Genomic DNA, 54,816 nt, shown 5'->3' with positions numbered 1-54,816 from the left:
AAGACGGGGACGACATGGGGAGACCTCGACGTGGCATGCGCGAAGGCATGCAGGAGAATAGTCACTATTGTAACAGCCTGCAGCGGCATACCCTTGCTGGTCTGATGCGCCTATCGGGACAACAGCATGAAGAATCGCCTGAAAGACCGTGTTGCCCTGGTGACCGGGGCTTCCTCGGGCATAGGTGAAGCGACGGCGCTGGCCTTGGCCGAGCAGGGGGCCAAGGTGGCGGTTGCCGCCCGGCGCAAGGACCGGCTTGACCAGCTTGCCGCCAAGCTCGCTGAGCTGGGTGCCGAACCGTTGGTACTGGTCGCCGACCTCGGCCGCGAAAGCGAAGCGCAGCGCATCGTGCAGGAAACCGAGCGGCATTACGGCCGCCTGGATATCCTCATCAACAATGCAGGTGTGATGTATCTGGAGCCCGTTGCCGAAGCCGATCTTGGCCGCTGGCGCAGCATGCTGGAATTGAACGTGCTGAGCCTGATCGCTTCGACCCAGGCTGCACTGGCTGGCATGCGTGCGCGCCGCGACGGGCATATCGTCAACCTATCGTCGGTGGCCGGCCGTGTCGCCAATCCCCTCGCAGCGGCTTACGCGGCGACCAAGTTCGGCGTGGTGGGCTTTTCCGAATCGCTGCGGCGCGAAGTGTATAAGGACAATATCCGTGTCAGCGTGATTGAGCCGGGAATGGTGGATACCGAATTACGCAATCACGTTGCGCACGAAGCAAGCCAGCGAAACGTAAATGCACGTGCGGGTGAAATGCGCCAACTGCAGGCCGAGGACATCGCCGACACGATTTTGTTTTGCGTGACGCGGCCGGATTACATGTGCATCAACGAAGTGTTGTTGCGTCCGACGGATCAGGAGCGGTGAGCGCACGTGTGATTACCCCGCCCTCGTTGCAAACACCACGCACCCATATCCGTCTGGCCGAAGAGGCGGATGCACCCAAATTGCTGCGCTATCGCCTGGAAAACCAGGCGCATCTGGCGCCGTGGGAGCCCTTGCGCGAGCCCGAGTACTACAGCTTGGCGCATTGCATCAGGACGATTACCGAAGGGCGGGCCCACGCCAGCCAGGATCGGGGATATCCGCTGATCGCGTTCGATCGGGACGAGCAGGGCATCCTTGCGACCTTCACTTTCGCCAATATCGTGCGCGGCGCATTTCAGGCCTGCCATCTTGGCTATGGCGTCGCCGCGCGGATGCAAGGGCAGGGCCTGATGCTGGAAATTCTGCGGCCGGGCATCGCCTGGGCGTTTGCCGAACTCGGTTTGCATCGCGTGATGGCGAATTACCTGCCGCGCAATGAGCGCAGTGCGAAACTGCTGGCGCAGCTGGGCTTTGAACGTGAAGGGTATGCCAAGCGCTATTTGCAGATTGCCGGGGTGTGGGAGGACCACATTCTTACGGCGCTGATTCGGCCCGATACGTAATCGACAGTAGGTTGGGTAGGTTGGGTTAGCGGAGCGTAACCCAACTGATGCTCATCGAAGCCACAAAACATCGTTGGGTTACGCTGCGCTAACCCAACCTACGCAAAGCGCGATTACGCTTTTGCAGCCGGACGACGCCCGCGCGAATGACGCTTGCGATTGCCCATGGCGTGCTCGCCGCCATTGTTGTGCTGCACGTGCGCGTGGGGACGATGCGACGATCCCCCTTGCCGTTGCGGACGTTGTTGCTGGCGCTGCCCTTGCTTCGGACGCGGTGCGTGCGCATCCAGCCGCAGCGGCGAAGACAGTTCGAAGCCCGGTACTTCAAGGATCGCGATGTCTTGGTTGAGCAGCTTGCGGATGTCGCGCAGCAAGCCGGATTCTTCATGGCTGACCAGCGATAGCGCGACGCCTTCGGCACCCGCGCGGCCGGTACGGCCAATGCGGTGCACGTAATCCTCAGCCACCATGGGCAGGTCGTAGTTGATCACGATGGGTAGCTGATCGATGTCGATACCGCGCGCAGCGATATCGGTGGCTACCAGTACCGTAATACGGCCGTTCTTGAAATCGGCCAACGCGCGCGTGCGTGCGTTCTGGCTCTTGTTGCCGTGGATGGCGGCGGCGCGCAGGCCGGACTGCTCCAGAAAACGCACCAGCTTGTCGGCACCATGCTTGGTGCGGCTGAACACCAGCGTCTGCCGGCGGCTGTCCTTGCTCAGTACATGCAGCAGCAGGTCGCGCTTGCGCGGAGCGTCGACCGGATGAACCTGATGGCTCACCGTGGTGGCTACGCTGTTGGCCGGCGTCACCGAGACTTCGCGCGGCGACTGCATGAACTGCATCGCCAGCGACTTGATCTCCGGTGCAAAGGTGGCCGAGAACAGCAGCGTCTGCCGCCGCTTGGGCAGTGCGCCGACGATGCGCTTGAGCGGGGGCAGGAAGCCCATGTCGAGCATGCGATCGGCTTCATCCAGCACCAGCACCTCGATACCGCTGAGGTCGATCGTGCGCTGCTGCATGTGATCGACCAGGCGGCCGGGCGTGGCGATAACGATATCCACGCCACGGCGCAGCGCCTGCATCTGCGGGCCCATGCTTACGCCGCCAAAGATGACCGCGCTGCTGACGCGCAGGTGCTTGCCGTAATCACGCAGGTTGTCGTGGATCTGGGCGGCAAGCTCGCGGGTGGGGGTCAGGATCAGGGCGCGCGGGCGGCGCGTGCCGGAAGGGGCGCTGCCCGACATGCGCTGCAACAGCGGCAGCGAAAACGCAGCGGTCTTGCCGGTGCCGGTTTGCGCGGCAGCCAGCAGATCGTGGCCTTCCAGTACGACCGGGATGGCGCCTGCCTGGATCGGGGTGGGTTCGCTATAGCCCTGTTCGGCAAGCGCGCGCAACAACGCAGGGGCCAAGCCCAGCGATTCGAATGACATGAAATGCTCCTGTGCAACCCGGAGCCTTCGTGCAGAACCGCGTTGCTGTAATTAGTTATGTAATGCCCGGGGCGTTGGGGAAACGCAGCGCCCGAATGGGCGTACCCGTTCGGACAGTATACATGAACAACTCATGGGCCGTCGGCCTCTGGGGCCGAAGGTGATAGCCTCCCGCAGTCGTTTACCGGGAGTACCGCATGTCCGTCCTGTCAGCCTTGCGTGAGTTGAACCACGAGCAACGGCATACCGTGCTGGCGAGTTTCCTGGGGTGGACGCTAGATGCTTTCGACTATTTCATCTTCACCTTCGTGATCGTCGGCATTGCGAACGAGTTTCATGTCGACCGTACCGAAGTCACGCTGGGCGTCTTTCTGACCCTGATGGCCCGGCCGGTGGGAGCGTTCCTGTTCGGACGGCTGGCCGACCGTTACGGGCGCCGGCCGGTGCTGATGATCGACGTGATTCTGTTTTCGATCTTTGAACTCGCGACGGCGTTTTCACCCTCGATCACGGTCTTGCTGGCGATGCGTTTTTTGTTCGGCGTGGCGATGGGTGGTGAGTGGGGCATCGGCGCGTCGCTGGTGATGGAGTCGATTCCGCCGAAATCACGCGGTCTGGTATCGGGGTTGCTGCAAAGCGGTTATCCCTGTGGCTTCTTCCTCGGCGCACTGGTGAATTGGCTGCTGGTGGACCACATCGGCTGGCGCGGCCTGTTCGTGGTGGGCGCGGTGCCGGCTTTGCTGGTGCTGTATATCCGCCGCAAGGTGCCGGAATCGCCGGCCTGGGAGGCGAGTCTGGCCGAACACGGCAAGCGCAGCCTGGGCGAGGCTATGCGCGGGCACTGGAAGCTGGCGATCTACCTGATGTGCCTGATGGCCGCCTTCAACATGTTCAGTCACGGCTCGCAGGACATGTACCACACGTTCGAGGAAGTGAATCTGCATCTGCCGACCGGCTCGAGCGCAGCATTCGTGTTGGTGGCATTGCTTAATCTGGGGGCCTTGGTCGGCGGCATTTTCTTTGGCGCATGGTCGGAGAAGATCGGCCGCCGCCGCGCCATGATCATCTCGGCCTTGTTGGCGATCCCGGTGATTCCGTTGTGGACGTACGGGGGCTCTCTTTTGCTGCTGGGCCTTGGCGCCTTTCTGATCCAGGTGATGGTGCAGGGCGCCTGGGGCGTAGTGCCGACCCATCTCAACGAACTATCGCCGGATGCGGTGCGTGGCACCTTGCCGGGTTTTGCCTATCAGATGGGCAACCTGATCGCGGCGGGCACGGCGACGGCGCAATCCTGGCTGGCCAGCCAGGATGGACTGGGGCTGCCACTGGTGATGTCGCTGTGGATCGCGGTGGTGGCGGTGTTGCTGGCGCTGCTGGTCTGGCTGGGGCCGGAGGCGCGTGGCGTGGGCTTCGGTCAGTCGCGTAGCTGATAGAATCGCCCCTTTCGCTTCTACCGAGAGACAGGCAATGAAGGCTGGTAAGGACAAGGTCATCGCGTTCCACTACACGCTTACCGTGGACGGCGAGAAGGTTGAAAGCTCGCACGAGGGCGGGCAGCCGTTGTGGATTCTGCTTGGCCACGGCCAGTTGATTCCTGGGCTGGAAAAGGCGCTGGAAGATCACGGTGCCGGTGACACGCTGCAGGTGGAGATTGCGCCGGCCGAAGGCTATGGCGAGCGCCAGGAAGGTCAGATCCAGCGCGTGCCGAAGAAGTATTTCCAGGAAGCCAGGCATCTCAAGCCGGGCATGGTGACGGTGCTGGCGCTCAAGCAGGGTGGTCAGCGTGCGGTGACGGTGCACAAGGTCGGCATGAGCACGGTCGATGTCGACCTTAACCATCCGATGGCTGGCAAGACGCTCAACTTCGATGTGGCGGTCCAGGAAGTGCGCGACGCGACCGAGGAAGAGATTCAGCACGGTCATGCCCATCCGCCGGGTGCCGAGGCGCACTGAGGCGCTTTTAAAATAGCTGCAAAACAACGGCGCCCAAGGGCGCCGTTGTTGTTTTCATCGCGGATAAAAATCAGACCAGCGAGATCTGCACATCCACATTGCCGCGCGTCGCATGCGAGTACGGGCAAATGTCGCGGTGAGCAACGTCCACCAACTCCTGTGCCACGGCGCGATCGATGCCGGGCAGGCTTACTTCCAGTTTCACCGCAATCGCGAAACCCGCCGGGTCACGCGGACCGATGCCGACATGGCCGGTCACCGAAGCTTCCTTCAAAGCAATCTTCTTTTCACGTGCCACAAAGCGCACGGCACCTTCGAAGCAGGCCGCGTAGCCGGCGGCGAACAGTTGCTCCGGATTGCTGCCGTGGCCGCCTGGGCCGCCCAGTTCCTTCGGCAACTTCAGATCGAAATCCAGCACGCCATCGCTGCTGTGGATGTGGCCTTCACGGCCACCCTTGGCGGTGGCAGTAGCGGTGTACAGAACCTTGGTTGGGTTGCTCATGGTCTTGGTCTCAGTCGTCGTCGGAGGGAGCGGCCAGCTGGGCCGCGAGGGATTTGAGTTCGTCGCGCAGGCGCACGAAGGCGTCGACGGACATACAAAGTCGTTCGGCCAGGCAGCGCGGCACTTCGGCCGCACGTTCGTGCAGCTTACGCCCGGCTTCGGTCAGCGTGATTTCCACTTCACGCTCGTCGCTCTGCCGGCGGCGGCGCTGCACCAGGCCGCTCTGTTCCAGGCGTTTGAGTAGGGGGGTGAGCGTGCCGGAGTCCAGTTGCAGGCGTACACCGAGTTCGCGCACGGTCAGCCCGTCACGCTCCCACAGCACCAACATCACCAGGTATTGCGGGTAGGTCAGCTCCAATGCTTCTAGCAATGGCCGGTAGACCGCTGTCATGCGGCGTGACGCGGCGTACAGCGCAAAGCACAGCTGTTCGTCGAGAAGCAGGGTAGGGGTGATGGGGCTGCTCATGGCAAATAACATAGCATCAAATTTAATTGTGTACAATTTAATTTTTGTGAAGACGGGCGAATGGTGCCTTCTCGGCTTACGGAGACAGGAGGAAGGCAAGGCGTGAGCGCACATGCCTGAAGCGTGGCTGGCCTGCGAGCCGCCCCTGGCGGGCGTGTTGTGCAGCCGGTCCTTGAATTAATCCAGCAACCGTTTGCCGTAGATGAAGTGATTGCGCCAATACGGGCCGTCAATGTCGTCCAGCCGCACCGTGCCGCCGCTGTTTGGCGCATGCACAAAGCGCCCTTTGCCAACATAGACGCCTACGTGGCTGATATCGCCGTCACTGCCGAAGAAGACCAGATCGCCGCTGATCAAGTCATCCATGCTGCGCACCTTCAGGCCGTTCATCTCAGCCATGTCGCGCGAGCTATGCGGCAGCATGATGTTGGCGGCGTTGCGGTAGATGTAGTCCACCAGGCCGCTGCAATCGAAGCCGCCGGCTGGGGTATTGCCGCCCCAGTGATAGGGGGTGCCGACCAGGGCCATGGCGCGGAACAGCACATCGTTGGCGGTACCTACCGAATTTTCCGGCGCGCGGGCCGGTTCGTCGGCGAGTTCCGAATGGGAGGGTTTGAAGGTGGCTTCCCGTCGTGGCGAACCGGCACAGGCTGCAAGCAACAGCAGCACACCGAGCAGTGCGGCGTGCCGCAGCACAAGCCAGGTCGATCTGTGTTTGTCGGCATCACCCCTGTTGGCCGGCGCCATAAAAACCCTCAGCGTGTTTTGCGTCGAGGTTATATCAAATCAATGATTTGGACGGAAGTCCTCAGGAACTGGGGGAGGTTGGGCAGGCGGATCGGCGCCCGCCAGGGGCAGTGTCGTCAGGCTGGAGAGCCACAGCACGCGTCTATGGGGCGGGAACCTCGATCTCCTGTTCCGACAGGGTGGCGCCACTGGTGTTCCAGGCGCGCAGGCGGTACCGCCCGGGATACAGGTAAAGCACGCTGTGGGAACGCGAGTGGGTGAAGGTGTAGCGGTCGGCCGGAACGGAACTGTCCGGCTCGTTGGCGTAGTAAGCATCGACCGCGCAAGGCAATTGTCCATTGCACAGGTCCAGTGAGATGCGAAACGGAACGCGTTTGCCGCCTAGCGTCAGCCAATCGGGGCGCTCGTCAATGTCAAAAGGCGGACGCGGCAGCACGACCTGGCGGCGCAACACGTCGCCTTTCATGATGCCGTGGACATCCAGATCGCCTTCGTCTGCCGCAGGAAGAATCACGCTGATGTCGTGACGTAGTGGATCGGAACTCCATATGTCGTTGGTACGGCGATTGCGCAAGGCAATCGGCACCTCTGGCCTGAAGCGCACGGCGACCGTGCTGTAAAAGCCAAAATCGAGACCGCCGACAGCCACGTCGCGAAATTGCACCTGGTCGACACACAAGGGGTCGTAACCGCTGAGCTGCTTCAGCAGCATGGCCATCGGCTGGATGCCGGGGCCCAGATTGCCGGGGGCTTTGTCCAGATGTGAATAGCCGGCATGCACGAACAACTTGGCCTGCGGATCTTTGGCGAACACCCGCTCGTAAAGGTTTTTCGCCTCCTCGGCATCGCGACTATCCGTCGTAGCGTTTTCCGGATCGTAGGGCACGATGATGTAGCCGAGCTTGATCGCCTGGCGGATGATTTCGCCGTATAGCGGTTCCATCAGGTATTCGGTGCCGGAGTCATCGGTGGCATAGCCGCGCTGCGTCAACTGTGTGTCCTTGTCGCTCAGCGCTTCTGCGGCGAAATAGCGATAACCCAATGCACGCAGGCGTGGCAACAAGGCCAGCGTGAGTTCCCGCGTGTGTGCATCGTGATGGGCTTCGTTGACCATCACGATGTGGCGGTTGGCGGCCATTTCCACCACGGCATCGGCGGCATTGATGCTGCGCCAGTCGTCGGTGTTGGGCAGCGGCATGGAGCGCGGAGGCGCTATGCGGTTGTCAAACGGGAAGGCCATGATTGCCTCGTCGTAGAGGCCAAGCTCGTTGTCCACGGTTGCCAGCAGTTGCTGGGCCAGCACCTTGTCGTCGCCTTGCAGTGTCGGTATGACGGCGGTGAGGTAGTCGTAGCGCGCCAGGCCGTTCGGCGAGGATCCGAATTTGGCCAGTAGTTCTTCGGTGGAGGGAGGGGCAGGCGTTTGCGCGTGCGCACTGGTGGAGGCCAGTAGCACGGTGGTGCAAAACAGGCACTTCACAATCGCTGCACGCATCGGAGTGGGGACTCGAGGTTGCGCGCCATCAGCCTGCGACGATGTTCGCTTCTGCGCAAGTACCCACCGTTCATAGGCATGCGCAAGCTGGTGGGGCCAGGTCAAGCGCCTGTCAACGATCCCCGGCTTGCCTTGGCGAGCTGCGTCAGGGTCGTAGGCCGGCTCTTTAGGGCGGCACGCGGGTCGCTACAATGCCGGGATGGATGCTTCCCGCAGTGATGTGTTGATTCTTGGTGGCGGTGTCGTCGGCCTGTCCTGTGCGTTGTATCTGCTGCAGGGCGGCGCCAGCGTGCGCGTGCTGGAGCAGGGCACGCCCGGTTGCGGCAGTTCGCACGGCAATTGCGGCACGATTACCCCCAGCCACGCAGCGCCCTTGGCGATGCCTGGCATGCTGGGTGTGGCGCTGCGCTCGGTGTTGCGTGCCGATGCGCCGCTGTACCTCAACCCACGTTTCGATGGCCCGCGTCTGCGCTGGCTGCTAGGGTTTGCGCGGCACTGCAACTGGCGCGATTTCGAGCATGCCGCTCAGGCGCGTTCGGCCATCCTGCAACGCTCACGACACTTGATCGGCGAGTGGGTCGCCAACGAGAAGCTCGATTGCGAATTCGTTGAGTCTGGCGTGATGTATGTCTATCGCCAGCCCGGCCCCATGAACGCGGATGAACATCATCACGTGCAGGTGCTGGAGCGCCTGGGCATTCCCGTACAGCGCCTGCGCGGGGATGAGGTCGAAGCGATGGAACCCGCGCTCAAGCCCGGCGTGAAGGGCGGTTTATTCCATCCCGGCGATGCACGTTTGCGTCCGGACCGTTACGTGGCCGAACTGGCGCGGCTGGTGCGCGAACGCGGTGGCGTGATCGAAACCGGTGCCAGCATCGAGCGTTTCGAGACAGCATCGAATCGCATCACGGGTGTCGGCACTTCCCGTGGCGATTTTGCCGGCGAACGTGTGTTGCTCGCCTTGGGTGCCTGGTCGCCATTGCTTGGAAAGAAGCTTGGCCTGCGCTTGCCGATGCAGCCGGGCAAGGGCTACTCGCTCACCTATACGCGGCCGGTGCATGCGCCGCGTCATGCTTTGGTGCTGCGCGATGTGTCGGTGTGCGTCACAACCTGGGAAAGTGGCTTTCGCCTGGGCAGCACCATGGAGTTTTCCGGTTATGCGGAAGGACTCAATCGCACCCGCATCGATGCCTTGCGCCGTGGCGCGGCGTTGGGTTTACGTGAGCCGGAAGGGCCGCAATTGCAGGAAGAGTGGTGGGGCTGGCGTCCTATGAGCGTGGACGAACTGCCGATCATAGGCCCCAGCACGCGCTGGTCCAACCTGCATCTGGCCACGGCACACGGCATGTTGGGCGTCAGCATGTCGGCGGCAACCGGTGAATTGGTTGCCGCGCAGCTCACCGGAGCGACGCCTGCCTTTGATCCAACGCCCTATGCACCCGCGCGGTTCGGTCTGTAGTCAATCAAGCCTGATCCAAACGACGTGAACTCAGCCAGGAGATGACGATGAGCGAACGCTTCGATCTGATTGTGCTGGGGGCAGGTTCGGGTGGATTGAGCGTTGCGCAGCGTGGTGCCAAGCTGGGAGCGCGGGTCGCCATGTTTGACGCTGACGCCTTGGGCGGCACCTGCGTGAATCGCGGTTGCGTACCGAAGAAGGCCATGTGGTACGCCGCGCAAATGGCGGACATGCATCGATTGGCGATCGACATCGGTTTCGAAACCACGCCGATGCAGCTGGATTGGGCGCGCTTTCGTGATTTGCGCAACCGCTACATCGCCGGCATTCGCGAGCGCTATGCGATCCGTCTGGATACGGCGGGCATCCGCGTTATAACGGATGCCGCACGCTTGATATCGGCAGATACAGTGGTAACCGCGCAAGGGATGCAGGTCAGCGCGCCGCATATCGTCATTGCGACGGGTGCGCGTCCCCGCCGCCTCGATATACCGGGCTTCGAGCTGGGCATGTTGTCGGACGACGTCTTCACGCTGGACGCCTGCCCGCGGCATATCGCCATCGTCGGAGGCGGTTATGTCGCGGTTGAATTTGCCTGCATGCTGCATGGCCTGGGCTGCTCAGTGGATTTGCTGGTACGCGAACACGTGCTGGCAGGCTTTGACCGTGAACTGGTCGATGCGCTTGTATCGCAGATGCAGACACGTGGCATCAGGATAGTGCGTGATACCTGGATCAAGGCCGCACACGGCAACCCCGGTGCCATCACCCTGGAAACCATCGGGGGCATTGAGCACGGTGTCTACGACGCGGTGTTGTGGGCCGTAGGCCGTGTGCCCAATAGCGGTGGTATCGGATTGGAACGTCTGGGCGTGGCGTGTGATCAAGAGGGTCGCGTACGCGTTGATGCCTTTCAGAACACCAATGTGCCTGGCATTTATGCGATCGGCGATGTGACCGATCGGAGGGCATTGACGCCGGTGGCGGTGGCGGCGGGTCGCGCTTTGGCTACTCGATTGGTAGGCGGCCATGCGGACGCGAAGTTTGATGACAGCGCCATCCCCAGCGTCGTGTTCGCTGATCCACCACTGGGTACGGTTGGCCTGACCGAGGACCAGGCACGCGCGCGTCATGGCGATGCTGTCAGCGTGTACAGTGGCCGCTATACGCCTTTGTTGATGATGGTGGCCGGGCATTCGGAGCAAAGTGTGGTGAAACTGGTTTGCGTGGGTGACGAGCGCAAGGTGGTCGGCATCCATGTGTTGGGACCGGGCAGCGATGAGCTGCTGCAAGGTTTTGCGATTGCGCTGCAAAAAGGGCTGTATTGGCGCGACCTGAAAGAAGCCATCGCGATCCACCCCACCGCTGCCGAAGAGCTCCTGTTGCTGCACTGAGTGCTGACGGGTCACACTTCCGGGATGGATACCTTCAGCCTCAAACGTGGCAGCGCTGCGCTGCTGATCAGCCTGCCGCACAACGGCAGCTATATTCCCGACGATCTGAGCTCTCGCCTGCGCCCCGAAGCCCGCCGTTCACCGGACACCGACTGGCATGTGGCGCAGCTCTACGAACCCTTGGCGGAAGAACTGGGGGCCAGCGTGCTCAAGCCGGTGGCCTCACGCTACGTGATCGATCTCAATCGGCCGGCCGATGGGCAAGCGCTTTACCCGGGGCGACGGGAGACCGGCCTGGTACCGACCATCGGTTTTGACGGCGAGCCCCTCTACCTGGACGGTCAGGAGCCTGATGCTGAAGAAATCCAGCAACGCGTCGAGCATTGGTGGCGCCCGTACCACCAGGCGCTGGTCGGGGAGATTGCCCGGCTCAAGGCGCAGCATGGGCGGGTCGTGCTGTGGGAAGGGCATTCGATTCGCAGCCATGTGCCGATGCTTTTCGAAGGGCGTTTACCGGACTTCAACCTGGGCACGGCTGACGGAGCCAGTTGCGGCGCTGACCTGCAGTGGAGCCTTACCAACGTGATGGAAGCCCAGTCGCGCTACGACTTCGTGCTCAATGGGCGCTTCAAGGGTGGCTATATCACCCGGCACTACGGCAAGCCGGCGGAGGGGGTCCAGGCGGTCCAGTTGGAGCTGTCCCAGTGCCGGTATATGGACGAGGAAAGCTTTGCCTGGGATGGGGCCAAGGCCCTGCTGGTGCAGGACACCATCCGCGAGTTATTACGGCAATGTCTGGCTTGATCCCTGGGGAAACTGCCGCGGAAGCCCGGTTCGAGTGACTTGCTCAATTTATAAGCAAATCTCGTGTTTTTCTTACTTCCGTTCAGTTCCGGTATGCCGAGACCGATGCATTGTTAAGGCCGTCACGCCGCCCGCGTGAGCCGGGTTCCGGCCGGGTCCGTGACAACCAAAAATCTCGAGGCTCATGATCATGATGCGTAAACTTGCGATCGCTTCTCTGCTCGTTGCAGGTGTGGCCCTCTCCGGCTCGGTGTTCGCTCAGGAACAGTCGTCGGCTGCCCCGGCTTCTTCGTCCACCGCGGCTCCTGCCAAGCACACCACCCACAAGGCGAAGTCGAGCACCTCGTCGACGACCCACAAGTCGTCGCACAAGAAGGCCGCTGCGCCGGCTTCCAGCAGCACCGCCGGGAAGTAATCGTTGTTGTAATACGGTTCGGTATACCGAGAAACCCGGTTGGTCCTGCCAGCCGGGTTTTTTAATGCCCGCGTTTCAGCCCGTCGAAGAGGGCAGTGCGGCGATGCATTTGAGTTCGATGGCGATGGGCGTAGGCAGGGCCGCGATGCCCAGCGTGGTGCGGCAGGCATCCACGCCTTTGAAGTATTCGGCGTAAAGCCGGTTGTAGGTCGCGAAGTCGCGGGTCATGTCGGTGAGAAAAACCGTGACGTCGACCAACTGCTCCCACTGCGCGCCGCTGGCTTCGAGGACTGCGCGCACGTTGGCGAAAACCTGCCGGCATTGCTGCTCGATGTCGTAATCGATCAGCTTGCCTTGCGCACCATAGACATTGCCCGGAATGGCATTCGTACCGGGTTGGCGCGGGCCGACACCCGAGAGAAACAGCAGATTACCCACGCGGCGCGCATGGGGGTAAGCGCCAACCGGCGCCGGCGCGGTATCGGTGCGGATTACCTCGCTCATCGTGGTTCCCCTGCGCGATGCATCAGCTGCTGCAGGGCTTGTTCGTAACTGGGGCGCAATGATTCGCGCGAGTCGACATGCATGCCAAGGTCATGCATGTGTCCGTTGGAAAGGCTGTAGCACCAGGCGTGCACGGCGAGTTTCTGGCCGCGCTCCCATGCCTCCATCACGATGGTCGTGGCGCACACATTCACCACTTGCTCGATAGCGTTGAGCTCGCAGAGACGCGTATTGCGCAAGGGCATGGATCTGAGCGAGCTGAGCATGTCGGTATGTTTCTGTGCGACGTCGCTGACGTGACGCAACCAGTTGTCGACCAGGCCCAGGCGCCGCTCGTCCAGCACCGCCTGCACGCCGCCGCAGCCGTAGTGACCGACCACGATGATGTGTTCCACCTTCAGCACATCCACCGCGAACTGCACGGCGCTCAGGCAGTTGAGGTCGCTATGCGAAACCACGTTGGCTACATTGCGTTGCACGAAGATCTCGCCGGGCGGCAGATCCACGATCTGCGTAGCGGGTACGCGTGAATCCGAGCAACCGATCCACAAATACTTCGGTGACTGCTGCTTGGCCAGGCGCTCGAAGAAGTGCGGATCAGCCTGCGTCACGGAAGCCGACCAGCGGCGGTTGCTGTCGATCAGGTCCTGCAATGGACTGCTCAAGGCGTTTTCCTCAATAGCGAATACAGATATTGCGCGGCTCGGTGAAGAAGCGCAGTGCTTCAGCGCCACCTTCGCGACCGACACCGGATTGCTTGGTCCCACCGAAGGGTGTGCGCAGGTCGCGCAGCAGCCAGCAGTTGATCCACACGATGCCGAAATCCAGCTGTGCGCCCATGCGGTGTGCACGCGACAGATCGGTGGTCCACAGCGAAGCGGCAAGGCCGTAGCCGGTGCCGTTGGCGATGGCGACTGCGTCGGCTTCGTCTTCAAACGGAATCAGGGTGACGACCGGGCCGAAAATTTCCTGCTGGTTGGTGGCCGTTTCATTCGGCAGCCCGTCGATGACGGTCGGCGCGATAAACCATCCTTCTGCGCAGCGTCCGGTCGGCGACAGGGCATGGCCGCCGATGAGAATCTGGCCACCTTCGTCGCGTGCCTGCGCGATGCAGCCCATCACCTTGTCGAAATGTTCGCGGGAGACCAATGCACCAAGATCGCTGGAGGCTTCCTCGGGATCGCCTACACGCAGCGCCTTTACACGTGCGAGATAGCGTTCGCGGAAGCTGTCATAGATCGAGCGCTGCACCAGCAAGCGCGAGCCGCACAGGCAGATCTCGCCCTGATTGGCGAAACCAGAGCGCACGATGGTGTCGAGGTTCTGATCGGAAAGATCGGCGTCGGCAAAAACGATGGCGGGGTTTTTGCCGCCCAATTCCAGCGATACCTTTTTGAATTGGGGCGCAGCGGTCGCTGCGATGCTGGCGCCCGTGCGCGTGCTACCGGTGAACGATACGGCCTTGATCGCAGGATGTTCGACGATGGCCTGGCCAGTGGTCGGGCCGCGACCTTGCACGATGTTCAGCACGCCGGGGGGAAAGCCGGCTTCGATACTTAACTCGCCGAGCAGCGCAGCAGTGCAGGGCGTGATCTCGGAAGGCTTGGCAACCACGGTGTTGCCGCTCGCCAGGGCCGGCGCGATTTTCCAGGTAAACAGATACAGCGGCAGGTTCCAGGGACTGATACAGCCAACCACGCCGAGCGGGCGACGCAAGGTGTAATTGATCGCGCCGCTTTCCATGGCGTGCGACTCGCTGTCCCAGGCGATGATCGCCGCAGCAAAAAAACGCAGGTTGGAAACGGCGCGCGGTATGTCCAGGCGGCGGGCGAGTGCGACCGGCTTGCCGCTGTCGCGTGACTCCAGTGCGGCGAATTCCTCTAGCCGCGCTTCGACCAGATCGGCCAGGCGGTTGATCAGCCGGGCGCGTTCTTCCGATGGCATGGATGCCCAGCCGGGGGCAGCCTTTTGCGCCGACTTCACCGCTGCATCGACGTCTGCGGCAGTGGAATCAGGGCAATGCGCAAACACCACGCCGGTGGCTGGCTCGTGAATATCGAGCCAGCGATTGTCCACGGGCGCCTGCAGGCGACCGTCAATGAGATTGGCGAGGCGTGTGCTTGGCATCATTGGAAGCTTAGAGCCTGCGCGCCAGGAATGCACCGGGCGCGGCCGTATGTGTGATGTGATAAACCCCACTCACCTTGCAGATGGGGCTTGCTCAGGCCGCATATGGAGCAACGAGGCAACTCGCCGCGCTCGCAACGAGCGTCAACTCAATGCCTTGGTCCGCCCGCCATCCACTGCAATGCTCACGCCGTTGACGTAGGCCGCCGCTGGCGTGCAAAGAAAGGCGATCACCGCCGCCACTTCACCCGGCTCGCCAAAACGGCGTGCAGGCACGGCAGCGAGCATTTCCTTCGCCAATTCATCTTCGCTGCGCCCGCTCTTTTGCGAATTCGCGGCGAGCAGGCCATCCAGTCGGGCCGTGCGCGTGTAGCCGGGCAGGACGTTGTTGACGGTGATGCCATCGGCCGCCAGTTCGCCCGAAAGCGTTTTCGCCCAGGAGGCGACAGCGGCACGGATGGTGTTGGAAACACCCAGGCCCGGGATCGGCTCTTTCACCGAGGTGGAAATCACGTTGACCAGTCGCCCGTAACCGCTGCTGCGCATGCCGGGCAGCACCGTTTGCAGCAGCACCTGTCCGGCAATCAGGTGTTGGCGGAAGGTGTTTTCGAAGGCAGCCGGTTCCGCGCTATGCGCAGGACCACCGGGTGGCCCTGCCGTGTTGTTGATCAGGATATGTATCGGATGCGCCGCGACGATGTCCGCCGCCGTGCTTTGCAGGCTGGCGGTGTCCTGCATGTCGACGCTGCGCCAGTCATGGCGCTGCGTGAGATGTTTACGCGACAGGCTGTCGGCAACAGCTTTAAGCTGATCGGCCGAGCGAGCCAGCAGGGTGACATCGGCCCCCAGTTCGGCCAGCTCGATCGCTGTGGCACGGCCGATACCTTGTGATGCGCCACACACCAGTGCGTGACGACCTTTCAGGTTCAAATCCATGCAGTCTCCTTGGCGTTTGGTTAGCTGCGGCTGTGCCACTGCACCGCCAGCGCGGCGATCCAGCAACCCCAGGCCAGCCATTGGCTGTAGCGCCAGGTGCGCCACAGGCGCGTGATCGAAACATCACCGATAGCGGCGATGGCCGGTGAGCGCAGCACGTGCTGCATGCGCAACCACAGTTGCGGCCCGTGGGCAGCCTGGGCGCCGGCACCGGTGTCCACGATCACTTTCCAGTGATGGGGGTAATCCTCACGCAAATGCTTGGCAATGCGAAACGGCAAGACGGCATGCGTGATGAAACAGGCCAGGCCGATCAGCAGCAACCCAAAATAGACCACAAACGGAATCAAAGACTGCTCCAGCTCAAATGGGCAGGGATGTCGTCGCGCAGGCTATGCAGCACGCCATCGCCTTGTGGGGCCTTGCCGCACACAGCCTTGTTCACGGCTTCAGCATACGACTTGTTCATCATGCCGACCCAGACCGTGCCGTCCGGCCCGTGCTGGATCTTGTAGCTGCCGCCCATGGTCACCGCCGCCGGCGTAGTGGTGCTGGTGGTGGAGAAGGTGCTGGCCGATTGCTCCCAGTACGTATTGTCCGACTGCTGCTTGCCGGAACTGTATACCACCACGTAACGCGCCTGCTTGTCGGCGATTGCAACGCTGCCGAATGCACCACTGTCGCTACTGCTCCAGCCCATGTATTCGCACAGCTTCACGTCTTGCGTGTCGATCGGCTGGAACGCATCGTTGAGCACCGCCACTGTTGGCGCGAACAGATAGCTGTTGTTGCCAGCCGAGCGACCACTGAGCTCCGATTTCAGCCCAATCTTGTAAGGCAGCTTGGCGTCGGCCGGCAGCTTGAAGCTCAGGAAATAGCTATGCACGCCGTTGATGGCCGCTACCGGAGTGCCGTTGCCCAGCACGAATTGCTGAGGTGTCCACGGCAGCTGATTCTGGAACGAGAAGTCGGCAAAGCTCGTGCAGCAGGGTGTGGCCTGTTCAAGCTCTTTCTTGGCATCAGCCAGTGACTTGGTCGGCGTACCTTGCGGCAGGATGTTGGGCAGCGCAGGCAGCTTGACGCTATGGCAGGCGGCAAGCAGCAGGGTCACAGCGAGGGTGAGTAGCAGTCGAAAACGCATAGAACGCATAGGCGGTATGGATCAGAATTCGGCACTCCCGGCCGCGCGGGGGTAAGGGATGGCATCGCGGATGTTCTGCAATCCGCAGACGTACACCAGCAGGCGTTCGAAGCCGAGGCCGAAGCCAGCGTGGGGCACGGTGCCGTAGCGGCGCAGGTCACGGTACCAACCGTAGGTGGCAGTATCGAGACCAAACTGGGCCATGCGGCGGTCGAGGTAATCCAGGCGCTCCTCGCGCTGGGAGCCGCCGATGATTTCACCGATGCCGGGTGCCAGCACGTCCATCGCCGCAACGGTTTTGCCGTCGTCGTTGAGACGCATGTAGAACGCCTTGATCTGTTCGGGGTAGTTCATCACCACCACCGGGCGGCCGATGTGCTTTTCGGCCAGGTAGCGTTCGTGCTCGGTTTGCAGGTCAACGCCCCAGGCGACCGGGAACTCGAAGTGGTGGCCGGATTTCTTGAGGATCTCGATGGCATCGGTGTAATCGATGCGCTCGAACGGCTGGGCGATGAACTTCTCCAGACGCTCGATGGCGTCAGGCAGCACACGCTCGGCGAAGAACGCCATGTCGTCCGCGCGCTCTTCCAGCACGGCCTTGAAGATCGCCTTGAGGAATGCCTCGGCACAGTCGGCGTTATCGTTGAGATCGGCGAACGCGATCTCCGGCTCCACCATCCAGAACTCAGCCAGGTGGCGCGGCGTGTTGGAGTTTTCGGCGCGGAAGGTTGGGCCGAAGGTGTAGACCTTGCTCATCGCCAGCGCATACGCCTCGACGTTGAGCTGCCCGGACACGGTGAGAAACGCTTCGCGGCCAAAGAAATCTTTGCGAAAATCGATCTTGCCCTTGTCATCGCGCGGCAGGTTGGCCAGATCCAGCGTGGAGAGGCGGAACATGTCGCCCGCGCCCTCGGCATCCGACGCGGTAATGATGGGCGTGTTGATCCAGAAGAAGCCCTGTTCGGTGAGATGGCGGTGAATGGCCGTCATCATCGTGTGACGCACGCGTGTCACCGCGCCGAACAGGTTGGTGCGCGGACGCAGATGGGCCACCTCGCGCAGGAATTCCATCGAGTGTTGCTTGGGCTGGATGGGGTAGGTTTCCGGATCGTCGACCATCCCGGTAACGACAACGCTCTCTGCCTGGAGTTCGAACGCCTGCCCCTTGCCCTGCGAGGGCACCAGGGTGCCGGTGACGATCACGCCCGCGCCGGCGGTGAGGTGCTTCACCTCGCTCTCGTAATTGCCCACGGTGGAGGGCACTACGGCCTGGATCGGATCGAAGCAGGAACCATCGCTGATATTCACGAACGACAGGCCAGCCTTGGAGTCACGCCGGGTGCGTACCCAGCCGCGTACCGTTACCGTGCTACCGGCTTCGATGTTGCCGGAAAGGGCCTGTTTGACGCTGACCACCGTCATGGATTGAAACTCCTGAGGATTGCGCCCATTTGTTAAGGGCGTGAAGGCAAGCGGGCATGATAATGTAGGCCTTGGCTGCACTGCGACATGCCATCCGTACCAAAAGCGCCAACTTAAGCGCCGGCTGAATTTAGAACCCTTGTCGTTATGACTATTTCGATTACCCCCTCTGCCAATCAACGCATGCGCCAGTTCCTCGCGCAGTCGCCTGCTGCTGCCGGAGTCCGCTTCGGCGTCAAGCGCACGGGCTGCTCGGGTTTCGCATACGTGGTGGATCTGGCCGATACGGCGAGCGCCGACGACCAGACTTTCCAGATCGATGGCGTCCCGGTGATCGTGGACGTCAACAGCCTGCCGCTGGTGGATGGGACCGTCATCGATTTCCAGCGTCAGGGGCTCAATGCCAGCTTCGTGTTCCACAACCCGAACGCGACGGGGGAATGTGGCTGCGGTGAAAGCTTCACCGTTGGCTGACATCTGGCGATCAGTCGGGCTGGCGTGCCTGCGTCCTTGACGCGCCCCATAACTGAGCCAATTCAGCTACTTGCACCGACTGGCTCATCCCGCTTACAATTCCGCTTCTGTCTCCGCCAAACAGGCGCGGGACGGTCCCTTGCCTCACTGCATCGGCAGGAGGCTGCCTGGCTCGTAAGGGCCACATCCATAAGGAGTTTTACCGATGACCTTGCGTCATTACGAAGTAGTGTTTCTGGTCCACCCTGACCAGAGTGAACAGGTTCCGGCCATGATCGAGCGCTACAAGGCGCTGATCACCGCCGATGGCGGCAAGATCCACCGCCTGGAAGATTGGGGCCGCCGCCAGCTGGCTTACCCGATCGTGAACCTGGCCAAGGCGCATTACGTTCTGCTCAACATCGAAGTGAGCCAGAGCGTGCTGAACGAACTGGAGTCGGGCTTCCGCTTCAACGACGCCGTGCTGCGTCATCTGGTGATCAAGCGCGACGAGGCCGACACCGAGCAGTCCTTCATCCTGAAGAGCAAGGAAAAGGACGACGCCAAGTCTTCCCGCCGCCGTGACGACGACGCCGAAGGCGATGACCGCCGCGTGGGTCGCGCCGATAGCGACGATGCCGACCTCGAAGACTGATTAGGAGCCCAGACCCATGTCCAAGTTCTTCCGCCGCCGCAAGTTCTGCCGCTTCACGGCCGAAAACGTCAAAGAGATCGACTACAAGGATCTCAACACGCTGCGCCAGTACATCACTGAGAACGGCAAGATCGTTCCCAGCCGCATCACCGGCACCAAGGCTCGTTACCAGCGCCAGCTGGCCACGGCCATCAAGCGCGCCCGTTTCCTGGCGCTGCTGCCGTACACCGACAACCACGACGTTTGATGTCGGTTTTCCTCCTCTCCCCAGCGGGGAGAGGATCGAGGTGAGGGGTAATCTTGCTGCGGCATTGTTCGAAGCCTGTTTCGGATGCTGATCAAGGCAAGAAGAGCCCCTCGCCCAACCCTCTCCTCAAAGGCAGAGGGTGCAAGACGATTTCGGACAACCGTCCACGGCTGCATCGGGCCACACCGGTGCTAACGAATTGAGGAATACCCCATGGAACTTATCCTTCTTGAGAAAGTGCGCAACCTCGGCAACCTTGGTGACAAGGTCAAGGTGAAGCCAGGCTACGGCCGCAACTACCTGCTGCCGCAGGGCAAGGCTGTGCGCGTGAACGCCGAGAACCTCGCCGCGTTCGAAGCTCGCCGCGCCGAATACGAAGCCAAGGCCAACAAGCTGTTGACCGATGCCGAAACCCGCAAGGCCAAGCTGGCTGACGTGACGGTGACCATCGCCGCCAATGCCAGCCCCGAAGGCAAGCTGTACGGCTCGGTGGGGCCGCGCGAGATCGCCGAGGCGCTGCAGGCTGCCGGTCACGACATCCACAAGGGTGAAGTGATCCAGGGCGAAGGCCCGATCCGCCACATCGGTGAATTCGACGTGCTGATCAGCTTGCATGCCGACGTGCAGAACTCGATCAAGGTGATCGTGGTCAGCGAGAAGTAAGCTGCTACGCCATCTTGTGATGGATGCAGACGGGCGCCGGTAGGCGCCCGTTTGTTTTGGGCGCGGCGCCAGGGTTATCCCCACAATCCCACAAGATATCCACAGACTTATTGTCTCGTCCCCTGAGACTGCGCCGCGTATGCTCGCAGCTTGTGCCTGCCTATATGGCTTTGTGCACCTTCCTTGCTACAGGGAATGTCCATGTCCTTCGTGCCCGAACGTAAATCCGGCAACAACAGCGCTATCGAAGCTTTGCGAGTACCGCCGCATTCCATTGATGCGGAACAGGCGGTGCTCGGCGGCCTGATGCTCGCACCCGATGCACTGGATAAAGTTGCCGACAAACTCGGCGAACAGGACTTTTATCGCAGGGACCACCGGCTGATCTGGCGCGCGATTACCGAACTGTCCATCAAGGGCATGCCGTGCGATGCGGTGACCCTGGGTGATTGGTTTGAGGCCAACGATCTGGCCGAAATGGTCGGTGGCGCGGGTTACCTGGTGGAACTGGCCAACAGCACGCCAAGCGCGGCGAACATCGCCGCCTATGCGGAAATCGTGCGCGAGAAATCCGTGTTGCGCCAGCTGATCGATGCCGGTACCGCGATCACCGAGGACGGTTACCGCCCGGAAGGCAAGAGCGTGCAAGAGGTGCTGGAAACCGCCGAACAGCGCGTGTTCCACATTGCCGAATCCGGCGCGCGCGGCAAGAAAGATACGGTTTCGATGCGCGAAGCGGTCAAAGACGCTTTCCGCCTGCTGCATGAGCGCTACCAGAACCGCGGGCAGCTCACCGGCATCTCCACCGGCTTCACCGATCTGGACAACCTCACTTCTGGCTTGCAACCGTCGGACCTGATCATCGTCGCGGCGCGCCCGTCGATGGGCAAGACGGCTTTCTCGGTCAACATCGCCGAAGCCTGTGCCTTGCGCGCAAAGAAGCCGGTAGCGATTTTTTCGATGGAGATGTCCGCGTCGCAGCTGGCATTCCGTCTTATTTCTTCGGTAGGCCGCATTCACCAGCAGCACCTGCGTAACGGCGACCTGGCCGAAGAGGACTGGCCGCGCGTCACCAACGCCATCGCGCTGCTGTCCGAGGCGAAGATCTTCATTGACGACACGCCCGGCCTCTCGCCGGTGGAGATGCGCTCGCGTTCACGCCGCCTGGCGCGTGAGCACGGCGGCCTGGGCCTGATCGTGATCGACTACCTGCAGCTGATGCAGGTGCCTGGCAACAAGGAAAACCGCGCTACGGAAATTTCGGAAATCTCCCGCTCGCTGAAAGGCCTGGCCAAGGAACTCAACGTACCGGTGATCGCGTTGTCACAGTTGAACCGCTCGCTGGAACAGCGTGCCGACAAGCGTCCGATGATGTCCGACTTGCGCGAATCCGGCGCTATCGAACAGGACGCCGACGTGATCATGTTCATCTACCGCGACGAGTACTACAACAAGGAATCGCCCGACAAAGGCCTGGCCGAAATCATCATCGGCAAGCAACGTAACGGCCCCACGGATACGGTGAAACTGACCTTCCTCGGTCATTACACCAAGTTCGAGAACTATAGTCCTGACACCTATACCGGGCATTTCTAAGCGGCGGCTGCCTGCACTTTGCCATCTCGCTGCCCTGATCCGCCCGCCAGTCAGCCGCTAACCTATGCTGCAGCGGGCGTGTGTTTCCACATGCCGGGATAGTCCTCTCGATCAAGCCAGGAATCATGAGCCGTACGACTGTCGCCACCATTCATCTGGGTGCCCTGCGCCACAACCTGGAACGGATCCGGGAGCTGGCGGCGCCGGCCAAGGTCATGGCAGTGGTCAAGGCGGATGCTTATGGGCATGGCCTGGAACGGGTGGCGCGCGCGCTGGACGGCGCTGCGGATGCCTTTGCCGTGGCTTCGCTGGGCGACGGTTTGCGCTTGCGCGCGGCAGGGCATCGGCAACGCATCGTGGTGTTGTCGGGTCCTGATCAGGCCGGTGATATAGCCGAGATGCAGCGGCTTGGCCTTGATGCCGCGATCCATCATGAAAGCCAACTGCACTGGCTGTCGGAAGCCTCGCCCACGCGCGGACGTCTGCGCGTGTGGCTGAAAGTCGACAGCGGCATGCATCGGCTTGGTTTCGCGCCGGAACGCGCAGCGTCCGTGCATGCGCAGTTGTCGACGATGACCGGCATCGATCCGGATATCGGCTTGATGACACACTTCGCCGAATCGGAAGTCTTCGATGGCGAGCGTACTCGCGAGCAGATCGAGCGCTTCCGCAGCGCGACGCTGGGCCTGTCGGGACCGCGTTCGCTATCCAATTCTGCGGCCGTGCTGGGTTGGCCGGGTGCGCGTGGCGATTGGGTGCGTACCGGTGGCCTGCTTTATGGACTCTCGGTAGTGGAAGGCAAAAGCGGTGCGGACTTCGGTTTTCGCTCGGCGATGACCTTGTCCACTCGCCTGATTGCCATCAATACGATCAAGCGCGGTGAACGCATCGGTTACAACGGGCTGTGGGAGTGTCCCGAAGACATGCCCGTTGGCGTGGCTGCTGTCGGCTATGGCGATGGCTATCCACGCAGCGCCGCAGCCGGTACGCCCGTGCTGGTCGGTAGCCAGCGGGTGCCGCTGATTGGCCGCGTCTCGATGGATCTCATCACGCTGGATCTGCGCGAGGCACCTCACGCCAAAGTAGGCGATCGCGTGGTGCTGTGGGGATCGGAACTGCCGGTGGAAATCGTCGCGGCCCAGGCCGGCACGATCAGCTATGACCTTACCTGCGGCATGACGCGCCGCGTGCTGTTCGTCGAAGACGACCAATAATCCTACGCGTCTCGCGGTCTGCGACCCTTGCAGGCTAAGCTCCTTCCATCCATTTCACGCGTGCAACCTCATGGCCAAAGCCAAAACTGCCTACGTTTGTACCGATTGCGGTGCGGAGCACACCAAATGGCAAGGTCAATGCGTGGAATGCGGCGCGTGGAACACGCTCTCCGAGTTCGTCGTGCAGTCCGCGCAGAAATCGTCAGGCGCTGCGCGGCAGGGCGGTTATGCGGGCGCCGCGAACAACGCGCCTCGGGTTACCCCGCTGACCGACGTGCTGGTGACGGCCGAATCGCGCACGCTGACCGGTATCGGAGAATTGGATCGCGTGCTTGGCGGTGGCCTGGTCGATGGATCGGTTGTGTTGATCGGCGGCGATCCCGGCATCGGCAAATCGACCTTGTTGCTGCAGATGCTCGGCACACTCGGCGAAAAACTTCCTAGCGTCTATGTCACCGGTGAAGAGTCACTGGCGCAAGTTGCTGCCCGCGCCCAGCGGCTCGATCTTCCCCTGAACCCCCTGCATGCATTGGCGGAAACCGGTGTCGAACGGATTCTTGAGCAAGTTGCCGCGACACGGCCGCGCGTGCTGGTGATCGACTCCATTCAGACCATCTGGACGGAACTGCTCACCGCGGCACCGGGCTCGGTGAGCCAGGTACGCGAATCGGCGGCCAGACTGACCCGCTTTGCCAAGGAAAGCGGCACCTCGGTCTTTCTGGTCGGGCACGTCACCAAGGAGGGCGGCATTGCCGGCCCACGCGTGCTGGAGCACATGGTGGACGCGGTGTTGTATTTCGAAGGCGAGTCCGGCAGCCGTTTCCGTGTGCTGCGCGCCTTCAAGAACCGTTTCGGCGCGGTAAATGAGCTGGGTGTGTTCGCCATGTCCGAAAAGGGATTGCGCGAGGTGCCCAACCCTTCCGCCATTTTCCTGTCGGCGCATAGCGGCCCGACCTCGGGCAGTGCCGTGATGGTCACGCGCGAAGGCACGCGTCCTTTGCTGGTGGAAGTGCAGGCACTGGTGGACCAATCCTCGCTGGGCAATCCACGTCGCGTGGCATTGGGACTGGAACAGAACCGCCTCGCGATGCTGCTGGCGGTCTTGCATCGTCATGGTGGTGTCGCCGCCTACGATCAGGATGTTTTCGTCAACGTCGTTGGCGGCATCCGCGTGCAGGAAACTGCCGCTGACTTGCCGGTCCTGCTCGCTGTGCTTTCTTCTTTGCGTGACCGTCCGCTACCGGAGAAAACCATTGCCTTTGGCGAAGTGGGTCTGTCCGGTGAAATCCGTCCGGTGCCCAATGGCGAAGAGCGCATGAAGGAAGCTGCGCATCATGGTTTTCAGCGCGCCATCGTTCCCAAGGCCAATGCGCCGAAGAAAGGACGTGTGGGGGAGATGGAAGTGGTCGGGGTGGAACGTCTGGCGCAGGCGATTGATGCCTGCCGCTAAGGTGAGGGTGGATCAATCGACCGCGCGATGCAGGATCAATTCCAGCACGAACTTCGAACCAAAGAACGCCAGTGCCAGCACGCCCATGCCGATCAGCGTGAGGTTGACCGCGCTGCGCCCGCGCCAGCCGTGTTTCCATCTTCCATAGAGCAGGGCGCCAAAGACCAGCCACGCGATGATCGACAGCACGGTCTTGTGCACCAAGTGCTGCCCGAAGAGGTTGTGGACGAAAAGAATGCCGGTGAGCAGTGTCAGCGTCAGCAGCATGAAGCCTGCGCCAATCAGGCGAAACAGAAGTGATTCGGTCAGCGTCAGCGGCGGCAGGGCGCTTAGCCACGGGCCCAGATGACGATGACGCAGGGCGCGCTCTTGCACGGCAAGCAGAATCGCCATCGCGGCGGCAATCGAAAGCACGCCAAAGGCCAGCAAGGCCACAGTGACATGCAGCTTGATTTGCCAGTCCATCGACATGGGGACCGTACGCGGTGCCAGGAAGCTATCCACCCATAGCAGCAAGGCGCTGAGTGGAAACACGATGACGCCTAGTGTGGCGACGGGCCGAGAGAGGTTGACCAGCAGCGTCAGCGCGCACACCACACAAGCGACCAGGGACAGCGCCGCGAAGAAGTGCAGGTCCAGGGCGCCGCGATGCATGGCCAGCAATCCGGCGGCATGTGCAACCACCGCCATTGCGGCAATGGCTAAGGCCGGACGGGCAAACCTTGCCGGAGCCGTCGAGCCTGCGCCAAACAGTGGCCGCGCCAGCATCAGGCTGGCGAGCAGGTAACAGGCAATGGCGAAGATCGAGAGGGCGGATAGCATGAGGCGCAAGTGTCGCATACGGCTTGGATAGGGTGAACGCGGCGAGTCGCCCCTGTGTTCGATGCCGGGCGCGATGCGTGGGATGGGGTGTTTCGGCGGGACGGGCGCTGCCGCACGCTTAACCGGGAACGAGAGGTCGTCCCGGATGGCCTTGGCAGGTCTGGTATATTGAGCGGTCAATCCTGCTATTCAGCCCTCACCATGTTCGAGTCGCTCAGCCAACGCCTCTCTGCCACCGTCAACCGCTTGCGCGGCCGCGGTCGCTTGACCGAGGAAAACATCCGCGAAAGCCTGCGCGAAGTGCGCATCGCCCTGCTCGAAGCCGACGTGGCCCTGCCGGTGGTGCAGGCGCTGGTCGAGCGCGTGAAAGTACGTGCGGTCGGCCAGGAAGTGCTTAAGAGTCTGTCGCCAGGCCAGGCGCTGGTGAAAGTGGTCAGTGATGAGCTGACCGCGTTGATGGGCACGGCGAACAGCGAGCTCAACCTCGCCCAGCAGCCGCCTGCCGTGGTGTTGATGGCGGGTCTGCAAGGTGCCGGTAAAACCACCACCGTGGCCAAGCTGGCGCGCTTCCTCACCGAGCGCAAGAAAAAGCGCGTGATGGTAGTGAGCTGCGACGTCTATCGTCCGGCCGCGATCGAGCAGTTGCGCACCTTGGCCGAGCAGGTCGGTGTGAGGTTCTTCCCGTCTGAAGGCGGCCAGAATCCGGTCGATATCGCCAAAGCGGCGATTTCGGCGGCGCGCAAGGAAGTCATGGACGTGTTGCTGATCGACACCGCAGGCCGCCTGCATGTCGACGAAGCGATGATGGCCGAGATCAAGGCGCTACACGCCGCGGTTACGCCGATCGAAACCCTGTTCGTGGTCGACTCGATGACCGGTCAGGACGCTGCCAACACCGCCAAGGCCTTCAGCGAAGCGTTGCCGCTTACGGGCGTGGTACTGACCAAGACCGATGGTGACGCGCGCGGCGGCGCCGCGCTCTCGGTGCGCTATGTCACCGGCCGTCCGATCAAATTCCTTGGCGCTGGCGAAAAGACGGATGCACTGGAGCCGTTCCATCCGGATCGCGTGGCACAGCGCATCCTCGGCATGGGCGATGTGCTGTCGCTGGTCGAGGAAGTGGAGCGCAAGGTCGACCAGGAAAAGGCGCAGAAGCTCGCCACCAAGGTGATGAAGGGCAAGCGCTTCGATCTCAACGACATGCGCGACCAGCTCGAGCAGATGACCAACATGGGTGGCCTGGCCGGCCTGATGGACAAATTGCCGGGTGTTTCCGGCCTGCCTGACAGCGTGAAGTCCAAGGTCGATGACGGCGAGATCAAGCGGATGGTGGCGATCATCAACTCGATGACCAAGAAGGAGCGCCGCCATCCGGACCTGCTCAACGGTTCCCGGCGCGCCCGCGTGGCCCGCGGCTCCGGCACTCAGCCTGCCGATGTGAATCGCCTGTTGAAGCAATACATGCAGATGGAAAAGATGATGTCCAAGCTCTCCAAGGGCGGCAGCAAGGGCTTGCTACGGCAGATGCGTGGTGCCATGAAGGGCATGGGCGGCATGGGCGGCGGCTTCCCTCCGATGCGCTGAGTCGCGTTACTTGACTGGCGGCGGGCTAACCCCTTCCTTTTTCCACAGATTTCATTAAAATGTCGCGTTTACCGCGTCCGTCCCAGGGCGCGTTTGCCGGGCCTGCCGGCAACTCTGGAGCTTTTACTATGGTTAAGATTCGTCTTTCGCGCGGCGGCGCCAAGGGCCGTCCGTTCTACCACGTCGTTGTGACCGACTCGCGCAGTGCGCGTGATGGCCGCAATATCGAGAACGTGGGTTTCTACAACCCGGTTGCCGCGGGCAAGGACAAGCGCCTTGAGCTGAACGTCGCGCGCGTTCAGGAATGGGTGTCCAAGGGTGCCCAGCTGAGCGACAAGGTCGCCTCGTTGGTGAAGGAAGCCGGCAAGCAGCAGGCTGCCTGAGCATGACCGCAGCCGGTCGGCGCGTCCTGATCGGACGCATCGTCGGGTTGTATGGGGTGCAGGGCTGGCTCAAGGTTGAATCCTGGACCGAGCCCCGCACGCAGATCTTCAAGTACCAACCCTGGCAGCTCTCATCGGCGCCGGGCCAGGAAACGGAGATCGAAGGTGTCAAGGGTCAACCCCAGGGCAAGGGCCTCGTGGCCAAGCTGCCTAGGGTGGATGACCGGGATGCAGCGGCTGCCTTGGTGGGACAGGACATCTACGTCGCCCGCGAGCAGCTGCCGCCGCCCGGCAAGGATGAGTACTACTGGGTCGATCTCGAAGGTCTCGAGGTCGTCACCACCGAAGGCGTGGCGTTGGGACGGGTGAGTCACCTGTTCGCGACCGGCGCCAACGACGTGGTGGTGGTGAGGGACGGCGAGCGCGAGCGGCTGGTCCCTTTCGTCCGGGGCGTTTATGTGCGTTCGGTGGATCTTTCCGGTGGACGCATGGTGGTGGACTGGGACCCTGAATTCTGAAGATTGAGGGTCCGATGCGCATCGATGTCGTCACGTTGTTTCCCGACTTCATGCGTCAGTGCGCCGCTGTCGGTGTGGTAGGACGCGCGCAGCAGCGTGAGCTGTTGCAGGTGGAAGCCTGGAACCCGCGCGATTACGCCACCGACAATTACCGTACCGTGGATGGCCGCACCTGCGGCGGTGGTCCCGGCATGGTGATGCTGATCGAGCCTTTGCGTGCGGCTCTCAAGGCAGTACGCGAGGCGGCACCGGATCCGGTGCATGTGATTTACCTCAGTCCGCAAGGAGCGCGGCTGACGCAGGGCAGGGTGGAAGCGCTGGCGAAGTTGCCGCGCATCGCTTTGCTCTGTGGACGTTACGAAGGTGTGGACGAGCGCCTGCTGGCGCACGAAGTCGACGAAGAGCTTTCTATCGGCGATTATGTGCTGTCAGGGGGCGAGCTTGGCGCAGCGGTGATCATCGATGCGGTGGGCCGTTTGCAGGAAGGCGCGTTGAACGACGCGCAATCGGCCGAGCAGGATTCGTTTTCGAACGGGTTGCTCGATTGTCCGCACTACGCGAAACCGGTGCATGACGCGCTGGGCGACGTACCGGAGGTGTTGCTTTCCGGCGATCACGCGGCCATCCGCCGCTGGCGTCTGAAGCAGTCACTGGGACGGACCTGGTTGCGACGTCCCGATTTATTGGCGCAGCGCGCGCTGGATAAGGAATCCCGTGCGCTGTTGGATGAATTCCGCCGCGAATACGCTCGAGAAGAGCAGGCACAGATGCCATCGCGGCAAAACGATGCGGTCAATGAAGACCGCAATCATTGAGAAAAGACAGGTGTTGCCATGAACAAGATCATCGAACAGTTCGAAGCCGAGCAGATCACCCGCCAGCTGCCGGAGTTCGGCCCTGGTGATACCGTGGTGGTCAACGTCAAGGTGAAGGAAGGTAACCGCGAGCGCGTGCAGGCGTTCGAAGGTGTCGTCATTGCCAAGCGCAGCCGTGGCTTGCACTCCGCCTTCACCGTGCGCAAGATCTCGCACGGCACCGGCGTGGAGCGCGTGTTCCAGGCGCACAGCCCGACCATCGAATCGGTGCAGGTGAAGCGCAAGGGCAAGGTGCGTGGCGCCAAGCTGTACTACCTGCGCGGTCTGGAAGGCAAGGCTGCCCGCATCAAGGAAGACATTGCTGCTTCCTCGTCGGCTGACTGATTCCGGTCGCCATCGCATCACGAAAAACCCGCGGAGCGATCCGCGGGTTTTTTCATTTCTTCTTGCCGTGGCTGGTAAGTCGAGTTACTGCAGCGTAACCCGGCAGTCTTTATCGGTTCAGACGTTGACCACCAGCGGCTGCGGCTCCTGCAGGAAGTTGCCCTGTACAAAGTCCACGCCGCAGGCAAACAGCAGCGAAGTGCTGGCTGCATCCTCCACCCATTCGGCCACCGCCATGCGCTTCATTTCGTGTGCTTGCTGGCAGATCTCGGTGATCTTCTTCTGATTTTCAGGATGCTGCGGAAGATCGGCCATGAAACTGCGATCGATCTTGAGGTAATCGGCATCGATGTGGTTGAGCAACTGGAAGGAATTCAGACCCGAGCCGAACTGCTCCAGCGCAAAGAAACCGCCGAGTTGTTTCCAGGCAGTGATGAATTCCTGCGCAGGGCGCAGCATGGTCACCACCTTGCTCTCGGTCATTTCCAGCACCAGCCGGCCGTTTTTCAGATTGGCCTGCTTCAACGTGCGATCCAGCCAAGGCAGCAGGTTGGCTTTCGGCTGCATCGAATCGGACGTGAGCTTGATGAAGAAGGTGGTGGGGAAGCCCAGTTTTTCGCGTGACTTGAGTGCAGCAATCGCCTGGTTCAGTACCCAGCGATCGATTTCAGCGTTGAGGCCATTCTTCTCTGCAATAGGCATGAAGAAGCCCGGCAGTACTTCGCCCTGCGGACCATTCATGCGCAGCAGGATTTCTGAATAATCGCCCTCGGCATCCTGCAGGCTGATGCTTTGCTGGTGGTAGAGCACGAATTCGTTCTGGGTAAGCGCTTGACGCAGCAGGCCCAGCCAATTGCGTTCGCGCTCGGCATCGGCCTTTTCGCGAGCCGCCGGATCATGCAGCTCGCTGCGATGGCCACCCTGACTCTGCGCACTGCGCAGCGCCTGGCTGGCCTGGTTCAGCAGCATTTCCGTGTTGGCGTTCTTTTCGCCCAGCAGGCTGCCGCCGATGCTGGTGCACAAGGTGATCGACTGCGTGCCGAGATCGAAAATCTCGCGCGAGATCGTCTGCTGCAAATCGCTAATCCAGGTACGGATGGCTTCATCGCTTTCCGTGTGCAGGATGACGCCAATGGTGTGGTCGCCAAGCAGGCCGGCAACATCTTCCTGCCCCAGCTGCATGCTCACGCGGTGCGCAAAGGCGGCCAGTAGTTCGTCAGCCTTGCCCAGGCCGATGCCATTGACGATCGGCGCCCAGTTGTCGGGTTCGATCAGCAGCAGGGTCTGGCCCTTGCGTCCCTCGCTGGCGGCGGCGACGGCATGGTCGATGTATTCCAGTGTGCGGGCGCGGTTAAACAGGCCGGTGACCGCATCGCGCTGCAATTGCTCGACCAGTGCCGGGTCGACCTGCTGGCGACGGAACACGATCTGCAGGCAGGTCTCGCCCTCGAAGGTGGCGTGCGTAAATTCGGCTGCGGCCGGGAAGGTGCTGCCATCGGCGCGGCGCGCATGCAGTTCGAGCCGATACTCGGCTTTCTCGCCGCGCGAGAGGGCGCGCAGCAGATTCTTGAAGGCTTCCGCATCGGTTGGGCCAATCAGGTCCAGTACCGGCAGGCCGAGCAGGTCTTCGTCGTCGGCGTAGCCAAAGGTGTCCAGATAGGAACGGTTGGCGCGCACGTGCATACCCTCGTGCACATAAGCGATAGGATCGTTCGAGGAGTCCAGCAAGGCATCGCAGCGACGCTCGGATTCGCGCAAGGCCGCTTCGAGCCGGCGCACCTGCCGGCGCGTATTGAGCGAATCGAACTCCCGCTTGATCACGGTGATCAACTGCTTGGGCTGGCTGCGCGAGGCTACGCCCTGCACGCCATCCTGAAACATATCCGCCACGCCCTGATCGTCGATCTTCGAAACGCAGGCAATCAAGGCGATATCGCGGGCGCTGGCCTCGATCTGCTGGGCCACATTGCGCAGCGGCAACCCATTTACGTTGGGGTTGAACAGCACAAGATCCGGGCCGAGCTCGTCGAGCGCCGTATGGATCTGTTCGGTGGTCGTCGCCCGCGCGGGGCGAACTGCGACCCCCGCGTTACGCAATAACGTAATGATCTGTTCCGCGTCCTCAACCGAATTTTCGATGAAGAGGATCTTGATGACGGAGTCTGTCTTCATGGGCGGGTCGTGCTTCCTTGGATATGGCCACCCATGCGGAATGTCCTCGGGCTGGCCGGCACTACACTAACTGTTTTAACGGATTCCGTTCAGCCTCGCTAGCGCCAGTTATGACATTGGTGACCAAGCGCATGGGCGGACAAGCACTTAGCACTCCCCGGCGGTCTTTACATAGGCCACGCCTGAGATCGCAAGCAAGGCGCCAAGTTCAAAGTGGCCGTTTCGATGGATCGCCGCCTACTTCGCGGACCAGCTTGGGAACAAGATAGCCGGGCAGGCATCCGCGCATCGCCTCGACCAGTCCATGCGCCCGATCGTCGCTCACTTCGAAGTGGGCCGCGCCCTGCACGCGATCGAGCTGATGCAGGTAATAAGGCAGCACGCCAGCGGCAAACATGCGCTCGGAGAGTGCCGTCAAGCTGCTGGCGTCATCGTTGACGCCGCGCAGGAGCACCGACTGGTTGAGCAGCGTCGCCCCCGCGTCGCGCAAACTTGCGCAGGCGCCATCGACCGCTTCGTCGAATTCATTGGCGTGATTGGCGTGCAGCACCACCACTTTTTGCAGCGGCAAGGAACGTAGCCACTCGATAAAGGGGGCGTCGATGCGCTCCGGCAGCACCACCGGCAAACGGGTATGGATGCGCAGGCGGGTGATATGGGGAAGGCCAGCCAGCCCATGGCTGAGCTCCTCCAGCTTGCTGGTGGCCAGAGCCAGCGGATCGCCGCCGGACAGGATCAATTCGTTAATCGACTTGTCTTGACGGACGTGCTCCAGCGCCTGGCGCCACTGGCCGGCTGCCGCCATCTCGTCGCCGTACGGAAAGTGGCGGCGGAAGCAGTAGCGGCAGTTGATCGCGCAACTGCCACTGGCGATAAGCAAGGCCCGGCCCTGATATTTATGCAGCACCCCCTGTGCCTCGCGGGAAGCCAGGTCGCCCACGGCATCCATCACGAATCCCGGCACCTGCTCCAGCTCCAGCAACTGCGGCAGGACCTGCAACAGCAGCGGATCGTTCGCGTCGCCCTTGCGCATACGCGCCACGAAGCCACGGGGCACGCGCAGGGCGAAGCCGGCATCGGCCGCGGGCAAGCGGTCGGCCAGGTGACCCAGATCGAGCAAGTCGAGCAGTTCGCGGCTGTCGGTAACCGCATCGCGCCAGAGCTGGCGCCAATCAGGCTGGGCTGACGATGTAATGCGGGCGCCGGGGCTTACGGTTATCATAGAGGGCTGTATACGGGCCCATGGCCCTTGAACGATCTATTTTAGCCGCTGATGGCAGCGGTTTCCTCATTGGAGCGAAGTGCATGGCCAGCTACGACCTTAATGGCGTCAAAAACGGTCTGAAGATCATCGTCGACGGCGATCCCTACATCATCACCGAGGCGGAGTTCGTCAAGCCGGGCAAGGGTCAGGCCTTTACTCGCATCAAGATCCGCAACCTGATCAACGGCCGCACCACCGAAAAGACCCTCAAGTCCAGCGACTCCTATGAGGGTGCGGACGTGGTCGATACCGACATGCAGTATCTCTATAGCGATGGCGAGTTCTGGCACTTCATGCATCAGGAGTCGTTCGAGCAGCACCAGGCTGACGCCGCCGCCATGGCCGACGCGGCCAAGTGGCTGAAAGGCGAGGAAGAGTGCGTGGTGACCCTGTGGAATGGCCGCCCGATCTCGGTCCAGGCACCGAACTTTGTCGAATTGAAGATCGTCGAGACCGATCCGGGCCTGCGTGGTGACACCTCCGGTGGCGGCGGCAAGCCGGCCAAGCTGGAAACCGGCGCCGTGGTGCGCGTGCCGCTGTTCGTGAACCAGGAAGAAGTGATCAAGGTCGACACCCGTTCCGGCGAATACGTCAGCCGCGTCAAGTGACGAACCGGCGCGGTCGGTAGGTTGGGTTAGCGCAGCGTAACCCAACGATTTCGCCAGGTTTGTTGAGTGGCCATTCCACCCGGCCACGCAGCATTCCGCCGAAACGACACGCAAAGCCTCTGGGGCGGACATCGTAAGATGTGCCGCCCCATTTCGTATCCCATTCTCCCGCAAGGCGAACAACGATGAGCCCAACCGCTCCGCAGACCGTCGATCTACTCATCGAGGCCCGCTGGGTCGTTCCCGTCGAGCCGCATAACGTGGTGCTGGAACATCACGCCGTGGCCATCGATGCCGATCGTATCGTCGGCATCCTGCCGATTGCCGAGGCGCGTAACGCTTTTGCAACACGCGAACGCGTTGAACTGGGCGAGCACGTGCTGATTCCCGGGTTGATCAACACCCACACGCATAATCCGATGACGCTGATGCGCGGCCTGGCCGATGACCTGCCGCTGATGGTCTGGTTGCAACAGCACATCTGGCCGGTCGAGGCCAAGGTGATCGGGCCGGAGTTCGTACGCGATGGCGTTGAATTGTCCGTAGCTGAAATGATTCGTGGCGGCACCACTTGCGCCAACGAAAACTATTTCTTCCCCGATGCGATCGGTGCCACTTACCGCAAGCTTGGTTTCCGTGCCGTGGTGGGTTTGCCGGTGATCCAATTTCCAACCGGCTGGGCACGTACGCAGGATGAATACTTCGAGCGCGCGACCGAAACGCATGATCTTTTCCGTCACGATCCGCTGATTCGCACGGCCTTCGCGCCGCATGCGCCGTATACCGTGTCGGACGAATCATTCGAGCGCATTCGCGTGCTGGCCGATCAGCTCGACATTCCCGTGCATCTGCATCTGCACGAAACGGCGCACGAAGTGGAGGAAGAGCGCAAGAAGAGCGGCCTGCGTCCCTTCCAGCGTTTGCAGAAGCTCGGCTTGATCAATGACCGCCTGATCGCGGTACACATGACCCAGCTCACTGATGGTGAAATCGCCACCTGTGCGGAAGCGGGCGTATCGGTTGTGCATTGCCCCGAGTCCAACCTGAAGCTGGCTTCGGGTTTCTGTCCCGCTGAAAAGTTGCGCAAGGCCGGCGTCAATGTCGCCACCGGTACGGATGGCTGCGCTTCCAATAACGATCTGGACATGTTCGGCGAAATGCGTACGGCCGCGTTGCTGGCGAAAGCCGTAGCTGAAGATGCCGCCGCATTCGATGCCGGCTATGCGCTGCGTACGGCGACGATCCATGCGGCGAAGGCGTTGGGTCTGGAAGACAGCATCGGTTCGATCGAAGTCGGCAAGCAAGCTGACCTGGCTGCCATCCGGCTCAGCGATATCGAAACCCAGCCGCTGTTCCATATTATCTCGCAGTTGGTTTATGCGACCGGACGCCATCAGGTCAGTGACGTGTGGATCGCCGGCAGGCGCAAACTGGCCGCGCGCGAACTGGTCGATATGGACGTCGCCGGCATGCTGGCGCGCACCCACGCATGGCGTGAGCGCATCGCTGCGCTGGATAAGGGCTGAGATGAATCGTTACCTCGTCATGCTTTTTCGCCGGCCGCAGGTTGATCCTGCGGTGGTGCCGCTGCATCAGCAATTTCTGGAAGATTTACGGGCGCAAGGGCGTAATGAAATGTCGGGTCCTTTTGGCGACAAGTCTGGTGGCGCCTATCTGCTACGCGCCGAGTCGATGGAAGAGGCGTTGAACATCGCGCATGGCGATCCGGCGCATACCAGCGGCGGCTGGGACGTCACGCTATACGAATGGCAGACGCGTTAAGCTTGTCGAACCGCCGGAGCGTTCTCACTATGCAAAGCACACATCAAAACGTCAGCCAGGATGAAATCGCCCGCTTCGATAAGCTGGCGGCACGCTGGTGGGATCCGGATGGCGAATCGCGTCCGCTGCACGATCTCAATCCGGTGCGTTTCGACTACGTGGCATCGCGCGTGGCGCTGCGTGGCGCCAAGGTTGCTGATGTCGGCTGCGGTGGCGGCTTGCTGAGCGAAGCGCTTGCACGCGCCGGTGCCGATGTGGTTGGTATCGATCTGGGCCTGAAGGTGATCGAGATCGCGCGGTTGCATCTGCACGAATCCAATCTCAAGGTCGATTACCGCAAGCAGTCATCGGCGGAACTCGCGGAGGCCGAACCGGCCAGTTTCGACGCCGTGTGCTGCATGGAATTGATCGAGCACGTACCCGATCCCGCTGCGCTGGTAAATGATCTGGCCGCCATGCTCAAGCCGGGCGCACGCCTGTTCATGTCTACCCTCAATCGCACGCCGGCAGCTTTCGGCGCGGCGATTCTTGGTGCGGAATACATCACGCGCATGCTGCCGCGCGGCACGCATCACTACGCGCAGTTCCTCAAGCCGTCCGAACTGGCGCGTTTGCTCCGCCAGGCGGGACTGGAACTGGAGGATGTCAGCGGCCTGGGCTACAACCCGCTCAATCGCAAGGCATGGCTGAGCCGCTTCACTGCCGTCAACTATCTTCTTTGTGCACGCAAGCCCGCATGAAATCGCTAACGCAAACGCCGCAGGGCGTACTGTTCGATCTTGATGGCACCTTGCTGGATAGCGCACCGGATCTGCACGCTGCGCTGGTGGCCTACTGTGGTGAAGCAGGGGCCTCCGTGCCTCCCTACGCGATGGTGCGCGAGGTCGTCTCGCGTGGCTCACGTGCGATCCTGCGCTGCGCTTTCAATGAAAGCGATGACCAGCTGCTGGAGCGCATGCCGCGCTACCTCGAGCTTTATCACTCCATGATGTCGCGTCACACCCGTCCGTTTGAGGGCATCGAGGCGCTGCTCGACGCGCTGGAGGTCAATGGTTTGGCCTGGGGCATCGTCACCAACAAGCCGGGCTATCTCACTGACGAGCTGGTGCGTCAGATCGGCTGGAGTGATCGCGCCTGCGCGGTGATTTCCGGTGACACGTTGCCGGTACGCAAACCCGATCCCGCACCGGTACTGCTGGCGTGTGAGCGCGCCGGGCTCGATCCAGCGCGTTGCCTGTTTGTGGGTGACGACCGCCGCGACATCGAGGCGGGCAACGGAGCGGGGCTGTATTCCGTCGCAGTGCATTGGGGCTATCTGGACGGTGGCGATCCGTATGTCTGGGGAGCCGATGCGGTGGTGGAACATCCGCGCCAGCTCGCCGAACTGCTCAAACTCAAGGTTGTGGCGTGAGCCCAGACGTTTCCCAGCACGGCGCATTGCAGAGCTATGTCGACAAGTGGCTGGCTGTGCAGCCGCAACAACGCGTGGCGCTGGTGTTTGTGGATCCGGGGAAGTACCCCGGGCATGTCGCACTCGCCGCGCTGGAGCAGGAACTGCTTTCGGCCGCTTATGGCATTCGTGAGCCCCAGGTCGCGGCGACCAAGCTCAATTGGTGGGCGGAAGAACTAGGCAGCGCCGCCGCGAGCGGTGGGCGGCATCCGTTGACACGCGTGCTGTTCGACGACGAGCGTGCGCACGCGATGTCACAAGATCGATGGGTGGCCCCGGTGCTGGCTGCCATGGCTCAGCTGGAAGAGGGCACGGCGGTGGATTTCGCCGCCCAGGTCAATGCCGCTTCCGCCTTGCACGGCGCGTTGGCCGCACTTGAGACCGCGTGGTGGTATGGCGATGCGGCCTCGTCGAGGCGAGCCGAGCGCGTTGCGACCTTGAGTCATCTGCTGTATGCCCTGCGTCGCCTGCAAGACGATCTCGAACGCGACCGCCTGCCGTTGCCGATGGCGCGGCTGGCTCGTTTCAGCCTCAGCCGCACCAGTCTGCGTGAACACAGTGAGGCGCGTGACCAGGCGATCAAGGCTCAGCTGGATGATCTCGGGGTGGCCTGGGGAGGGGCGGCGAGTCTGCCGGGGCCGCTTAGCGTATTCCGCGCGCTGGAGGCGGGTCAGGGCGAACGCCTGCTACGCAAAGCGGGGCGGGCGGGAGAACCCCTGGCCGTGCTGCAACAAGGCGCGTCGGATCGCGGCTTCCTGGCCACGCTGCGCGCCTGGCAGGCGGCACGTCGCTGGCAAAATCAGGTGGCCGGGTAAACGCACTGTTTCCTTGCCCGGGCTGTTGCGACGCGTCAGGCTGCCCCAACATATAGGGGTCTCGTGGCGCCCGACCGCCGGCCTGTTACAGGATCACCCCCATGCATACCCATGAAAACACCGTTCGTCTGATGCCCGATGTCGCCACCCAGGCACAGCCGCATCTGGCTGGCGCACTGGATTGGGTCGGCATGGACGGGATCGAGGTGCCGGTGCGCTTTGATGCCGGCGATGGCGACGTGCAGCGTTCCAGCGCCCAGGTGGGCGCCTTCGTCAACCTGACCCGGCCGGACCGCCGCGGCATCCATATGTCGCGTCTCTACCTGCTGGTGGACGAGTACCTGAGTGCGCAGACGCTGGACGCGAGCATGCTCGAATCGCTGCTGCGCGCCTTCCTTGATTCGCACAAAGACCTGGCCGATCGCGCGCGAATCAGCATCCGCTTCGATCAATTGGTGCGTCGCGCCGCGTTGCGCAGCGCCAACAGCGGCTGGCGCGCCTATCCGGTGTCGATCGAAGCCAGTCTGTGCGAGGAGGGTTTCCGGATCGAGCTGGGCACCGAAGTGGTGTATTCCTCGACCTGCCCGGCGTCGGCGGCGTTGTCGCGTCAGTTGATCCAGGAACAGTTCGCCAAGGACTTCGACGCCGGCAAGCCGGTGGAGCATGCCGCTGTACTGGCCTGGCTCGGCAGCGAGAAGGGTATCGTGGCGACGCCGCATGCGCAGCGCAGCGTGGCGCGGTTGCTGGTGCGCTTCGTCGATGGGGCGCCGCTGGATCTGATCAGCCTGCTCGATCGGGTCGAGCAGTCGCTGGGCACGCCGGTGCAGACCGCGGTGAAACGCGAAGACGAACAGGCGTTTGCCCTGGCCAACGGTGGCAACCTGATGTTCTGCGAAGATGCCGCGCGCCGTATCCAGCGTGCACTCGATGCCGACAACCGCATCGCGGATTTCCACGTTCGCCTCGAACACCAGGAAAGCCTGCATCCGCATGATGCGGTGGCTTATGCCAGCAAGGGTGTCGCTGGCGGTTACGGCGATCGCGCCTGACTTAACAGGCCCTAAGCTCCCATGCATGGCGCGGTTGCTATGATCCGCGCCATTGCAGACAAGGAGTTTCCATGAAGATTCGCCACGGCTTGCTGTTGATCGGCCTGCTTGCGCTAGGTGGTTGCAGCTGGATGCCGCACTTCGGCAAGAACAAGACGGCGGAACAGCAGACGCTGATGAAAGCGGTGACGGGCGAGGTCGACTACACCCTGTCGCATGCGATCCCCGACGATGCGTATCTTGAGGTAACGCTTGCCGACGTCAGCAAGCAGGACGCGCCTGCCCGGGTCATTGCGACCGACAAGATTGCACCGATCGGGCCGCCACCGGTTTCCTTCGTGCTGAGCTATGAGCCCTCCGACCTGGCTGGCGGGGTGGATTTTGCTGTGTCGGCGAAGATCAAGCAGGGGGACCGTACCCTGGCGGGTAGCGACACGCAGGTAAGCGTGCTTGGGAATTCCGGTAACGACGGTCCGGTGCGGGTGGTGATTTCAGAGATTCACTGAGTCTTGTCCTCCTCCCCCTTGTGGGGAGAGGAGGCAACCCCGAAAACCATGCCTACCGGTCAAACGCCAGGCGCTGACCACGCACACCGTCATCGACGCGCGAGCCATCCCACACCCGGTGGCCGTTGACGAACGTGGAAATGATCGAACTGCTGAAGGTATAGCCTTCAAACGGCGACCAGCCGCACTTGGAAAGTACCTCCTCGCGCTTCACGGTGTGCGGCTTGCGCGGATCCACCAGCACCAGATCCGCGGCATAACCCTCGCGCAGGAAACCGCGCTCGTGCACGTCGAACAACATCGCCGGTGCGTGGCAGACCGCTTCCACCACCCGCTCCAGGCTGAGCTTGCCTTCGGTAACGCGCTGCAACGCAGCCTGTAGTGCGAATTGCACCAGCGGCAGCCCGGACGGGGCCTTGTCGTAGAGCTCGCCTTTTTCCTCCAGCAGATGCGGCGCGTGATCGGTAGCCAGCACATCGATGCGGCGTTCCGCCACGGCCTTGGTGATGGCCTCGCGATCCGCCGCGGTCTTGATCGCGGGATTGCACTTGATCAGGAAGCCAAGCCGCGCATAGTCCTCATCGCTGAAATGCAGGAAATGCACGCAGGTTTCGGCGGTGATCTTCTTGCCTTTGATCGGGCCGGGCTGGAACAGCGCCAGCTCGTCGGCGGTGGAAATGTGCAACACGTGCAGACGCGTGCCGTGCTTCTGCGCCAGTGAAATGGCGAGCCGGGTCGACTTGATGCAGGCCTCGCGCGAGCGGATCAACGGGTGTTCGCGCGCCGGGATATTCTCGCCGTATTGCTCGCGCGCCTTGGCATGCAGCGCGTCGATCATCGGCGTGTCTTCGCAATGGGTGATGATCGGCGTCGGCGCCTCGCGGAAAATGCCGTCAAGGGTTTCCGGATTGTCGACCAGCATGTTGCCGGTGGATGCACCCATGAACACCTTGATGCCGGGTGCGGCTTTCGGATCCAGCGAGCGGACCGCCTCCAGGTTGTCGTTGCTGGCGCCCAGATAGAACGCGTAATTCACCGCCGAGGTTTCGGCGGCGCGGCTGTACTTGGCTTCCAGCGACTCGCGATCCAGCGCCGGCGGCCTGGTGTTCGGCATTTCCATGAAACTGGTGATGCCGCCCGCGGCACAGGCGCGCGACTCATGCGCGATGTCGGCCTTGTGGGTCAGGCCGGGTTCGCGGAAGTGCACCTGGTCGTCGATCATGCCGGGCAGCAGCCACAGCCCGGAAGCGTCGATCACCTGCTCGCCTGGACGCGCGTCCAGACTGCCGCCGATCGTCTCGATATGGCCGTGCTTCACGCGCACATCGGCGTAGAAGCGGCGGCCCTCGTTGACCAGTTCGGCGTTCTTGATCAGCCAGTCAGTGGACATGCGGTTCTCCATGGTTGCGGCAACGGGGGAAATGGAACTGTTCGGGGACGGGATCCTGCCCTCCTGCACACAGTGGCTGACAGCGTAATATGCGCCATCCGGCCAGCAGGCTTCCCCGCCAGGGACCAAAGCGGGAAACTGCAATCCGTGCATAATCGGAGCAAGTGGGGTAAAAGCGACAACGCTGTCCTAACAGAGGGCTGACGAAGCGCTTATAGATTTTGAGTAGTAAAAGGATTAATCGACTCACGGCATTCACACTGCCGAAACGCCTGTGGCACTTAATGCTGCAAGTATTCCAGAAGGACGGTTGCCGGTGTGAGGGGATTGGGCTATAACACCCGGCCGCCACAGCCAAAATGGTGAAGGTACATGGCGAAAACCACGCGTAATACCACCGCCGCCAAGAGTGCTCAGAAAGGAAAGGCGACGGGTAAGGGCAACGAGGCCAAGGCCAGCAAGGCCAAGGTCGCAGCGAGCAAGTCCGCGAAGACGGCCGCGCCTGCCAAAAAGGCAGCGGTGAAGAAAGCGCCGGCCAAGGCGGCTGCGACCAAGGCTCCGGCCCATAAGGTTGTCGCGAAGAAAGCCGTCGCCAAGGCCGCCGCCAAGCCAGAACCAAAGAAGGTTGTGCCGGTCAAAAAGGCCGCCGCCAAACCGGAACCGAAGCACGTGGTACCTGCCAAGCCGGCGCCCGTCAAGAAAGCTGTGGAAGAAAAGACCATCGCCAAGCCAGCTGCCAAGCCAAGTGTCGCCAAGCCCGTCACGAAGCAGGCTCACGCACCCGCCAAGCCGGCTGCGGTAGCCAAGGCGCCAGCCGCACAAACTGCAATACACCAGCCCGTATCATCCAAGGCCAATCCCCCCGTCTCGGGCAGGGTGGCCAGCGCCGTCGGCCCGACGGCAGCGCGTGTAGCCAATGCCACCGCGAATCACTCGACTACCAAGAAACAAAAGACCGCGCAGTCCTCAATGAATAGCACCGCTACAACTCTCGACAATGGCGTAACCCGTGAAGACGGCCGTTACGCGCTGCCTCTCACCACCACTATCGACCTGCCGCCGGGTTACCGGCCTTCGCAGGACGAGGAGTACATGAATCCGCGCCACCTCGCCTACTTCCGCAACAAGCTGCGGGATTGGCGCGAGCAGTTGGTGGAAGAGTCCCGCCAGACCATGGAAAACCTGCGTGACGAAGTACGTGATGTGGGCGACGAAGCCGAGCGTGCCACCCGCGAGACCGAAAACTCGCTGGAATTGCGTACCCGCGATCGTTATCGCAAGCTGATCTCCAAGATCGACAAGGCTCTGCGCCGGATCGAGGAGGGCCGCTACGGTTACTGCGAGGAAACGGACGAAGAGATCGGTCTGGAGCGTCTGGATGCGCGCCCGATTGCCACCCTGTCGCTTGATGCGCAGGAGCGCCGTGAGCACCTGCAGAAGCAGATGGGCGATTGAGCCGCTTCGGTACACGATGACATGCAGGGCCCCGCCAGCGTGCGGGGCCTTTGCTTTTTAGTCCCCTGTTTCGGGGGAGCTGCGTTCGGCTTACCCGACGGAGGGAGGAGGCTTTCTACTTGCTGCTTTCCAGTTCCGCAGCAGCGTAGGCCTTCAGCTTCGCCAGCATCGCCGCCAGCCCGTTCGAGCGCGTGGGCGACAGGTGCTTGGCCAGCCCGATCTGCTGGATAAATTCCGGTTCCGTCGTGACGATCTCGGCGGCGGGGCGGTCGGAATACACGCGCAGCACCAGCGCGATCAGGCCGGAGACGATGGCCGAGTCGCTGGTGGCGTCGAAGTGCATTTGTGAGGCGTCGCCGCTAGGCACCAGCCACACCATGGATTGGCAGCCATGTACGCGGTATTCCTCGGTCTTCCACTGGTCCGGGAAGGGCGGCAGCTGCTTGCCGAGATCGATCAAGTATTGGTAGCGCTCGGTCCAGTCGCCGAAGAAGGCAAACTCCTCGGCGATGTCTTGCTGGGCCTGGACGGCGCTGGCGTTGGCAATCGTATTCATGGGCCTATTATCGCGCGGTTCGGCTCATCGGGTCCGAATCAGCGCTTTACGACGCTCCAACGGGTGCCTTGAGCACCGTCCTCAATCACCACGCCCATCGCCGTGAGCTCGTTGCGGATAGCATCCGCCCGGGCGAAATCCTTGGCGGCGCGCGCGGCGCGGCGCGCTTCCAGCAGGGCTTCCACCTGCTCGGGGTCCACGCTTTGGCCACCGGCCTGCTTGAACCAGGTTTCCGGATCGTCCTGCAGCAGGCCCAGCAAGGCCCCGGCACCAAGCAGGGCGGCCTTGTTGGCGGGGGAGGGCGCTTGCCTGGCGGTATCGGCAAGCATGGACAGTTCCGCCAGCGCCTGGGGTGTGTTGAGGTCGTCGCTTAATGCGGCTTCGATCCGCTCGGGTACCGGCAGCGGCTGGGCTGCATCCAGTTCGATGTGGCTGAGCTCGCGCAACACCCGGTACCAGCCGTCCAGCGTGCTGATCGACTGCGCGATGGCTGCATCGGACCAATCCAGCGGCTGACGATAGTGTCCGCGCAGCAACAGCAGGCGCAGAGCTTCCGGCGGATGCATCTTCAGCAGCTCATGCACGTGCAGCACATTGCCCAACGACTTGGACATCTTGCGTCCGTCGAAGGTGAGCATGCCGTTGTGCAACCACCAGCGCGCAAACACCTTGCCGCCGTGGGCACAGGTTGACTGGGCGATCTCGTTTTCGTGATGCGGGAATTGCAGATCCACGCCGCCGGCATGGATGTCGATCGTTTCCCCCAGGTGCGCGGCGCTCATGGCCGAGCATTCGATATGCCAGCCTGGACGGCCACGGCCCCAGGGACTGTCCCAGCCGGGCAGCTCCGGGGTGGAGGGTTTCCAGAGGACGAAGTCGGTGGGGTTCTTCTTGTATGGCGCGACCTCGACGCGGGCGCCCGCGATCAGCTCATCGGTATCACGGCCGGAGAGCGCACCGTAGGCCGGGTAGGAGCTCACGTCGAACAGCACGTGTCCTTCGGCGACATAGGCGTGTTCCCTGGCGATCAGGGTTTCAATCATGCGGATGATCTGACCGATATGCGCCGTGGCGAACGGCTCGATATCCGGCGGCGCGATGCCGAGCTTGGCCATGTCTTCGCGGTAGGCCTCGGTAAAGCGGCCGGTAATGCTGCCGATCGGCACGCCCTGTTCGATCGCGGCGTTGTTGATCTTGTCATCCACGTCGGTGATGTTGCGGGCGTATAGCACCCGCGGGTAATGCCGGCGCAGCAGCTTGACCAGCACGTCGAACACCACCGGGCCGCGCGCGTTGCCGATATGTACATAGCTGTAGACCGTCGGCCCGCACAGGTACACCGTTACCCGGTTCGGATCGAGCGGAGCAAAGGGCTCGATGCGGCGGTTTAGGCTGTTATAGAGCGAAATCGGCATGGGCGAGGTCCGCAGCTTCCGGGTGGTGCTGGCAAATGGGTCGGCCATCTTATCAAGGTCTTGCGGCAAGGCAGTTGGAGGCTCGTTTGGGACCGTGCTGAAAGTTACATTTCTCAACCTAAAACAGTGCACTAAGTTGCGGTACTTCTAAGCCTGGATTCAGCGTGCATTTGCTGCAATTTCGCCATGCGCAAAACGCGCTTTCACCCCCTTTGCGGAGGCTGTCCATGAGTAAAAAGATGCTGTTGGTGTCGCTGCTTGCGCTGATTTGTGTGTCCACCGGTGTGGCTGCACAGTCCAGCTACGGCAGCTATCCACCGCCGCCCCCGCCCGGGGCTGCACCTCCGCCGCCGCCCGGCGCCCCCGCGCCCGACGCACCGGGTGCGGGCGCCGACAACGCGCACTATGCCTGGGCTGACGTGCTGCGCGTCGATCCGGTTTACGGCGTAGTTCAGACTTCCACCCCGACGCAGCAGTGCTACGACCAGCAGGTCACCCAGCAGACGCCTAGCAACAAGGGTATCGGTACGGTGCTGGGTGCCGTGGTTGGCGGCGTGCTTGGCAGCACCATCGGCCATGGCCGTGGCAATACTGCCGCCACGGTCGGCGGTGCCGTGGTGGGTGGCGCGGTCGGCAACTCGGTCGCCAGCGGCGGCCAGACCTACACCACCGACCAGACCGTGTGCCAGCCAGGCAGTCAGGTTACTCAGCAGCGTCAGATCATTGGCTATGACGTCGAGTATCGCTATCACGGTGACGTCTATATGTCGCGCCTCAGCTACGACCCGGGCGAGCGCCTGCGCGTACGCGTGAACGTGTCACCGGCCGACTGATCGGGCGGCGGTTTTTCTGAAGGCGACCGTGGCCTTGGCCCGGTCGCCTTTTGTTTTTCTCGCGCCCCAAGGCCGAACCCATGATGGGGTCTCACTGCGCGGGGCGCTTATTGAGATTTTTCCTGTTGCATGGCAGCGGAAATCCGGTCATGATTAAAGTTCAACCACCCGGAAGCCTCATGTCCTCAGCCGTCTATACCGCTACTGTGCTTACCAGCGCCCGCATGGCCGCTGGCATGACATCGCGTGCGCGTCGACCGCTGGACCGACATTCGGCCGGGTAGGCTGTCGCCACGTTGCATGTGTAATACGACGACAAAACCCGGCCATTGCGCCGGGTTTTTTGCTTTTTCGGACTGGAGTCAACGATGTCGCTTCGCCACTTCCTCACCACCCAGGATTACAGCCGCGCCGAGATCGACGCGTTGCTTGAGCAGGCTGCTGCATTCAAGCGCTCGCCGCGTGGCCAGCAGCTCGCCGGCAAGTCGGTAGCATTGCTGTTCTTCAATCCGTCGATGCGCACGCGCACCAGTTTCGAACTGGGCGCTTTCCATCTCGGCGGTCATGCCATCGTGCTGTCGCCCGGCAAGGACGCATGGCCGATCGAGTTCCGGCCCAATGTCGTGATGGACGGTGAGGCGGAAGAGCACATCGCCGAAGTGGCACGCGTACTGAGCCGCTACGTGGATCTGATCGCGGTGCGCGCCTTCCCGAAATTCCAGGATTGGTCGGTGGATCGCGAAGATGCCGTGATCAAGGCGTTTGCGCAGTACGCCACCGTGCCGGTGATCAACATGGAAACGATCACCCATCCTTGCCAGGAATTGGCACACGCGCTGGCGTTGAAGGAACGTTTCGGTGATCTCACCGGCCGCAAATACGTGCTCACCTGGACTTACCATCCCAAACCGTTGAACACCGCTGTGGCCAACTCCGCCTTGCTGATCGCCACCAAGATGGGCATGGATGTCACCTTGCTGTGCCCCACGCCGGACTACGTGCTGGATAAGCGTTACATGGCGTTCGGCGAGCAGAACGCGAAGGAAAACGGTGGCTCACTCAAAGTCAGCCACAACATCGAGGAAGCCTATCGTGGCGCCGATGTGGTCTATGCCAAGAGCTGGGGCGCGCTGCCGTTCTTCGGTCGTTGGGAAAACGAGAAGCCGATTCGCGACGCGCACAAGCATTTCATCGTCGACGAAGCCAAGATGGCGTTGACCAACAACGGTGTCTTCAGCCATTGCCTGCCGCTACGCAGGAACATCAAGGCCACCGATGCGGTGATGGATTCGCCGGCCTGCATCGCCATCGATGAAGCCGAAAATCGCCTGCATGTGCAGAAAGCGGTGATGGCCTCGCTGATCGATCAGCGCTGATTGGACAGAGGCCGTCATGTATCTGCCCAAGTACTTTCATGAAACGCGCACTGAGGTGCTGCATGCGTTGATTCGTGACTATCCGTTTGGAACCGTGGTCATGCACGGTGCCGAAGGCATGGTTGCCAATCATCTGCCGTTCGAGCTGGTCGGCGACACATTACTGCATGGTCATGTGGCGTGCGGCAATGAATTGGCCAAGGCGGATGGTGCCCAGGTATTGGTGATCTTCCAGGCGGCCGATGGCTATGTCAGCCCCAATTGGTATCCGAGCAAGCATGAAACCGGGCGCGAAGTGCCGACCTGGAATTACGCTGTCGTGCATGTGCACGGGCGCTTGCGTGTGACCGATGACAAAGCCTGGTTGCGCGAGTTGCTGGAAAGGCTCACCAATCGTCACGAAGCCTCTCAGCCAAAGCCCTGGCGGGTCAGCGACGCGCCGGAAGATCACATCGAGAAAATGCTGAAAGCCATCGCCGGCCTCGAAATCACCATCGAACGCATCGAAGGCAAGTTCAAGCTGAGCCAGAACCATCCAGATGCCAATCGCGCCGGCGTCATCCACGGTCTTGGCGAACGCGCGGGCCTGCGCGATGCCGAGCTTGCTGAGCTGATGCAACAAGCCGAGGAACGTCGTCATGGGGGATAAGCAGCACCAGTATCCGGTCGAAGTGGTGTGGACGGGCAATCACGGTGGCGGCACACGGACCTATCAGGGATATGGTCGCGAGCACGAAGTGCACGTTGCCGGAAAGCCGGTTATCGCCGGTTCGTCGGATGCGGCCTACCGTGGTGACGGCGCAAAACATAATCCGGAAGACATGCTGGTCGCTGCGCTGTCGAGCTGCCACATGCTCTGGTACCTGCATCTGGCGGCTGTCGCCGGCGTAGTGGTAACCGCGTATGTGGATAGCGCCGTCGGCACCCTGGTCGATCAGGGTGATCAAGGACGTTTTACCGAAGTGGTGCTGCGCCCGCTGGTCACGATTACGGCCGATAGCGACCCCGTCCGCGCGGCCGGCGTGCACGAGGGTGCTCACCATGCCTGTTATATCGCCAATTCCGTCAACTTCCCGGTGCGCTGCGAGCCACGCATTGTCATCGAATCTCCGTAAAAACCTTCTTTTGGATCTCGCATCATGAGCAAAGACATCGTTCTCGCCTTTTCCGGTGGCCTCGACACCAGCTTTTGCATTCCCTATCTGCAAGAGCGCGGCTGGGCCGTGCATACCGTGTTTGCCGATACCGGCGGCGTGGATGACGAAGAACGTGCCTATATCGAAGCGCGCGCCAAGGAGTTGAAGGCTGCCAGCCACGTCACCGTCGATGGCGGTCCGGCGATCTGGAACGGCTTCGTCAAGCCGTTCGTATGGGCTGGTGAGGGCTATCAGGGCCAGTATCCGCTACTGGTATCCGACCGTTACCTGATCGTGGATGCGGCGTTGCAGCGTTGCGCTGAACTGGGCACCAAGGCTATCGCTCACGGCTGCACCGGCATGGGCAATGACCAGGTGCGCTTCGACCTGGCGGTAAAGGCGCAAGGCGATTACGAGATTGTGGCGCCGATCCGCGAGATCCAGAAGGAACACACCGAGGTTCGCGCGTACGAACAGAAGTACCTGGAAAATCTGGGCTTTGGCGTGCGCGCCAAGCAGAAGGCCTACACCATCAACGAAAACCTGCTGGGCGTGACCATGTCGGGCGGGGAGATCGATCGCTGGCAGACGCCGGGCGAAGGCGCCGTGGGCTGGTGCAAGCCGCGCGCCGAATGGCCGTCCAAATCGCTGCGCCTTAAGATCAGCTTCATCAATGGCGAAGCCGTGGCACTCGATGGCGAGAAGATGCCAGGTCACAAGATGCTGGCGAAGCTCAATACCCTGCTGGCGCAGTACGGTGTCGGTCGCGGTATCTACACCGGCGACACCACCATCGGTCTGAAGGGCCGCATCATTTTCGAAGCGCCGGGTCTTACTGCACTGCTCGTGGCGCATCGCGCGCTGGAAGAAGCCGTGCTTACCAAGCAGCAGAATCGCTTCAAGCCAGATGTGGCGCGCAAGTGGGTGGAACTGGTCTATGAAGGCTTCTTCCATGATCCACTCAAGAGCGACCTTGAAGCCTTCCTGGCTTCCAGCCAGACCACCGTCAATGGCGATGTCACGCTGGAAACCAACGGCGGTCTGATCAGTGCCGTGGCGATCGAATCCAAGCACATTCTCAACGCCAAGGGCGCCACGTATGCGCAGGCGGCTGATTGGGGTGTCGCCGAAGCAGAGGGCTTCATCAAGCTGTTCGGCATGAGCAGCACCCTGTGGGCCGAGGTCAACCGATGAGTGCGGAACTCGGTAGTAGCGTCCTGCTTGATGCGACGTTGGAGCATTTGCGTGCGCTGGTGTCATTCGATACGCGCAATCCTCCGCGAGAGATCGGCACCGGTGGCATCTTCGATTATCTGCGTGAACACCTGTCGGACTTCGACGTGCGGGTGAATGATCATGGGGCAGGTGCGGTAACGCTGTGCGCCGTACGTGGCAAGCCGAAATACCTGTTCAACGTGCATCTGGACACCGTGCCGGATTCGCCGCACTGGACCCGTGATCCGCATGTGCTGGAGGTGACCGAGGATCGTGCCATTGGCTTGGGCGCCTGCGACATCAAGGGGGCCGCCGCTGCGCTGGTTGCCGTGGCGAATGCCACGAAGGGCGACATGGCTTTGCTATTGTCCACCGACGAAGAGGCGAATGATCCGCGCTGTATTGCAGCTTTCCTAAAAGAAGGTCACCGCTATGACGCGGTGATTGTTGCCGAGCCCACGCGTGGCGAAGCTGTGCTGGCGCACCGTGGCATCCACTCGGTGCAGATGCGCTTTGCCGGGCAGGCCGGCCATGCTTCCGGTGAGCAGCGCCCGAGCGACAGCGCCTTGCATCAGACCGTACGCTGGGGTGCAGCGGCGTTGGATTATGTCGACCGTCAGGCGCACGAACGTTTTGGTGGCCTCACCGGCTTGCGCTTCAACATCGGCCGTGTCGAAGGCGGCATCAAGGCCAACATGATCGCGCCGACGGCCGATGTGCGTTTTGGCTTTCGTCCGTTGCCGAGCATGAATCCCGATCATCTGCTGGAAACCTTCCGTACCCTGGTCGAGCCGCAGCCGGTCAGCTACACCGAACTGTTTCGCGGTGATTCCCTGCCAGCCGGCGACACGGCTACTGCCGAAAGCCGGCGTCTTGCCGCGCGTGATATCGCCGATGAACTGGGCATCCCGGTCGGCAACGCCGTGAACTTCTGGACCGAGGCCGCGCTGTTCTCGGCGGGCGGTTATATCTCCTTCGTCTACGGTCCCGGCGACATCGCCCAGGCGCACACCGCCGACGAATGGGTTGCGCTTGATCAATTGCAGAAATACGCCGAAACCATCTACGAGATCGTGAACCGTGGAAGCGCATAAGAACACTCGCCAGACCATTGTGCGCCTGCTCTCCGCCATGGGCAGCGCCAAGGAAATCCAGCAATACCTCAAGCGCTTCTCGCAGCTTGATGCCAAGCGCTTCGCCGTGGTCAAGGTGGGCGGGGCAGTGCTGCGCGACGAGCTGGCCGATCTGACCTCCTCGCTCACCTTCCTGCAGCAGGTCGGTTTGACGCCGATCGTGCTGCACGGCGCCGGCCCGCAGCTCGATGAAGAGTTGCAGGCAGCGGGCATCACCAAGCAGACCGTCAATGGTTTGCGCGTCACATCGCCCAAGGCGCTGGGGATCGTGCGTCGCGTGTTCCAGCAGCAGAACCTGCGTCTGGTCGAAGCCTTGCAGGCGATGAACACGCGCGCTACTTCGGTGCCCTCCGGCGTGTTCATGTCCAGCTTCCTGGACAAGGATGTGTACGGCATGGTCGGCAAGGTCGACAGCATCAATCTAGCGCCGATCGAAGCCAGCCTGCGCGCCGGGTCCATTCCGGTGATTGCGAGCCTGGGCGAGACTGACGAAGGCCAGTTCCTCAATATCAATGCCGATTTCGCCGCCAACGAATTGGTACGCGTGCTGGAACCCTACAAGATCATCTTTCTTACCGGGACCGGCGGCCTGCTCGACGACAAGGGGCAGGTGATCGATTCGATCAATCTCAGCACTGAGTTCGATCATTTGATGGCGCAGCCGTGGATCAACGGCGGCATGCGCGTGAAGATCGAACAGATTGCCGATTTGCTGCAAAGCCTGCCTTTGACGTCGTCGGTATCGATCACCCGGCCCTCGGAACTGGCGAAGGAGCTGTTCACCCATAAGGGCTCCGGCACCCTGGTGCGTCGCGGCGAGAAGGTGTTCCGCTTCGAAAGCTGGGAAGGCGTGGACCTTGAGCGCATGCGCACGCTGATCGAATCCAGCTTCGGCCGCAAGGTGGTCGACGACTACTTTGAGCGCACCACGCCCTATCGCATCTACGTGAGCGAAAACTACCGTGCGGCGATGATTCTGACCAATGAGGATGGGCTGATCTATCTGGACAAGTTCGCCGTGCTCGACGATGCGCAAGGCGAGGGCCTTGGTCGCGCCGTGTGGCTGGTCATGCGCGAGGAAAATCCAAGCCTGTTCTGGCGTTCGCGGCATGGCAACCAGATCAATCATTTCTACTACGCCGAATCCGACGGTTGCTACAAACAGGAGCGCTGGAAAGTGTTCTGGTATGGCCTGGATGGCTTCGACACGCTTGCCCGTTGCGTCGCCCATTGCGCCGTGCGCCAACCGACTCTGGTGGATTGAACGATCATGGTTACTGCAAAGAAACGAATCGGCATCGTGGGGGCTCGCGGTCATACGGGCGCGGAGCTGATCAAGCTGGTTGCTGCGCATCCTTCGCTCGAACTGGCCTATGTCTCTTCACGCGAGCTGGACGGACAGCGTGTGTATGAGCAGGTGCCCGAATACCAGGGTGATCTGCGCTATAGCTCGCCAGCGCATGAAGACCTTCCCGCACTGGATGCCGACGTCGTGGTGTTGGCGTTGCCCAATGGCAAGGCATCGGTGTGCGTGGGGGCTTTTGACAAGGCGGGCAAGGATCCGGTGATCGTCGATCTTTCTGCCGATTACCGTTTCGACAACGGCTGGCATTACGGATTGCCGGAACTGACACGCAACAAATGGCGTGGTGAGAGGCGCATCAGTAATCCCGGTTGTTATGCGACTGCGATCCAACTGTCCGTCGCGCCGCTCAAGGACGTACTGGCTGCGCCGCCGGTGTGTTTTGGCGTCTCGGGTTATTCCGGTGCGGGCACTACGCCATCGGACAAGAACAATCCGGAAAAACTGCGCGACAACCTGATGCCGTATTCCTTGACGGGACACATGCACGAGAAGGAAGCCAGTCGGCATCTCGGCGTCCCGGTGGAGTTCATGCCACACGTCGCACCGCATTTTCGCGGCCTGACCGTCACCACCAATCTTTACCTGTCGCGTCCACACAAGCGAGAGGACATGCTTGCCCTGTTCCGGCATGCCTATGCAGGCGAAAAGCTGGTGCGTGTGGTGGACGAAGCACCATGGGTCAGCCTGGTTGCAGGCAAGCATTACGCCGAGGTGGGGGGATTTGCGATGTCGGCCGACGGCAAGCGCGTGGTGATTGTCGCAACCTTGGATAATTTGCTGAAAGGCGCGGCCACGCAGGCGATGCAGAACATCAACCGGGCGATCGGCGTAGATGAATATGCGTCGATTCCGCTTTGACGTCCCCGAAGCATTGCCATCATCTCCATAACATTCGCTTCTACTGTTCGTCATTCCCGCAAAGCATGAATGCCGCCCTGGTGGAAATTGGATAAAGCTGAAAACAGAGGCCATAAACCATGACCGACCTCCTTTGGCAAAAAGCCGGCGTCGAAACCAATGCCAAGATCATGAAGTTCCTGGCCGGCGACGACGTGCTTCTGGATCGTGAGTTCTTCTTGCATGACATCACGGCCAGCAAGGCGCACGTCGAAGGACTGGCCAACATCGGGGTGGTCAGTCCCCAGGAAATGCAGGATCTCAAACGCGAACTCGACGCGCTGGCCGAGGATTTTCGTGCGGGCCGTTTTGTTCTGGACGAACACTATGAAGATGGTCACTCTGCGATCGAAGCGCGCTTGACCGATCGTCTTGGCGATGCAGGGCGCCGTGTCCACACCGGACGTAGCCGCAACGACCAGATCCTGGTGGCTACGCGGCTCTGGCTGAAGGAAAAGCTTGCCGAACTGGAAACGCATTGCACCACCATCGCCGAGGTGTGCTTGCAGCGTGCCGCGCAGCCTGCGTTGCCCTTGCCGGGTTATACCCATTTGCAGCGCGCAGTGGTTTCTTCGACGGCGATGTGGTTCGCCGGTTTTGCCGAAGGCTTCGTCGATAACGCATGGCGAGCGCGGCAGACCGCTGTGTGGATCGATGCCAACCCGCTCGGTACCGCGGCAGGTTATGGCGTCAATCTCCCGCTCGATCGTGCGCATACCACGCAAGTGCTCGGTTTCTCGCGCATGCAGGTGTCGCCGATCTACGCACAGCTCTCGCGCGGCAAGTTCGAAATGGCGGTGATGGAAAGCATTGGCAGCGCGATGCTGGACGCGCGTCGCCTGGCCTGGGATCTCTCGCTGTTCACCACTGCTGAATTCAACTTTGTCGCGCTGCCCGCTGAATACACCACCGGCAGCTCGATCATGCCCAACAAGCGCAACCCCGATGTGGTGGAGTTGCTGCGTGCCTCGTATGCCACGGTCGCTGCCGCGCGCTGCGAGATAGAGCAACTGCTGTCGCTGCCTTCGGGTTATCAGCGCGATCTGCAATTCTCGAAGGGTTCGTTGTTCCATGGTGTGACGCACGGGCTCGCCGCGCTCGAACTGTTGCCGGATCTGCTGGCGCGGATGCAGTGGAACGAAGCGGCCATGCGGGCGGCGATCGAGCCGGCCATGTATGCCACGGACGTAGCTATCGAGCAGGCGGCAGCGGGCGTGCCGTTCCGCGATGCGTATCGTGCAGCGGCCGAAGCGGCGACCGCTGCAGGGCAGGGGCGTACGCCCGAGACAAGTCTGGCGGCGCGCACCTCTCCCGGCGCCGGCAACGATCTGCAACTGGATGCACTAAGGCAGCGTCTCGCCAAACTCTCAACCTGACAAACCCATATGACCGCGATCAGCACAGCGAATGCACAGCACTACCAATGGGGCCAGGCTTGCGACGGCTGGCATTTGCTGGCAACGGATGGGCTGAGCGTGATCGAGGAACACATGCCGCCGGGCAGTTTCGAGCAACGGCACCGTCATGTGCATGCCCGCCAGTTCTTTTACGTGCTAGAGGGCGAAGCGACGTTGGAGCTGGAGGGCACGGTCTATCGTCTGCAAGCGGGACAGGGACTGCATGTGCCGCCCGGCACCGCCCATCAGATGCGCAACGACAGCCATGGCCAGGTGCGGTTTGTTGTCGTTTCCTCGCCAAGGAGTCACGGTGATCGCGTTGCCGCGCCATTGGAGTCGGCCCGCGCATGACGGAGCCGGAACGCCAGCTTCCCGAATGCCTGTTGCCCGGCTGGCGGCGCACGGTGCTCAAGGTCGGCAGTAATCTGCTGGCTGCCGATGGCGGTGGTTTGACGTCCCGCTACGCACGGGAACTGGCGGCCTTTATCGACGCCAGCCACGCGCTGGGTCGAGAAGTCGTGTTGGTGTCGTCCGGGGCGGTGGCCGCAGGCCGTGCCTTGATCCGTCAGCATGCCGCCGCCGGTGGCGATCTCGCAGCCAGGCAAGCGCTTGCTGCGCTCGGTCAGGCGCCGATGATCGCCTTGTGGCAGAGCCTGTCCGCACGACCGGTGGCGCAAGTGCTGCTGACCCACGATGACCTGCGCAATCGTCGTCGTTACTTGAATGCCCGTGCCACGCTGCGTGAACTGCTGGCCCTAGGTGTCTTGCCGGTGGTGAATGAAAACGACACCGTCGCGGTGGACGAACTGAAGCTTGGTGACAACGACAACCTGGCGGCCATCGTGGCTGCGTTGGTGGATGCGGATCTGCTATTGATTGCCTCCGACGTGGACGCGCTGTACAGCGCCGATCCACGGCGCGATCCCGATGCGCAACCCATCGGGCATGTGGTGCAGCTCACGCCTGAGGTGGTGGCCATGGCCAGCGGCAGTGGCACGGCGGTCGGCACGGGGGGCATGCTTACCAAGTTGCAGGCTGCCGCCAAGGCTGCGGCTGCGGGGATTCCCACCGCGCTGTTCAGCGGTCGCGATGGCGCTACGGTGAAAGCGCTTGAACAGGGCCGATTGCGTGGCACCTTGATCGATGTAACCCGCAACCGCATGCAGGCGCGCAAATACTGGTTACGTCACGCGCCGGCCGGCAATGGCAGCATCCGGATCGATGCCGGCGCCGCACGGGCTCTGCGGGGTGGACGAGCCTCCCTGCTGCCTGGGGGTATTCTTGCTGTGGCAGGCGACTTCCATCGCGGCGACCTGGTGGAAATCCTGGATGCGAACGAGCAGCCCATTGCGCGCGGCCTGTGCCAGTACGGCGCGGCGGAAGTGCGTCGCCTGGCCGGACGGCACAGCCGTGACATCGAGGCGGTGTTGGGCTACAGCTATGGCGCCGAGATGGTGCATCGAGACGATCTGGCTACGGTCGTAAATCCGGAAACAGCGGAGGGGGGAATGGAAGCATGAGCGACATTCGTACACTGGCGTTGGCCTGCCGCGATGCGGCCCAGGTCATGTTTGCGCTCGACACCCAGACCAAGCGCAAACTGCTGCACGATATGGCCGATGCGCTGGAAGCGCAGCGCGATACCATCCTCGCCGCCAATGCCCGAGATCTGCAGCAGGCAGCGGCGAAGGGCATCCAGGGCGCCATGCTGGACCGGCTGAAGCTGGACGAGTCACGCATTACCGGCATCGCCAACGCGGTGCGCGAGATTGCCGCCTTGCCCGACCCGGTCGGCCTGGTCACGCGCCGCGACACCCGCCCGAACGGCCTCGAGGTCGAGCGTGTACGCATCCCGCTTGGCGTCATCGCGATGATCTACGAAGCACGCCCCAACGTCACGGCCGATGCCGCGGCGCTTTGCCTGATGGCGGGCAATGCCGTCATCCTGCGCGGGGGGTCTGAAGCGCTGAACTCCAACATGGC

General features: G+C 61.9%; 61 protein-coding genes (2 of these 61 cut by a window edge). 41 read left to right on the top strand and 20 right to left on the bottom strand.

What is annotated here, in order from left to right:
• Positions 1–16, bottom strand: the 5' portion of a protein-coding gene (locus ISP19_RS13890) for a DEAD/DEAH box helicase (protein ID WP_204683014.1). It extends 1,838 nt beyond the left edge of the window; the window shows 16 of its 1,854 coding nt (coding positions 1–16); its start codon is at positions 14–16; its stop codon lies off the left edge, out of view.
• Positions 17–126: 110 nt separating this feature from the next.
• Here ISP19_RS13890 and ISP19_RS13885 point away from each other — a divergent pair, with 110 nt between their 5' ends.
• The gene (locus ISP19_RS13885; RefSeq protein ID WP_204683013.1) at positions 127–876 is read left to right on the top strand and encodes an SDR family oxidoreductase; all 750 of its coding nucleotides are present in this window, start codon (positions 127–129) and stop codon (positions 874–876) included.
• Positions 873–1,439: a GNAT family N-acetyltransferase gene (locus ISP19_RS13880; RefSeq protein WP_284384692.1), complete on the top strand. Its 567-nt coding sequence runs from the start codon at positions 873–875 to the stop codon at positions 1,437–1,439. The genes ISP19_RS13885 and ISP19_RS13880 overlap by 4 nt, the downstream gene beginning before the upstream one ends.
• Positions 1,440–1,552: 113 nt before the next feature.
• Here the strand turns inward: ISP19_RS13880 and ISP19_RS13875 are convergent, their stop codons facing one another.
• Positions 1,553–2,872, bottom strand: a complete 1,320-nt coding sequence (locus ISP19_RS13875) for a DEAD/DEAH box helicase (RefSeq protein ID WP_204683012.1) — start codon at positions 2,870–2,872, stop codon at positions 1,553–1,555.
• A 197-nt stretch (positions 2,873–3,069) separates the two neighbouring features.
• Between ISP19_RS13875 and ISP19_RS13870 the strand changes: the two genes are divergently transcribed.
• Positions 3,070–4,302 (top strand): MFS transporter, encoded by a 1,233-nt coding sequence (locus tag ISP19_RS13870; protein ID WP_204683011.1) that lies wholly within the window; start codon positions 3,070–3,072, stop codon positions 4,300–4,302.
• Between the two features lie 37 nt (positions 4,303–4,339).
• Entirely contained in the window at positions 4,340–4,825 is a 486-nt protein-coding gene (locus tag ISP19_RS13865; protein WP_204683010.1) for an FKBP-type peptidyl-prolyl cis-trans isomerase, read from the top strand.
• 70 nt (positions 4,826–4,895) lie between these two features.
• Here ISP19_RS13865 and ISP19_RS13860 read toward each other — a convergent pair whose 3' ends face one another.
• The 4 genes from ISP19_RS13860 to ISP19_RS13845 form a co-directional block, all read right to left on the bottom strand.
• Positions 4,896–5,327, bottom strand: coding sequence for an organic hydroperoxide resistance protein (locus tag ISP19_RS13860; protein ID WP_204683009.1), 432 nt, complete (start codon positions 5,325–5,327; stop codon positions 4,896–4,898).
• Positions 5,328–5,337: 10 nt separating this feature from the next.
• Entirely contained in the window at positions 5,338–5,793 is a 456-nt protein-coding gene (locus tag ISP19_RS13855; protein WP_204683008.1) for a MarR family winged helix-turn-helix transcriptional regulator, read from the bottom strand.
• Positions 5,794–5,970: 177 nt separating this feature from the next.
• The gene (locus ISP19_RS13850; RefSeq protein ID WP_204683007.1) at positions 5,971–6,540 is read right to left on the bottom strand and encodes a C40 family peptidase; all 570 of its coding nucleotides are present in this window, start codon (positions 6,538–6,540) and stop codon (positions 5,971–5,973) included.
• Positions 6,541–6,682: 142 nt separating this feature from the next.
• On the bottom strand, positions 6,683–8,032 hold the full coding sequence (locus ISP19_RS13845) for a hypothetical protein (RefSeq protein WP_204683006.1): 1,350 nt from the start codon (positions 8,030–8,032) through the stop codon (positions 6,683–6,685).
• Positions 8,033–8,231: 199 nt separating this feature from the next.
• Between ISP19_RS13845 and ISP19_RS13840 the strand changes: the two genes are divergently transcribed.
• From ISP19_RS13840 to ISP19_RS13825, 4 genes are all read left to right on the top strand, one after another.
• Positions 8,232–9,491 carry an NAD(P)/FAD-dependent oxidoreductase gene (locus ISP19_RS13840; RefSeq protein WP_204683005.1) on the top strand — a complete coding sequence of 420 codons (1,260 nt, stop codon included), beginning with the start codon at positions 8,232–8,234 and terminating at the stop codon, positions 9,489–9,491.
• Positions 9,492–9,538: 47 nt separating this feature from the next.
• Positions 9,539–10,885, top strand: coding sequence for a glutathione-disulfide reductase (gene gorA / locus ISP19_RS13835; RefSeq protein WP_204683004.1), 1,347 nt, complete (start codon positions 9,539–9,541; stop codon positions 10,883–10,885).
• A 24-nt stretch (positions 10,886–10,909) separates the two neighbouring features.
• Positions 10,910–11,689: an N-formylglutamate deformylase gene (gene hutG, locus ISP19_RS13830; protein ID WP_204683003.1), complete on the top strand. Its 780-nt coding sequence runs from the start codon at positions 10,910–10,912 to the stop codon at positions 11,687–11,689.
• A 190-nt stretch (positions 11,690–11,879) separates the two neighbouring features.
• Positions 11,880–12,104, top strand: coding sequence for a hypothetical protein (locus ISP19_RS13825; RefSeq protein ID WP_204683002.1), 225 nt, complete (start codon positions 11,880–11,882; stop codon positions 12,102–12,104).
• Between the two features lie 75 nt (positions 12,105–12,179).
• Here the strand turns inward: ISP19_RS13825 and ISP19_RS13820 are convergent, their stop codons facing one another.
• The 7 genes from ISP19_RS13820 to asnS form a co-directional block, all read right to left on the bottom strand.
• Positions 12,180–12,608, bottom strand: a complete 429-nt coding sequence (locus ISP19_RS13820; RefSeq protein ID WP_204683001.1) for a RidA family protein — start codon at positions 12,606–12,608, stop codon at positions 12,180–12,182.
• The gene (gene can / locus ISP19_RS13815) at positions 12,605–13,273 is read right to left on the bottom strand and encodes a carbonate dehydratase (RefSeq protein ID WP_204683000.1); all 669 of its coding nucleotides are present in this window, start codon (positions 13,271–13,273) and stop codon (positions 12,605–12,607) included. The genes ISP19_RS13820 and can overlap by 4 nt, the downstream gene beginning before the upstream one ends.
• A gap of 10 nt (positions 13,274–13,283) precedes the next feature.
• Positions 13,284–14,735, bottom strand: a complete 1,452-nt coding sequence (locus ISP19_RS13810) for an aldehyde dehydrogenase (RefSeq protein WP_204682999.1) — start codon at positions 14,733–14,735, stop codon at positions 13,284–13,286.
• A 144-nt stretch (positions 14,736–14,879) separates the two neighbouring features.
• Positions 14,880–15,671: an SDR family oxidoreductase gene (locus tag ISP19_RS13805; RefSeq protein ID WP_204682998.1), complete on the bottom strand. Its 792-nt coding sequence runs from the start codon at positions 15,669–15,671 to the stop codon at positions 14,880–14,882.
• A gap of 20 nt (positions 15,672–15,691) precedes the next feature.
• Positions 15,692–16,021, bottom strand: a complete 330-nt coding sequence (locus ISP19_RS13800; RefSeq protein WP_204682997.1) for a hypothetical protein — start codon at positions 16,019–16,021, stop codon at positions 15,692–15,694.
• Complete coding sequence (locus ISP19_RS13795; RefSeq protein ID WP_204682996.1) at positions 16,018–16,821, bottom strand: MalM family protein; 804 nt, start codon at positions 16,819–16,821, stop codon at positions 16,018–16,020. Before ISP19_RS13795 ends, ISP19_RS13800 begins: the two co-directional genes overlap by 4 nt.
• Before the next feature lie 12 nt (positions 16,822–16,833).
• The gene (gene asnS / locus ISP19_RS13790) at positions 16,834–18,234 is read right to left on the bottom strand and encodes an asparagine--tRNA ligase (protein ID WP_204682995.1); all 1,401 of its coding nucleotides are present in this window, start codon (positions 18,232–18,234) and stop codon (positions 16,834–16,836) included.
• A gap of 147 nt (positions 18,235–18,381) precedes the next feature.
• Between asnS and ISP19_RS13785 the strand changes: the two genes are divergently transcribed.
• The 7 genes from ISP19_RS13785 to radA all read left to right on the top strand — a co-directional run bounded on the left by ISP19_RS13785 (position 18,382) and on the right by radA (position 24,512).
• Positions 18,382–18,708, top strand: coding sequence for a HesB/IscA family protein (locus tag ISP19_RS13785; RefSeq protein WP_204682994.1), 327 nt, complete (start codon positions 18,382–18,384; stop codon positions 18,706–18,708).
• A 205-nt stretch (positions 18,709–18,913) separates the two neighbouring features.
• The gene (gene rpsF, locus ISP19_RS13780) at positions 18,914–19,342 is read left to right on the top strand and encodes a 30S ribosomal protein S6 (protein ID WP_204682993.1); all 429 of its coding nucleotides are present in this window, start codon (positions 18,914–18,916) and stop codon (positions 19,340–19,342) included.
• Between the two features lie 16 nt (positions 19,343–19,358).
• A complete protein-coding gene (gene rpsR / locus ISP19_RS13775) occupies positions 19,359–19,589 on the top strand; it encodes a 30S ribosomal protein S18 (protein ID WP_074552179.1) in 231 nt (76 codons plus the stop codon).
• 213 nt (positions 19,590–19,802) lie between these two features.
• Positions 19,803–20,252 (top strand): 50S ribosomal protein L9, encoded by a 450-nt coding sequence (rplI, locus tag ISP19_RS13770; protein WP_204682992.1) that lies wholly within the window; start codon positions 19,803–19,805, stop codon positions 20,250–20,252.
• A gap of 201 nt (positions 20,253–20,453) precedes the next feature.
• Positions 20,454–21,848, top strand: coding sequence for a replicative DNA helicase (locus tag ISP19_RS13765; protein WP_204682991.1), 1,395 nt, complete (start codon positions 20,454–20,456; stop codon positions 21,846–21,848).
• A 125-nt stretch (positions 21,849–21,973) separates the two neighbouring features.
• Entirely contained in the window at positions 21,974–23,062 is a 1,089-nt protein-coding gene (alr, locus tag ISP19_RS13760; RefSeq protein ID WP_204682990.1) for an alanine racemase, read from the top strand.
• Positions 23,063–23,132: 70 nt separating this feature from the next.
• On the top strand, positions 23,133–24,512 hold the full coding sequence (radA, locus tag ISP19_RS13755) for a DNA repair protein RadA (RefSeq protein WP_204682989.1): 1,380 nt from the start codon (positions 23,133–23,135) through the stop codon (positions 24,510–24,512).
• A gap of 12 nt (positions 24,513–24,524) precedes the next feature.
• Here the strand turns inward: radA and ISP19_RS13750 are convergent, their stop codons facing one another.
• The gene (locus tag ISP19_RS13750) at positions 24,525–25,334 is read right to left on the bottom strand and encodes a cytochrome C assembly family protein (protein WP_239556819.1); all 810 of its coding nucleotides are present in this window, start codon (positions 25,332–25,334) and stop codon (positions 24,525–24,527) included.
• A gap of 201 nt (positions 25,335–25,535) precedes the next feature.
• On the opposite strand from ISP19_RS13750, the gene ffh reads away from it, so the two are divergent.
• The 5 genes from ffh (at position 25,536) to rplS (ending at position 29,018) form a co-directional block, all read left to right on the top strand.
• On the top strand, positions 25,536–26,918 hold the full coding sequence (ffh, locus tag ISP19_RS13745; RefSeq protein ID WP_204682987.1) for a signal recognition particle protein: 1,383 nt from the start codon (positions 25,536–25,538) through the stop codon (positions 26,916–26,918).
• A 128-nt stretch (positions 26,919–27,046) separates the two neighbouring features.
• A complete protein-coding gene (rpsP, locus tag ISP19_RS13740; protein WP_204682986.1) occupies positions 27,047–27,301 on the top strand; it encodes a 30S ribosomal protein S16 in 255 nt (84 codons plus the stop codon).
• Positions 27,302–27,303: 2 nt separating this feature from the next.
• A complete protein-coding gene (gene rimM / locus ISP19_RS13735; RefSeq protein WP_204682985.1) occupies positions 27,304–27,819 on the top strand; it encodes a ribosome maturation factor RimM in 516 nt (171 codons plus the stop codon).
• 14 nt (positions 27,820–27,833) lie between these two features.
• Positions 27,834–28,634 (top strand): tRNA (guanosine(37)-N1)-methyltransferase TrmD, encoded by an 801-nt coding sequence (gene trmD / locus ISP19_RS13730; protein WP_204682984.1) that lies wholly within the window; start codon positions 27,834–27,836, stop codon positions 28,632–28,634.
• A gap of 18 nt (positions 28,635–28,652) precedes the next feature.
• Positions 28,653–29,018: a 50S ribosomal protein L19 gene (gene rplS / locus ISP19_RS13725; RefSeq protein ID WP_204682983.1), complete on the top strand. Its 366-nt coding sequence runs from the start codon at positions 28,653–28,655 to the stop codon at positions 29,016–29,018.
• 117 nt (positions 29,019–29,135) lie between these two features.
• Here rplS and ISP19_RS13720 read toward each other — a convergent pair whose 3' ends face one another.
• Both ISP19_RS13720 and epmB read right to left on the bottom strand, forming a co-directional pair.
• Complete coding sequence (locus tag ISP19_RS13720; protein WP_204682982.1) at positions 29,136–31,190, bottom strand: GGDEF/EAL domain-containing response regulator; 2,055 nt, start codon at positions 31,188–31,190, stop codon at positions 29,136–29,138.
• Between the two features lie 208 nt (positions 31,191–31,398).
• Positions 31,399–32,412 (bottom strand): EF-P beta-lysylation protein EpmB, encoded by a 1,014-nt coding sequence (gene epmB, locus ISP19_RS13715; protein WP_204682981.1) that lies wholly within the window; start codon positions 32,410–32,412, stop codon positions 31,399–31,401.
• Positions 32,413–32,495: 83 nt separating this feature from the next.
• Here epmB and efp point away from each other — a divergent pair, with 83 nt between their 5' ends.
• The 8 genes from efp to ISP19_RS13675 all read left to right on the top strand — a co-directional run bounded on the left by efp (position 32,496) and on the right by ISP19_RS13675 (position 38,664).
• On the top strand, positions 32,496–33,062 hold the full coding sequence (gene efp, locus ISP19_RS13710; RefSeq protein WP_204682980.1) for an elongation factor P: 567 nt from the start codon (positions 32,496–32,498) through the stop codon (positions 33,060–33,062).
• Between the two features lie 185 nt (positions 33,063–33,247).
• Positions 33,248–34,588: a TRZ/ATZ family hydrolase gene (locus tag ISP19_RS13705; protein WP_204682979.1), complete on the top strand. Its 1,341-nt coding sequence runs from the start codon at positions 33,248–33,250 to the stop codon at positions 34,586–34,588.
• Between the two features lies 1 nt (position 34,589).
• Positions 34,590–34,844 (top strand): YciI family protein, encoded by a 255-nt coding sequence (locus tag ISP19_RS13700; RefSeq protein ID WP_204682978.1) that lies wholly within the window; start codon positions 34,590–34,592, stop codon positions 34,842–34,844.
• 29 nt (positions 34,845–34,873) lie between these two features.
• Positions 34,874–35,584: a bifunctional 2-polyprenyl-6-hydroxyphenol methylase/3-demethylubiquinol 3-O-methyltransferase UbiG gene (gene ubiG / locus ISP19_RS13695; RefSeq protein ID WP_204682977.1), complete on the top strand. Its 711-nt coding sequence runs from the start codon at positions 34,874–34,876 to the stop codon at positions 35,582–35,584.
• Positions 35,581–36,255 carry an HAD-IA family hydrolase gene (locus tag ISP19_RS13690; RefSeq protein ID WP_204682976.1) on the top strand — a complete coding sequence of 225 codons (675 nt, stop codon included), beginning with the start codon at positions 35,581–35,583 and terminating at the stop codon, positions 36,253–36,255. Before ubiG ends, ISP19_RS13690 begins: the two co-directional genes overlap by 4 nt.
• Entirely contained in the window at positions 36,252–37,109 is an 858-nt protein-coding gene (locus tag ISP19_RS13685; RefSeq protein ID WP_204682975.1) for a squalene/phytoene synthase family protein, read from the top strand. Before ISP19_RS13690 ends, ISP19_RS13685 begins: the two co-directional genes overlap by 4 nt.
• 101 nt (positions 37,110–37,210) lie before the next feature.
• Entirely contained in the window at positions 37,211–38,158 is a 948-nt protein-coding gene (gene folE2, locus ISP19_RS13680; RefSeq protein WP_204682974.1) for a GTP cyclohydrolase FolE2, read from the top strand.
• A gap of 71 nt (positions 38,159–38,229) precedes the next feature.
• On the top strand, positions 38,230–38,664 hold the full coding sequence (locus ISP19_RS13675) for a YbaY family lipoprotein (protein ID WP_204682973.1): 435 nt from the start codon (positions 38,230–38,232) through the stop codon (positions 38,662–38,664).
• Positions 38,665–38,716: 52 nt separating this feature from the next.
• On the opposite strand, the gene ISP19_RS13670 is transcribed toward ISP19_RS13675, so the two are convergent.
• Together ISP19_RS13670 and yidD are read right to left on the bottom strand one after the other, a co-directional pair.
• A complete protein-coding gene (locus ISP19_RS13670) occupies positions 38,717–40,054 on the bottom strand; it encodes a dihydroorotase (RefSeq protein WP_204682972.1) in 1,338 nt (445 codons plus the stop codon).
• Positions 40,044–40,304 carry a membrane protein insertion efficiency factor YidD gene (gene yidD / locus ISP19_RS13665; protein ID WP_204682971.1) on the bottom strand — a complete coding sequence of 87 codons (261 nt, stop codon included), beginning with the start codon at positions 40,302–40,304 and terminating at the stop codon, positions 40,044–40,046. The genes ISP19_RS13670 and yidD overlap by 11 nt, the downstream gene beginning before the upstream one ends.
• A 122-nt stretch (positions 40,305–40,426) precedes the next feature.
• Here yidD and dksA point away from each other — a divergent pair, with 122 nt between their 5' ends.
• Positions 40,427–41,509, top strand: a complete 1,083-nt coding sequence (dksA, locus tag ISP19_RS21310) for an RNA polymerase-binding protein DksA (protein WP_239556818.1) — start codon at positions 40,427–40,429, stop codon at positions 41,507–41,509.
• 115 nt (positions 41,510–41,624) lie between these two features.
• Here dksA and ISP19_RS13655 read toward each other — a convergent pair whose 3' ends face one another.
• Entirely contained in the window at positions 41,625–42,065 is a 441-nt protein-coding gene (locus ISP19_RS13655; RefSeq protein ID WP_204682970.1) for a SufE family protein, read from the bottom strand.
• Between the two features lie 38 nt (positions 42,066–42,103).
• Complete coding sequence (gene cysS, locus ISP19_RS13650; protein WP_204682969.1) at positions 42,104–43,480, bottom strand: cysteine--tRNA ligase; 1,377 nt, start codon at positions 43,478–43,480, stop codon at positions 42,104–42,106.
• 227 nt (positions 43,481–43,707) lie between these two features.
• Between cysS and ISP19_RS13645 the strand changes: the two genes are divergently transcribed.
• The 12 genes from ISP19_RS13645 to ISP19_RS13590 form a co-directional block, all read left to right on the top strand.
• Positions 43,708–44,313, top strand: coding sequence for a glycine zipper 2TM domain-containing protein (locus tag ISP19_RS13645; RefSeq protein ID WP_239556817.1), 606 nt, complete (start codon positions 43,708–43,710; stop codon positions 44,311–44,313).
• A 368-nt stretch (positions 44,314–44,681) separates the two neighbouring features.
• Positions 44,682–45,689, top strand: coding sequence for an N-acetylornithine carbamoyltransferase (locus tag ISP19_RS13640; RefSeq protein ID WP_204682968.1), 1,008 nt, complete (start codon positions 44,682–44,684; stop codon positions 45,687–45,689).
• Positions 45,690–45,705: 16 nt separating this feature from the next.
• Positions 45,706–46,338, top strand: a complete 633-nt coding sequence (locus tag ISP19_RS13635) for an FMN-binding negative transcriptional regulator (RefSeq protein ID WP_204682967.1) — start codon at positions 45,706–45,708, stop codon at positions 46,336–46,338.
• Complete coding sequence (locus ISP19_RS13630; protein ID WP_204682966.1) at positions 46,328–46,804, top strand: OsmC family protein; 477 nt, start codon at positions 46,328–46,330, stop codon at positions 46,802–46,804. Before ISP19_RS13635 ends, ISP19_RS13630 begins: the two co-directional genes overlap by 11 nt.
• A gap of 24 nt (positions 46,805–46,828) precedes the next feature.
• Positions 46,829–48,019: an argininosuccinate synthase gene (locus ISP19_RS13625; RefSeq protein WP_204682965.1), complete on the top strand. Its 1,191-nt coding sequence runs from the start codon at positions 46,829–46,831 to the stop codon at positions 48,017–48,019.
• Positions 48,016–49,134 (top strand): acetylornithine deacetylase, encoded by a 1,119-nt coding sequence (locus ISP19_RS13620; protein WP_204682964.1) that lies wholly within the window; start codon positions 48,016–48,018, stop codon positions 49,132–49,134. The genes ISP19_RS13625 and ISP19_RS13620 overlap by 4 nt, the downstream gene beginning before the upstream one ends.
• A gap of 37 nt (positions 49,135–49,171) precedes the next feature.
• On the top strand, positions 49,172–50,437 hold the full coding sequence (locus ISP19_RS13615; protein ID WP_239556841.1) for an acetylglutamate kinase: 1,266 nt from the start codon (positions 49,172–49,174) through the stop codon (positions 50,435–50,437).
• A 6-nt stretch (positions 50,438–50,443) separates the two neighbouring features.
• A complete protein-coding gene (argC, locus tag ISP19_RS13610; RefSeq protein ID WP_204682962.1) occupies positions 50,444–51,397 on the top strand; it encodes an N-acetyl-gamma-glutamyl-phosphate reductase in 954 nt (317 codons plus the stop codon).
• A 119-nt stretch (positions 51,398–51,516) separates the two neighbouring features.
• Complete coding sequence (argH, locus tag ISP19_RS13605; RefSeq protein WP_204682961.1) at positions 51,517–52,812, top strand: argininosuccinate lyase; 1,296 nt, start codon at positions 51,517–51,519, stop codon at positions 52,810–52,812.
• 9 nt (positions 52,813–52,821) lie between these two features.
• Entirely contained in the window at positions 52,822–53,184 is a 363-nt protein-coding gene (locus ISP19_RS13600) for a cupin domain-containing protein (RefSeq protein ID WP_204682960.1), read from the top strand.
• Positions 53,181–54,353, top strand: a complete 1,173-nt coding sequence (gene proB / locus ISP19_RS13595; protein WP_204682959.1) for a glutamate 5-kinase — start codon at positions 53,181–53,183, stop codon at positions 54,351–54,353. The genes ISP19_RS13600 and proB overlap by 4 nt, the downstream gene beginning before the upstream one ends.
• On the top strand, positions 54,350–54,816 hold the start of the coding sequence (locus ISP19_RS13590; RefSeq protein WP_204682958.1) for a glutamate-5-semialdehyde dehydrogenase. The gene runs 805 nt beyond the window's last position; the window shows 467 of its 1,272 coding nt (coding positions 1–467); the start codon lies at positions 54,350–54,352; its stop codon lies beyond the right edge, outside the window. The genes proB and ISP19_RS13590 overlap by 4 nt, the downstream gene beginning before the upstream one ends.

This window comes from Dyella flava (assembly GCF_016904955.1).
Taxonomy (GTDB): domain Bacteria; phylum Pseudomonadota; class Gammaproteobacteria; order Xanthomonadales; family Rhodanobacteraceae; genus Dyella_B; species Dyella_B flava.
Note: the sequence above shows the minus strand (reverse complement) of the source record. Positions and strands in the feature narration are given on the sequence as shown.

What these genes read in the sequence shown, in the direction of transcription:
- ISP19_RS13885 (WP_204683013.1), top strand. Translation starts at nt 127, where the DNA reads ATGAAGAATCGCCTGAAAGACCGTGTTGCCCTGGTGACCGGGGCTTCC.
- ISP19_RS13875 (WP_204683012.1), bottom strand. Translation starts at nt 2,872, where the DNA reads ATGTCATTCGAATCGCTGGGCTTGGCCCCTGCGTTGTTGCGCGCGCTT.
- ISP19_RS13870 (WP_204683011.1), top strand. Translation starts at nt 3,070, where the DNA reads ATGTCCGTCCTGTCAGCCTTGCGTGAGTTGAACCACGAGCAACGGCAT.
- ISP19_RS13865 (WP_204683010.1), top strand. Translation starts at nt 4,340, where the DNA reads ATGAAGGCTGGTAAGGACAAGGTCATCGCGTTCCACTACACGCTTACC.
- ISP19_RS13860 (WP_204683009.1), bottom strand. Translation starts at nt 5,327, where the DNA reads ATGAGCAACCCAACCAAGGTTCTGTACACCGCTACTGCCACCGCCAAG.
- ISP19_RS13855 (WP_204683008.1), bottom strand. Translation starts at nt 5,793, where the DNA reads ATGAGCAGCCCCATCACCCCTACCCTGCTTCTCGACGAACAGCTGTGC.
- ISP19_RS13850 (WP_204683007.1), bottom strand. Translation starts at nt 6,540, where the DNA reads ATGGCGCCGGCCAACAGGGGTGATGCCGACAAACACAGATCGACCTGG.
- ISP19_RS13845 (WP_204683006.1), bottom strand. Translation starts at nt 8,032, where the DNA reads ATGCGTGCAGCGATTGTGAAGTGCCTGTTTTGCACCACCGTGCTACTG.
- ISP19_RS13840 (WP_204683005.1), top strand. Translation starts at nt 8,232, where the DNA reads ATGGATGCTTCCCGCAGTGATGTGTTGATTCTTGGTGGCGGTGTCGTC.
- gorA (WP_204683004.1), top strand. Translation starts at nt 9,539, where the DNA reads ATGAGCGAACGCTTCGATCTGATTGTGCTGGGGGCAGGTTCGGGTGGA.
- hutG (WP_204683003.1), top strand. Translation starts at nt 10,910, where the DNA reads ATGGATACCTTCAGCCTCAAACGTGGCAGCGCTGCGCTGCTGATCAGC.
- ISP19_RS13825 (WP_204683002.1), top strand. Translation starts at nt 11,880, where the DNA reads ATGATGCGTAAACTTGCGATCGCTTCTCTGCTCGTTGCAGGTGTGGCC.
- ISP19_RS13820 (WP_204683001.1), bottom strand. Translation starts at nt 12,608, where the DNA reads ATGAGCGAGGTAATCCGCACCGATACCGCGCCGGCGCCGGTTGGCGCT.
- ISP19_RS13810 (WP_204682999.1), bottom strand. Translation starts at nt 14,735, where the DNA reads ATGCCAAGCACACGCCTCGCCAATCTCATTGACGGTCGCCTGCAGGCG.
- ISP19_RS13805 (WP_204682998.1), bottom strand. Translation starts at nt 15,671, where the DNA reads ATGGATTTGAACCTGAAAGGTCGTCACGCACTGGTGTGTGGCGCATCA.
- ISP19_RS13795 (WP_204682996.1), bottom strand. Translation starts at nt 16,821, where the DNA reads ATGCGTTCTATGCGTTTTCGACTGCTACTCACCCTCGCTGTGACCCTG.
- asnS (WP_204682995.1), bottom strand. Translation starts at nt 18,234, where the DNA reads ATGACGGTGGTCAGCGTCAAACAGGCCCTTTCCGGCAACATCGAAGCC.
- ISP19_RS13785 (WP_204682994.1), top strand. Translation starts at nt 18,382, where the DNA reads ATGACTATTTCGATTACCCCCTCTGCCAATCAACGCATGCGCCAGTTC.
- rpsF (WP_204682993.1), top strand. Translation starts at nt 18,914, where the DNA reads ATGACCTTGCGTCATTACGAAGTAGTGTTTCTGGTCCACCCTGACCAG.
- rpsR (WP_074552179.1), top strand. Translation starts at nt 19,359, where the DNA reads ATGTCCAAGTTCTTCCGCCGCCGCAAGTTCTGCCGCTTCACGGCCGAA.
- rplI (WP_204682992.1), top strand. Translation starts at nt 19,803, where the DNA reads ATGGAACTTATCCTTCTTGAGAAAGTGCGCAACCTCGGCAACCTTGGT.
- ISP19_RS13765 (WP_204682991.1), top strand. Translation starts at nt 20,454, where the DNA reads ATGTCCTTCGTGCCCGAACGTAAATCCGGCAACAACAGCGCTATCGAA.
- alr (WP_204682990.1), top strand. Translation starts at nt 21,974, where the DNA reads ATGAGCCGTACGACTGTCGCCACCATTCATCTGGGTGCCCTGCGCCAC.
- radA (WP_204682989.1), top strand. Translation starts at nt 23,133, where the DNA reads ATGGCCAAAGCCAAAACTGCCTACGTTTGTACCGATTGCGGTGCGGAG.
- ISP19_RS13750 (WP_239556819.1), bottom strand. Translation starts at nt 25,334, where the DNA reads ATGCTATCCGCCCTCTCGATCTTCGCCATTGCCTGTTACCTGCTCGCC.
- ffh (WP_204682987.1), top strand. Translation starts at nt 25,536, where the DNA reads ATGTTCGAGTCGCTCAGCCAACGCCTCTCTGCCACCGTCAACCGCTTG.
- rpsP (WP_204682986.1), top strand. Translation starts at nt 27,047, where the DNA reads ATGGTTAAGATTCGTCTTTCGCGCGGCGGCGCCAAGGGCCGTCCGTTC.
- rimM (WP_204682985.1), top strand. Translation starts at nt 27,304, where the DNA reads ATGACCGCAGCCGGTCGGCGCGTCCTGATCGGACGCATCGTCGGGTTG.
- trmD (WP_204682984.1), top strand. Translation starts at nt 27,834, where the DNA reads ATGCGCATCGATGTCGTCACGTTGTTTCCCGACTTCATGCGTCAGTGC.
- rplS (WP_204682983.1), top strand. Translation starts at nt 28,653, where the DNA reads ATGAACAAGATCATCGAACAGTTCGAAGCCGAGCAGATCACCCGCCAG.
- ISP19_RS13720 (WP_204682982.1), bottom strand. Translation starts at nt 31,190, where the DNA reads ATGAAGACAGACTCCGTCATCAAGATCCTCTTCATCGAAAATTCGGTT.
- epmB (WP_204682981.1), bottom strand. Translation starts at nt 32,412, where the DNA reads ATGATAACCGTAAGCCCCGGCGCCCGCATTACATCGTCAGCCCAGCCT.
- efp (WP_204682980.1), top strand. Translation starts at nt 32,496, where the DNA reads ATGGCCAGCTACGACCTTAATGGCGTCAAAAACGGTCTGAAGATCATC.
- ISP19_RS13705 (WP_204682979.1), top strand. Translation starts at nt 33,248, where the DNA reads ATGAGCCCAACCGCTCCGCAGACCGTCGATCTACTCATCGAGGCCCGC.
- ISP19_RS13700 (WP_204682978.1), top strand. Translation starts at nt 34,590, where the DNA reads ATGAATCGTTACCTCGTCATGCTTTTTCGCCGGCCGCAGGTTGATCCT.
- ubiG (WP_204682977.1), top strand. Translation starts at nt 34,874, where the DNA reads ATGCAAAGCACACATCAAAACGTCAGCCAGGATGAAATCGCCCGCTTC.
- ISP19_RS13690 (WP_204682976.1), top strand. Translation starts at nt 35,581, where the DNA reads ATGAAATCGCTAACGCAAACGCCGCAGGGCGTACTGTTCGATCTTGAT.
- folE2 (WP_204682974.1), top strand. Translation starts at nt 37,211, where the DNA reads ATGCATACCCATGAAAACACCGTTCGTCTGATGCCCGATGTCGCCACC.
- ISP19_RS13675 (WP_204682973.1), top strand. Translation starts at nt 38,230, where the DNA reads ATGAAGATTCGCCACGGCTTGCTGTTGATCGGCCTGCTTGCGCTAGGT.
- ISP19_RS13670 (WP_204682972.1), bottom strand. Translation starts at nt 40,054, where the DNA reads ATGTCCACTGACTGGCTGATCAAGAACGCCGAACTGGTCAACGAGGGC.
- dksA (WP_239556818.1), top strand. Translation starts at nt 40,427, where the DNA reads ATGGCGAAAACCACGCGTAATACCACCGCCGCCAAGAGTGCTCAGAAA.
- ISP19_RS13655 (WP_204682970.1), bottom strand. Translation starts at nt 42,065, where the DNA reads ATGAATACGATTGCCAACGCCAGCGCCGTCCAGGCCCAGCAAGACATC.
- cysS (WP_204682969.1), bottom strand. Translation starts at nt 43,480, where the DNA reads ATGCCGATTTCGCTCTATAACAGCCTAAACCGCCGCATCGAGCCCTTT.
- ISP19_RS13645 (WP_239556817.1), top strand. Translation starts at nt 43,708, where the DNA reads ATGAGTAAAAAGATGCTGTTGGTGTCGCTGCTTGCGCTGATTTGTGTG.
- ISP19_RS13640 (WP_204682968.1), top strand. Translation starts at nt 44,682, where the DNA reads ATGTCGCTTCGCCACTTCCTCACCACCCAGGATTACAGCCGCGCCGAG.
- ISP19_RS13635 (WP_204682967.1), top strand. Translation starts at nt 45,706, where the DNA reads ATGTATCTGCCCAAGTACTTTCATGAAACGCGCACTGAGGTGCTGCAT.
- ISP19_RS13630 (WP_204682966.1), top strand. Translation starts at nt 46,328, where the DNA reads ATGGGGGATAAGCAGCACCAGTATCCGGTCGAAGTGGTGTGGACGGGC.
- ISP19_RS13625 (WP_204682965.1), top strand. Translation starts at nt 46,829, where the DNA reads ATGAGCAAAGACATCGTTCTCGCCTTTTCCGGTGGCCTCGACACCAGC.
- ISP19_RS13620 (WP_204682964.1), top strand. Translation starts at nt 48,016, where the DNA reads ATGAGTGCGGAACTCGGTAGTAGCGTCCTGCTTGATGCGACGTTGGAG.
- ISP19_RS13615 (WP_239556841.1), top strand. Translation starts at nt 49,172, where the DNA reads ATGGGCAGCGCCAAGGAAATCCAGCAATACCTCAAGCGCTTCTCGCAG.
- argC (WP_204682962.1), top strand. Translation starts at nt 50,444, where the DNA reads ATGGTTACTGCAAAGAAACGAATCGGCATCGTGGGGGCTCGCGGTCAT.
- argH (WP_204682961.1), top strand. Translation starts at nt 51,517, where the DNA reads ATGACCGACCTCCTTTGGCAAAAAGCCGGCGTCGAAACCAATGCCAAG.
- ISP19_RS13600 (WP_204682960.1), top strand. Translation starts at nt 52,822, where the DNA reads ATGACCGCGATCAGCACAGCGAATGCACAGCACTACCAATGGGGCCAG.
- proB (WP_204682959.1), top strand. Translation starts at nt 53,181, where the DNA reads ATGACGGAGCCGGAACGCCAGCTTCCCGAATGCCTGTTGCCCGGCTGG.